The 57,142-nt window shown below is 73.7% G+C and carries 50 protein-coding genes and 1 pseudogene (2 of these 51 only partly in view); 26 read left to right on the top strand and 25 right to left on the bottom strand.

The genetic code is table 11. The features are described from left to right. Positions 1-709, top strand: partial view of a sensor histidine kinase gene (locus ACIPAE_RS17885; RefSeq protein WP_402446093.1) — the 3' portion only. 254 nt of this gene lie to the left of the window's left edge; the window shows 709 of its 963 coding nt (coding positions 255-963); its start codon lies off the left edge, out of view; its stop codon occupies positions 707-709. A gap of 110 nt (positions 710-819) precedes the next feature. Then, positions 820-1,491 (top strand): response regulator transcription factor, encoded by a 672-nt coding sequence (locus ACIPAE_RS17890; protein ID WP_402446491.1) that lies wholly within the window; start codon positions 820-822, stop codon positions 1,489-1,491. Positions 1,492-1,550: 59 nt separating this feature from the next. On the opposite strand, the gene ACIPAE_RS17895 is transcribed toward ACIPAE_RS17890, so the two are convergent. Further along, the gene (locus tag ACIPAE_RS17895; RefSeq protein ID WP_366411809.1) at positions 1,551-1,892 is read right to left on the bottom strand and encodes a multidrug efflux SMR transporter; all 342 of its coding nucleotides are present in this window, start codon (positions 1,890-1,892) and stop codon (positions 1,551-1,553) included. Then, positions 1,893-2,207, bottom strand: a complete 315-nt coding sequence (locus tag ACIPAE_RS17900; RefSeq protein WP_402446097.1) for a DMT family transporter — start codon at positions 2,205-2,207, stop codon at positions 1,893-1,895. Between the two features lie 95 nt (positions 2,208-2,302). Here ACIPAE_RS17900 and ACIPAE_RS17905 point away from each other — a divergent pair, with 95 nt between their 5' ends. Beyond that, positions 2,303-2,869: a TetR/AcrR family transcriptional regulator gene (locus ACIPAE_RS17905; RefSeq protein WP_402446100.1), complete on the top strand. Its 567-nt coding sequence runs from the start codon at positions 2,303-2,305 to the stop codon at positions 2,867-2,869. A 91-nt stretch (positions 2,870-2,960) separates the two neighbouring features. Here ACIPAE_RS17905 and ACIPAE_RS17910 read toward each other — a convergent pair whose 3' ends face one another. The 4 genes from ACIPAE_RS17910 to ACIPAE_RS17925 form a co-directional block, all read right to left on the bottom strand. Then, a complete protein-coding gene (locus ACIPAE_RS17910; protein WP_402446102.1) occupies positions 2,961-3,590 on the bottom strand; it encodes a TetR/AcrR family transcriptional regulator in 630 nt (209 codons plus the stop codon). A gap of 152 nt (positions 3,591-3,742) precedes the next feature. Next, positions 3,743-5,206, bottom strand: a complete 1,464-nt coding sequence (locus tag ACIPAE_RS17915) for an MFS transporter (RefSeq protein WP_366411813.1) — start codon at positions 5,204-5,206, stop codon at positions 3,743-3,745. A gap of 227 nt (positions 5,207-5,433) precedes the next feature. Continuing rightward, on the bottom strand, positions 5,434-6,228 hold the full coding sequence (locus ACIPAE_RS17920) for a DUF6215 domain-containing protein (protein WP_402446105.1): 795 nt from the start codon (positions 6,226-6,228) through the stop codon (positions 5,434-5,436). 53 nt (positions 6,229-6,281) lie between these two features. Further along, positions 6,282-7,250: a helix-turn-helix domain-containing protein gene (locus ACIPAE_RS17925; protein WP_402446108.1), complete on the bottom strand. Its 969-nt coding sequence runs from the start codon at positions 7,248-7,250 to the stop codon at positions 6,282-6,284. Positions 7,251-7,605: 355 nt separating this feature from the next. On the opposite strand from ACIPAE_RS17925, the gene ACIPAE_RS17930 reads away from it, so the two are divergent. The 6 genes from ACIPAE_RS17930 to ACIPAE_RS17955 all read left to right on the top strand — a co-directional run bounded on the left by ACIPAE_RS17930 (position 7,606) and on the right by ACIPAE_RS17955 (position 12,689). Continuing rightward, on the top strand, positions 7,606-8,487 hold the full coding sequence (locus ACIPAE_RS17930; RefSeq protein WP_402446110.1) for a GNAT family N-acetyltransferase: 882 nt from the start codon (positions 7,606-7,608) through the stop codon (positions 8,485-8,487). Between the two features lie 193 nt (positions 8,488-8,680). Beyond that, positions 8,681-9,181, top strand: a complete 501-nt coding sequence (locus tag ACIPAE_RS17935) for a YfbM family protein (RefSeq protein ID WP_402446493.1) — start codon at positions 8,681-8,683, stop codon at positions 9,179-9,181. Positions 9,182-9,477: 296 nt separating this feature from the next. Further along, on the top strand, positions 9,478-9,723 hold the full coding sequence (locus tag ACIPAE_RS17940; RefSeq protein ID WP_402446113.1) for a hypothetical protein: 246 nt from the start codon (positions 9,478-9,480) through the stop codon (positions 9,721-9,723). Positions 9,724-9,834: 111 nt separating this feature from the next. Beyond that, the gene (locus ACIPAE_RS17945; RefSeq protein ID WP_402446115.1) at positions 9,835-10,545 is read left to right on the top strand and encodes a DUF4232 domain-containing protein; all 711 of its coding nucleotides are present in this window, start codon (positions 9,835-9,837) and stop codon (positions 10,543-10,545) included. 119 nt (positions 10,546-10,664) lie between these two features. Further along, positions 10,665-11,504, top strand: coding sequence for a GH25 family lysozyme (locus ACIPAE_RS17950; RefSeq protein ID WP_402446118.1), 840 nt, complete (start codon positions 10,665-10,667; stop codon positions 11,502-11,504). A gap of 150 nt (positions 11,505-11,654) precedes the next feature. Beyond that, positions 11,655-12,689 (top strand): PHP domain-containing protein, encoded by a 1,035-nt coding sequence (locus tag ACIPAE_RS17955; RefSeq protein ID WP_402446120.1) that lies wholly within the window; start codon positions 11,655-11,657, stop codon positions 12,687-12,689. A 338-nt stretch (positions 12,690-13,027) separates the two neighbouring features. On the opposite strand, the gene ACIPAE_RS17960 is transcribed toward ACIPAE_RS17955, so the two are convergent. The 6 genes from ACIPAE_RS17960 to sthA all read right to left on the bottom strand — a co-directional run bounded on the left by ACIPAE_RS17960 (position 13,028) and on the right by sthA (position 20,604). After that, positions 13,028-13,771, bottom strand: coding sequence for a 3-keto-5-aminohexanoate cleavage protein (locus ACIPAE_RS17960; protein ID WP_402446123.1), 744 nt, complete (start codon positions 13,769-13,771; stop codon positions 13,028-13,030). A gap of 65 nt (positions 13,772-13,836) precedes the next feature. Continuing rightward, a complete protein-coding gene (locus tag ACIPAE_RS17965) occupies positions 13,837-15,963 on the bottom strand; it encodes a cellulose binding domain-containing protein (RefSeq protein ID WP_402446126.1) in 2,127 nt (708 codons plus the stop codon). Positions 15,964-16,155: 192 nt separating this feature from the next. After that, positions 16,156-17,013, bottom strand: a complete 858-nt coding sequence (locus ACIPAE_RS17970) for a hypothetical protein (protein WP_402446129.1) — start codon at positions 17,011-17,013, stop codon at positions 16,156-16,158. A gap of 206 nt (positions 17,014-17,219) precedes the next feature. Continuing rightward, positions 17,220-18,311: a hypothetical protein gene (locus tag ACIPAE_RS17975; RefSeq protein WP_402446132.1), complete on the bottom strand. Its 1,092-nt coding sequence runs from the start codon at positions 18,309-18,311 to the stop codon at positions 17,220-17,222. A gap of 147 nt (positions 18,312-18,458) precedes the next feature. Next, positions 18,459-19,103 (bottom strand): SAM-dependent methyltransferase, encoded by a 645-nt coding sequence (locus ACIPAE_RS17980; RefSeq protein ID WP_402446134.1) that lies wholly within the window; start codon positions 19,101-19,103, stop codon positions 18,459-18,461. Positions 19,104-19,200: 97 nt separating this feature from the next. After that, a complete protein-coding gene (gene sthA, locus ACIPAE_RS17985; protein ID WP_328473296.1) occupies positions 19,201-20,604 on the bottom strand; it encodes a Si-specific NAD(P)(+) transhydrogenase in 1,404 nt (467 codons plus the stop codon). 231 nt (positions 20,605-20,835) lie between these two features. Here sthA and ACIPAE_RS17990 point away from each other — a divergent pair, with 231 nt between their 5' ends. Together ACIPAE_RS17990 and ACIPAE_RS17995 are read left to right on the top strand one after the other, a co-directional pair. Then, positions 20,836-22,041: a YihY/virulence factor BrkB family protein gene (locus ACIPAE_RS17990; protein ID WP_402446136.1), complete on the top strand. Its 1,206-nt coding sequence runs from the start codon at positions 20,836-20,838 to the stop codon at positions 22,039-22,041. 130 nt (positions 22,042-22,171) lie between these two features. Further along, positions 22,172-23,155 carry a magnesium and cobalt transport protein CorA gene (locus ACIPAE_RS17995; RefSeq protein WP_366411826.1) on the top strand — a complete coding sequence of 328 codons (984 nt, stop codon included), beginning with the start codon at positions 22,172-22,174 and terminating at the stop codon, positions 23,153-23,155. Between the two features lie 92 nt (positions 23,156-23,247). Here the strand turns inward: ACIPAE_RS17995 and ACIPAE_RS18000 are convergent, their stop codons facing one another. The 3 genes from ACIPAE_RS18000 to ACIPAE_RS18010 all read right to left on the bottom strand — a co-directional run bounded on the left by ACIPAE_RS18000 (position 23,248) and on the right by ACIPAE_RS18010 (position 27,144). After that, positions 23,248-25,620 (bottom strand): glycosyl hydrolase family 65 protein, encoded by a 2,373-nt coding sequence (locus tag ACIPAE_RS18000; RefSeq protein WP_366411827.1) that lies wholly within the window; start codon positions 25,618-25,620, stop codon positions 23,248-23,250. Then, positions 25,617-26,360, bottom strand: a complete 744-nt coding sequence (locus tag ACIPAE_RS18005) for a beta-phosphoglucomutase family hydrolase (protein WP_329373601.1) — start codon at positions 26,358-26,360, stop codon at positions 25,617-25,619. Before ACIPAE_RS18005 ends, ACIPAE_RS18000 begins: the two co-directional genes overlap by 4 nt. A gap of 118 nt (positions 26,361-26,478) precedes the next feature. Continuing rightward, positions 26,479-27,144 (bottom strand): NAD(P)H-binding protein, encoded by a 666-nt coding sequence (locus tag ACIPAE_RS18010; protein WP_329361469.1) that lies wholly within the window; start codon positions 27,142-27,144, stop codon positions 26,479-26,481. A gap of 349 nt (positions 27,145-27,493) precedes the next feature. Here ACIPAE_RS18010 and ACIPAE_RS18015 point away from each other — a divergent pair, with 349 nt between their 5' ends. Next, positions 27,494-28,783, top strand: a complete 1,290-nt coding sequence (locus ACIPAE_RS18015; protein WP_402446140.1) for a hydrolase — start codon at positions 27,494-27,496, stop codon at positions 28,781-28,783. A gap of 114 nt (positions 28,784-28,897) precedes the next feature. Then, positions 28,898-29,299, top strand: a complete 402-nt coding sequence (locus tag ACIPAE_RS18020; RefSeq protein WP_402446142.1) for a hypothetical protein — start codon at positions 28,898-28,900, stop codon at positions 29,297-29,299. Positions 29,300-29,347: 48 nt separating this feature from the next. Here ACIPAE_RS18020 and ACIPAE_RS18025 read toward each other — a convergent pair whose 3' ends face one another. Then, positions 29,348-30,415 (bottom strand): alpha/beta hydrolase family protein, encoded by a 1,068-nt coding sequence (locus ACIPAE_RS18025; RefSeq protein ID WP_402446145.1) that lies wholly within the window; start codon positions 30,413-30,415, stop codon positions 29,348-29,350. Positions 30,416-30,712: 297 nt separating this feature from the next. Between ACIPAE_RS18025 and ACIPAE_RS18030 the strand changes: the two genes are divergently transcribed. Continuing rightward, positions 30,713-31,309 carry a TetR/AcrR family transcriptional regulator gene (locus ACIPAE_RS18030; RefSeq protein ID WP_328474862.1) on the top strand — a complete coding sequence of 199 codons (597 nt, stop codon included), beginning with the start codon at positions 30,713-30,715 and terminating at the stop codon, positions 31,307-31,309. Between the two features lie 221 nt (positions 31,310-31,530). Here ACIPAE_RS18030 and ACIPAE_RS18035 read toward each other — a convergent pair whose 3' ends face one another. Beyond that, complete coding sequence (locus ACIPAE_RS18035; RefSeq protein WP_328473314.1) at positions 31,531-32,001, bottom strand: MarR family transcriptional regulator; 471 nt, start codon at positions 31,999-32,001, stop codon at positions 31,531-31,533. A 123-nt stretch (positions 32,002-32,124) separates the two neighbouring features. On the opposite strand from ACIPAE_RS18035, the pseudogene ACIPAE_RS18040 reads away from it, so the two are divergent. After that, positions 32,125-33,348, top strand: a pseudogene (locus ACIPAE_RS18040) (MFS transporter); the annotation flags it as partial. 38 nt (positions 33,349-33,386) lie between these two features. Here the strand turns inward: ACIPAE_RS18040 and ACIPAE_RS18045 are convergent. The 3 genes from ACIPAE_RS18045 to ACIPAE_RS18055 form a co-directional block, all read right to left on the bottom strand. Further along, entirely contained in the window at positions 33,387-33,866 is a 480-nt protein-coding gene (locus ACIPAE_RS18045; RefSeq protein WP_402446148.1) for a GNAT family N-acetyltransferase, read from the bottom strand. Between the two features lie 203 nt (positions 33,867-34,069). Next, a complete protein-coding gene (locus tag ACIPAE_RS18050; RefSeq protein ID WP_402446151.1) occupies positions 34,070-34,474 on the bottom strand; it encodes a DUF2795 domain-containing protein in 405 nt (134 codons plus the stop codon). A 267-nt stretch (positions 34,475-34,741) separates the two neighbouring features. Next, positions 34,742-35,500: a G1 family glutamic endopeptidase gene (locus ACIPAE_RS18055; protein ID WP_329361456.1), complete on the bottom strand. Its 759-nt coding sequence runs from the start codon at positions 35,498-35,500 to the stop codon at positions 34,742-34,744. A 398-nt stretch (positions 35,501-35,898) separates the two neighbouring features. On the opposite strand from ACIPAE_RS18055, the gene ACIPAE_RS18060 reads away from it, so the two are divergent. The 7 genes from ACIPAE_RS18060 to ACIPAE_RS18090 all read left to right on the top strand — a co-directional run bounded on the left by ACIPAE_RS18060 (position 35,899) and on the right by ACIPAE_RS18090 (position 44,920). Beyond that, a complete protein-coding gene (locus tag ACIPAE_RS18060) occupies positions 35,899-36,729 on the top strand; it encodes a hypothetical protein (RefSeq protein ID WP_402446154.1) in 831 nt (276 codons plus the stop codon). Positions 36,730-36,869: 140 nt separating this feature from the next. Next, a complete protein-coding gene (locus ACIPAE_RS18065) occupies positions 36,870-37,172 on the top strand; it encodes an antibiotic biosynthesis monooxygenase (RefSeq protein ID WP_329361452.1) in 303 nt (100 codons plus the stop codon). A 46-nt stretch (positions 37,173-37,218) separates the two neighbouring features. Continuing rightward, positions 37,219-37,971 (top strand): AraC family transcriptional regulator, encoded by a 753-nt coding sequence (locus ACIPAE_RS18070; RefSeq protein WP_402446157.1) that lies wholly within the window; start codon positions 37,219-37,221, stop codon positions 37,969-37,971. 392 nt (positions 37,972-38,363) lie between these two features. After that, on the top strand, positions 38,364-41,933 hold the full coding sequence (locus ACIPAE_RS18075; protein WP_402446160.1) for a DNA polymerase III subunit alpha: 3,570 nt from the start codon (positions 38,364-38,366) through the stop codon (positions 41,931-41,933). A 26-nt stretch (positions 41,934-41,959) separates the two neighbouring features. After that, complete coding sequence (locus tag ACIPAE_RS18080; RefSeq protein ID WP_366413142.1) at positions 41,960-42,997, top strand: DNA polymerase thumb domain-containing protein; 1,038 nt, start codon at positions 41,960-41,962, stop codon at positions 42,995-42,997. A 70-nt stretch (positions 42,998-43,067) separates the two neighbouring features. Continuing rightward, the gene (locus tag ACIPAE_RS18085) at positions 43,068-44,000 is read left to right on the top strand and encodes an NAD(P)-dependent oxidoreductase (RefSeq protein ID WP_329361446.1); all 933 of its coding nucleotides are present in this window, start codon (positions 43,068-43,070) and stop codon (positions 43,998-44,000) included. After that, positions 43,997-44,920: an RNA polymerase sigma-70 factor gene (locus ACIPAE_RS18090; RefSeq protein WP_329361444.1), complete on the top strand. Its 924-nt coding sequence runs from the start codon at positions 43,997-43,999 to the stop codon at positions 44,918-44,920. The genes ACIPAE_RS18085 and ACIPAE_RS18090 overlap by 4 nt, the downstream gene beginning before the upstream one ends. Before the next feature lie 11 nt (positions 44,921-44,931). Here the strand turns inward: ACIPAE_RS18090 and ACIPAE_RS18095 are convergent, their stop codons facing one another. Beyond that, complete coding sequence (locus ACIPAE_RS18095) at positions 44,932-45,516, bottom strand: cysteine dioxygenase (protein ID WP_402446166.1); 585 nt, start codon at positions 45,514-45,516, stop codon at positions 44,932-44,934. Next, a complete protein-coding gene (locus ACIPAE_RS18100; protein WP_402446170.1) occupies positions 45,513-46,460 on the bottom strand; it encodes an amidohydrolase family protein in 948 nt (315 codons plus the stop codon). Before ACIPAE_RS18100 ends, ACIPAE_RS18095 begins: the two co-directional genes overlap by 4 nt. A 92-nt stretch (positions 46,461-46,552) precedes the next feature. Here ACIPAE_RS18100 and ACIPAE_RS18105 point away from each other — a divergent pair, with 92 nt between their 5' ends. Then, positions 46,553-47,578, top strand: coding sequence for a LacI family DNA-binding transcriptional regulator (locus ACIPAE_RS18105; protein WP_366413145.1), 1,026 nt, complete (start codon positions 46,553-46,555; stop codon positions 47,576-47,578). A 178-nt stretch (positions 47,579-47,756) separates the two neighbouring features. Here ACIPAE_RS18105 and ACIPAE_RS18110 read toward each other — a convergent pair whose 3' ends face one another. Continuing rightward, a complete protein-coding gene (locus ACIPAE_RS18110) occupies positions 47,757-51,227 on the bottom strand; it encodes a phosphodiester glycosidase family protein (protein ID WP_402446172.1) in 3,471 nt (1,156 codons plus the stop codon). A gap of 540 nt (positions 51,228-51,767) precedes the next feature. Between ACIPAE_RS18110 and ACIPAE_RS18115 the strand changes: the two genes are divergently transcribed. Then, positions 51,768-52,253, top strand: a complete 486-nt coding sequence (locus ACIPAE_RS18115) for a hypothetical protein (protein ID WP_402446175.1) — start codon at positions 51,768-51,770, stop codon at positions 52,251-52,253. 281 nt (positions 52,254-52,534) lie between these two features. Continuing rightward, the gene (locus tag ACIPAE_RS18120) at positions 52,535-53,665 is read left to right on the top strand and encodes a glycoside hydrolase family 3 N-terminal domain-containing protein (protein WP_329361431.1); all 1,131 of its coding nucleotides are present in this window, start codon (positions 52,535-52,537) and stop codon (positions 53,663-53,665) included. Between the two features lie 444 nt (positions 53,666-54,109). On the opposite strand, the gene ACIPAE_RS18125 is transcribed toward ACIPAE_RS18120, so the two are convergent. Beyond that, positions 54,110-54,694 carry a class I SAM-dependent methyltransferase gene (locus ACIPAE_RS18125; RefSeq protein ID WP_402446178.1) on the bottom strand — a complete coding sequence of 195 codons (585 nt, stop codon included), beginning with the start codon at positions 54,692-54,694 and terminating at the stop codon, positions 54,110-54,112. Positions 54,695-54,924: 230 nt separating this feature from the next. Between ACIPAE_RS18125 and ACIPAE_RS18130 the strand changes: the two genes are divergently transcribed. Beyond that, positions 54,925-55,647, top strand: coding sequence for an N-acyl homoserine lactonase family protein (locus ACIPAE_RS18130; protein WP_402446181.1), 723 nt, complete (start codon positions 54,925-54,927; stop codon positions 55,645-55,647). 34 nt (positions 55,648-55,681) lie between these two features. On the opposite strand, the gene ACIPAE_RS18135 is transcribed toward ACIPAE_RS18130, so the two are convergent. Next, a protein-coding gene (locus ACIPAE_RS18135; protein WP_402446184.1) for an MFS transporter crosses the window boundary here: on the bottom strand, positions 55,682-57,142 show its 3' portion. The gene runs 324 nt beyond the window's last position; 1,461 of the gene's 1,785 nt are visible here — the last part of the coding sequence; the start codon falls outside the window, past its right edge; it ends in the stop codon at positions 55,682-55,684.

The following is a 57,142-nucleotide window of genomic DNA, read 5'->3' on the forward strand; positions in this document are numbered from 1 at the left end:
CGCCCGCGAGGTGCTCGCCACGATGCCGGACGAGGCGGCGGCCGCGATGGCGGCGGTGGAGACGGCCGGGCGTGGCGCGATGACCGAACTGCGGCACCTGCTCGGCCTGCTGGCACCTGACCAGGACGGCGCCGACGGGCCGTACGGCGGCGGGGAGCCGTACGGCGGCGGTACGCGCGGCGGCGCGGGCGGCGGGCCGGAGCGCGGGGAGCGGTCGGAGCCGGAGGGCGACGGGCTCGCGCCGGCCCCGGGTCTGGACCGGCTCGGCTCGCTGGTCGACCGGATCGCCTTCGCCGGACTGCCGGTCGAGGTGCGGATCTCGGGTACGCCGCGGCCGCTGCCGGCGGGGATCGACGTCACCGCGTACCGCATCATCCAGGAGGCGTTGACGAACGCGCTGCGGCACGGCGGCGGGGCGAAGACGGAGGTGACAGTGCGATACGCCGACCACTGGCTGCGGGTGGAGGTGCTCAACGGCGGGCCGAGCGTGCTCACCGGGGTGCCGGGGGTGCCGGAGGACGCAGGGCTGGGGACGGGCGCGGTCGGTCAGGCCGGTGCGCTCGCGAAGCGGCGGCGGCCGGGCGGCACCGGACGGGGGCTGCTCGGCCTGCGCGAGCGCGTCGCGGTCTACGGCGGGGACTTCGACGCCCGGCGCAGGCTCGGCGGCGGTTTCCGGGTCCGGGCCCGCATCCCCTTGGACCGGCCGTGACCGGGACGGGGCTGCCCGGCGTACCGGACCCTGACGGGGCGGCCACGGACCGGGCGGACGCTGACGGCGCGGGCGCGGCCGGGGTCCCCGCGGGGGGCCCGGCGCCCCGGGTGGTGATCGCCGACGACCAGGAACTCGTGCGTACCGGCTTCCGGCTGATCCTGACCGCGCGCGGCATCGACGTGGTCGGCGAGGCCGGGGACGGCGCCGAGGCGGTGGACGCGGTGCGGCGGCTGCGGCCCGACGTGGCCCTGCTGGACGTCCGGATGCCCGTCATGGACGGCCTCGAAGCCGCCCGCCTGGTGCTCGCGCACGTCCCCGAGTGCCGGGTGATCATGCTGACCACCTTCGACCTCGACCGCTACGTCTACGCGGCCCTCGCCGCAGGCGCCGGCGGCTTCCTCCTCAAGGACGTCACCCCCGCGCACCTGGCCGCCGCCGTGCACCTGGTCCGTACCGGGGACGCCCTGCTCGCGCCCTCCATCACCCGCCGCCTGGTGGAGCGCTTCGCCACGGGCGCCGCGCAACCCGCCGAGCCCGCGCCCGCTTCGGCCGCCGCCCGTGATCTCGCCGCCCTCACACCGCGCGAGCGTGAGGTCCTCGCCCTCGTCGGCCGCGGTCTGTCCAACGCGGAACTCGCCCGCCACCTCACACTCAGCGAGGCCACCGTGAAGACCCACGTCACCCGCATCTTCACCAAGCTCGCCCTGCGCGACCGCGCCCAAGCCGTCGTCGTCGCCTACGAGACCGGGCTCGTCGCGCCGGGCGACCCGGCGCCGTGACGCGTTGACCCGTGACGCGTTGACCCGCGCTCGGCGAAGGGGCGCGGCGGGCGGGGGACTCACGCGGAGCCGGCGTCACCGGAGTGCGGCTTGGCCAGTTTGAGCCCCACGATGCAGCCGATGATGCCGGTGAGGAAGAGCAGCTTCAGGCCGCTGACGGTCTCGTGGCCGGTGGCCATGGACCAGAGGACGGTGCCGGCGGCGCCGGACCCGCTCCAGACCGCGTAGGTGACGCTGATCGGGATGTGCTTCACCACGTAGGACAGGGCGGTCAGGCTGATGGCCAGGGTGGCGAAGAAGACCAGGGTCGGCAGGGCCTCGGTGAAGCCGTCGCTGGCGCCCAGCGCCGTGGCCCAGACGGCCTCCAGCAGCGAGCTGCAGAACAGGACGAGCCAGGGCACTCAGCTCACCGCCCTCAGTCCGACGACGCAGCCGATCAGGCCGGCCAGCAGTGCCGCCCGCAGGGAGGTGAGCCGGTCCTGGCCGCGGGCGGCGGCCACCAGGGCGGTCAGCACGGCACCGATGCCGACCCAGACGGAATAGGCGGTGCCGACGGGCAGCGTCTTCATGGCGAAGGCCAGCCCGCCCATGCTGAGGGCCATCGCGGCCACGACCACGATGGTCGGCCAAAGGCGCCGGAACCCTTGCGTCGCGCCGAGTGCGCTGGCCCAGACGGCCTCCATCACCCCCGACGCGATCAGGACGATCCACGTCACGTCGCTCCTCGCAATCGTTCGCGCAGTCGTTCTCGTACGACTGTACTGAAACCAGGTATAGCACATTTCCCGTACGGCTGTGCGACCATGGCGCCATGCCCCGCGTGCTCGACGCCGAAGAACGCAACCGCCTGGTCTCCGAGGCGGCCTGGCGCGTCCTGGTGCGCGACGGCATCCAGGCGCTGTCGGTGCGCAGGATCGCCGCGGAGGCCGGGCTGCCGCCCAGCTCGCTGCGCTACACCTTCCCGACCCAGGCGAGCGTGCGGATCGGCGCGTACGAGATGGTCGCGGAGCGCCTGATGGCCCGCGTCGCGGCGATCTCCCCCGACGACGACCGGTGGGCCAGGCTGGTGCTGCTGGAACTCCTGCCGCTGGACGCGCAGCGCCGGCTGGAGATGGAGGTCTGCCTCGCGTTCGGCACCGCGGCGATGACGGACCCGGAGTTGCGCCACACCTTCCGGAGCGTGCACCGGGACGAACGCGCGCTGTGCGAGCGGGTGGTGCGGTCCGTGCGGGTGGCCGCCGCCGACGTCCCCGTCGAGGCCGAGCGGCTGCACGCGCTGGTCGACGGTCTGGCGCTGCACCTCGTCCGGCAGGACCCGGAGGAGGACACCGGTTGGGCGGTGCGGGTCCTCGACGCTCACCTGGCGCGGCTCGACTGACCGTCCGGCGTCCGGCGTCCGGGGGGCCGTTCACGCGGCCGCTCGCGTGACCGTTCTCCGGGGCGGGGCCGCGGGTCGGGTCGCGGGAGGGTCAGGACGTACTGCGGCTGATGCGCACCAGATCGGCGGTGCTGACGGCGGGCCTGTCGCTCGGCGGGCCGGCGGACCTCAGCCCGGCCAGGTGAATGTCCAGGTGGCGCTTCCAGGCGTGCGGAGTCACCGACCCGGTCGTCTCGATGATGCCCCGGAGCGCCCAGGCGGTCGCCAGGACGTCGCCGAGGCTGATGTCGGGGCCGATGTGCCCGTGTTCCTGCGCCTGCCGGCGGAGTTCGTCGATCAGCCGGCGCAACCGGTCGGCGCCGCGCTCGATGCCGGCGCGGCCGACGAGTTCGCGGGCGTAGCCGCGGTGGTCGCTGTAGGACTGCCCGAGCACGCGCAGGAAGTGCTCCAGCCCGGTGCCGTCGCCGCGTGCCAGCGCCTTCGTGGCGGCCTCGTCGAGTTCGCCGAGGATGAGGTGCACCAACTCGTCGACGAGCGCTTCCTTGTTGGGGAAGCGGCGGTACACCGTGCCGACGCCGACTCCGGCACGCGACGCGATGAGTTCCATGGTCGCGTCCGTACCGAACTCGGAGAGGACCTCGCGGGCGGCCTCGACGATCAACTGGTGGTTGCGCGCGGCGTCCCGGCGCATCGGCCGGCCGGTGTCGTCCCGTACCGCCATGCTCACCACTTCCTTCACGGGTCCACGCGCCCGGGCCGAAGCCTACGGCGCCGGGCTGTGGGCCGGGCCCGGACGGGGACGACCGACGGCCGCCCCGATCCGGACCCGCCGGACCCGCCGGCGTCGCCGGGCCCGCGCTCCATGAGGTCCGGTCACTCCGACTTGTCGCCGACGACCGTCCCGCCCGCCACCATGGCCAACTCGCCGTGCTCCGGCTCGTCGTTCGCGCCCGCGCGGCGCCGCGCGGAGGGGATGAGGGTCGCCGCGAGCGTCGCGATGACCAGGGCGCCGGCCAGCATGGCGAACCCGTGGGTGTAGCCGGCCTCCTTGGGCAGGCCGCCGGCACCGGTGTCGGCGGTGACGATGCTGGCCATCAAGGCGGCGCCGATCGAGCCGCCGATGGTGCGGATGTTGGCGTTCATGCCACTGGCGACGCCGGTCTGCTCCGGCGGCACCGCGTTGACGATCAGGCTGGACATGGCCGCGAAGGCCAGGCCGAAGCCGATGCCCATGACGCCGGTGGCGACGAAGATCTCCCACCTGTCCTGGTGGGCGAAGGCGAGGATGGCCATCGAGGCGACGCCGACCAGGCAGCCGATCACGACGACGGCCTTGCCGCCGATCAGCCGGGCGAGCCGGCCGGACCACATGCCGACGAAGAACATCGTGACGGTCGAGGGGAGCAGCATCAGACCCGACGCGGTGATGCTCGCGCCGAATCCGTAGCCGGCGCTCGACGGGGTCTGGACGAACTCCGGCAGGAACGCGAAGACCGCGTACATCCCGACGCCGATCAGCAGGGCGACCAGGTTGTTGGTCCACACCGCGGTACGCCGCATCATGCCCATGTCGATCAGCGGCGAGGCCGAGCGCTGCTCCACCATGACCCAGGCGACCGCGAGCACGGCGGCGGCGACGATCAGCCCGATCACCTTGGCCGAGCCCCAGCCCCAGTCCGGTGCCTCGCTGAGCGCGACCAGCAGGGCCACCAGCCACGCCGACAGCAGGATGCCGGGCAGCCAGCTGATCCTGCCTTCCGTGCGCACCGGCGACTCCGGCACGAAGAAGTGGGCCGCCACCGCCGCGGCGACGGTGAGGATCATCGGCAGCCAGAACAGCCAGTGGTAGTCAAGGGCGTTGACGATCGGGCCGGCCAGCACGATGCCCAGGCCCGCGCCGACCGCGCTGAGCGAGGCGATCGCCCCGACCGCGCCGTTCAGCTTCTCCTTGGGGAACTCGTCGCGGATGATCCCGAACGCCAGCGGGAGCACGCCGCCGCCGATGCCCTGGATGACCCGGGCGATGATCATCACCGTCACGTTGGTGGCGAGCGCGGCCAGCAGCGATCCCACGGACAGGGCGACCAGGGTCGCCACGAACACGCGCTCCTTGCCGATCATGTCGCCGATGCGGCCCATGATCGGCGTGAATATCGACGCCGAGAGCAGATACGCCGTCAGCACCCAGGTGACGGTGTTCTGGCTCGTGTGCAGGTCCACCGCGATCACGCCCAGCACCGGTGTCACCAGCGACTGGAGCAGCGCGTACGCGGCGACGGCCGCCGCCAGCACCGCGAATGTGACCTGATGATGTGTACGCCGCTCCGTCGTGGCCATAGAGCTCCCTCGGTTCCCGTTCCGTAAGCGGAATACTCATTCCGATCCTAGGAGGGTAGCGGATGAGGAATGGAGATTCCGCTTCGGGGTGGGGGTGTGGAGGCGCAACGGGATGAGAGGTGCGTCACAACGGAGCGGACTCGGGCGCAGCAGACGAAGAGCGCCTGGAGGTTGCCCTCCAGACGCTGCGTCGGCACGACCGGGCGCGGAGCACGCGCCCGCGGCTTTCAGTCCTCGGTGGTCCACCCCGGGATGGTGGGCAGCACCTTCTGCGCGACGCTCAGCAGCGCCGCGTCGTCCGCCGCCCCGCCGTCCGTGCGCCACAGGGTGAACTCGAACGAGCCGCCGCTGTCCCTCGCGTCCAGGGCCACGGCGAGGGAACGCGCCGGGACGCCCGGGCGGCTGTCGGAGTCGCTCCCGTCGAGCCGGAAGCTGATGCTGAGGGTGCGGTCCGCGTACAGGACCGCGGTGCGGCCCAGCACCGTCTGCCGCCGCGCGTCGTCGCCGGCCCCGAGCAGGGACGCGTACTCGGTCACCGGCATACGGTCGTAACTGGCCGCCAGGTTCACGGTGTAGGTGCCGAACTCCACGCGGGCCGAGGGCGTGGCGGTCTTGTGGCCGCCGGGAGACGTGAAGGCGCCGTCGCTGCCGCTCGCGGACTTCGCCGTCTCGCCCGGAGTGCCCAGGAGGTCGGCGAGGTCGGGACGGTTCAGCGCCTCGCACAGTTGCAGCCCGGATGCCTGCCGCGGCCCCTTCGCCGCCTTCTTCGCGCCACCGTTCGCGCTGCCCTTCGCGCCGTCCTTGGCGCGGTCCGTGGCGCCCTCCTCCGCGGCCCCCGTCGACGCCGTTGCGGACCGCCCACCCGAGCAGGTGGCCGGCGGCGACGCGCTCTCGCCGTGCGACGACGACGTCCTCTGAACGGTCCACAGACCGACCGCGAGCACCCCCACCAGTACCACGGCCGTCACGGCCTGCCCCCACGCACTCGCGCCCTTCGCGGGCGCGCCCTTCTCGTCCGTCATATCCCCCACCTGCGATGATCTCCCCATACGTGCTCGGGGACCCTACTTCGCGATCATCGGGCGCACAAGGCGCGGTACTCGCTGGGCGACATTCCCGTGGCGGCGCGGAAGGCGCGGGTGAAGTCGGAGGGCCGCGGGTATCCCCAGCGTGCCCCGATCGCGCCGATGGGGACCGCGCGTTGGGCGGGGTCGGCCAGATCCCGGCGGCAGCGGGCGAGGCGCTGCCGACGGATGACGTCGCCGACGGTGCTGCCGTGCAACTGGAAGATGCGGTGCAGATAGCGCGTGGAGATGAAGTGCGCCGCGGCGAGGGCGCCCGGCGTGAGCCCCGGATCGTGCAGGTGGGCGGTGATGAAGTCGCTGATCCGCTCGAACAGTTCGCGCTGCCGCGACTCGGCCGGAAGCAGCGCCGGCCGGTCCGCGTGGTGGGCCAGCAGGGCCGCTGTGAGATCGAGCGCGGTGCTGCCGAGCCGCGCGCCGTCCGGATACGTGAGATCGGCGTGCGCGTCGGCGAGCCCGGTCAGCATCTGGCAGAGCAGCCGCCCGACGCCCGTTCGCCCCGGAAGCGCGTGTCCGCACAGCGGCGCGACGGCCCGCTCCGGCAGCGGCAGAAGGCGCCGGGGGAACTGCAGCAGCAGCACCCTGGCCCCCGTCGGGTCCGGGCCCGCGGTGGCGCTGAACGGACGTGAACTGTCGTACAGCAGCAGGTCGTCGGGGCCGAGCGCGGCGTACGCCCGGGCCTGTTCGATGCTCTGCTGTCCGGCGAGGGTCAGCGCGAGCTGGTACTGCTCGGGGTCGCACTGCCGGATGAGCCGAGGTGTGCGCCGGGAGTTCAGCGGCGAGTACGACATCACCGACAGTTGCACCGGTCCGAGGGCCATGGTCCGGATGCGGGCGCTGATCCGGTCGGGCGAGAGGAAGTCGATACGGGTGGCCATGAGGGCCTGTTGCGTGGTCTCCACCCAGGCCGCCGCCCGGTCGGAGGGTGGGAGGTGGGTGGTGTCCAGCACGGTGGTGAGCATGACGTTCCCTGGGTGGTGCCGTCTGATCGCGCCGATGTGACGGAGGGTCGCCCGTCCACCGGCCACGTATCCGATCATCGCCGGTGGGTGGCGGCCCCGAAAAGTGCGGAGTGCGCCAAGTCGCGTGCGCCGCAGGCTCACGCGCTTCCCGGTCCGGCGGACCGTTAACCACTTGCCGGGGGCCGGGGGAGCGGTTAGGTTCGCCCGGCCGTTCATGTCGTTCCGGGGTCTTCCGGGGCCCTTCCGGACCGGCACCGTCGTGACCAGGAGGTGTGGAGCCCATGCGCAGGAGTGACCAGCAGGTGAGTCCGCGTACCGACCGTTCCCACCTCCTCACACTCACGACGGAGACACCTTGTCGTTTCACATCACCGCACTGACCGACCCCGCGCAGGGGTCGCACAGCCGACGTCTCGCCTGGCTGGCGTCCGACGCCGACTCCATCCCGGTCGGCACGGCCTTCCTGCGGCTGTTCACCGATCCCGGGCAGCAGCACCTGGCCGAACTGACCCTCGGCGTCCACCCCGTGGAGCGGCGCGCGGGCGTCGGTTCGCGGCTCCTGGAGACCGCCGTGGCCGCCGCCCGGGACGACGCCAGACGCTGCGTGATCGCGCAGGCCGAGGCCGGGTCACCCGGCGAGCGCTTCCTGCCGGCCCGCGGCTTCCGCAAGGTCCTGACCCTGCGCTTCGCCCGGCTGCCGCTGGCCGACGTGGACGACGCCGCCCTCGCCGCGGTCGTCGCGCACCCGCACCCCGGCTACCGGCTGGTGTCATGGCACGGCACCGTCCCCGACCACCTCGCCCCGACCTTCGCCGCCTCACGCCGGGCCATGGACGACATGCCCATGGACGACACCGACTACGGCACCATGACCTGGGACGTGGACCGGGTGCGGGCCGTGGCGAAGGCCGTCGCGGACCGCGGCGACCACCTGCACACGGTCGTCGCCCTCGACACCCGCGACGACTCGATCGCCGGCTTCACCGAACTCGTCGTCCCCGGCGGCGGATCGGGTGACGGGCAGCACTACGGCACCGCGGTGCTGCCCGAGCACCGCGGGCACGGCCTCGGCCGCTGGATGAAGGCCGAGTCGATCCGCCAGGCCCGCGCGGAACACCCCGGCCTCGGCGGCCTCCTGACCGACACCGCCGACAGCAACACCCCCATGAGACGCGTCAACGACAGCCTCGGCTACACGCCCACCCACACGACCCTCCAGTACCAGCTCGACCTGTAGGAAGCCCCCTGCAACAACCGGCCGGCCCGGACGAGCCCCCTCGTCCGGGCCGGCCGCCCGCCGCCGCGACGGCCCTCAACTCCGCCGACGGGGGCCGTACACCCGGCCGGAGAGCCGAGCCACCGGCGGACGACTACGACGGTGCCTGCGAGATCGCCGTGTCAGTGGTGCCTCGTACGCTGCGCTGGTGAGCATGAATGGTGAGTACCTGCGTGTGACACCGGCCGAGCTGGCCAGGGCGGTCACGGACCCGGACTGGGCGTTCGAGTACGCCATGGAGATCATGGAGATCATGGAGACCGACGGCAGCAGTGCCGTCGCTCCCTCGGACGCGCGGCAGCTGACCACCCACAAGGCGTTCGCCGCCATCGCATTCCTCCTCCAACGCGCGAGCTTTCCCGTCGACATCGTTCATGGAGAACAGGCACTCACCAGCGAGGACTGGGGCTACGGGCCGGCCAGGTACCTGGACGCGGACCGGGTCAAGCTCGCGGCCGGCGCCCTGGCCGACCTGTCCTTCGAGGACTTGAGCCGGGACGTTGACCCCGAGCAGATGACGGCCGCGCAGATCTACCCGCTCCTCTGGGATGAGCCCGGTGCCCTGGAATGGGTGCGCGGGTGGTTCGACCCGCTGGCCCCGTTCTTCGGCGCCGCTGCCCAAGCAGGCGAGGCCATGCTGGTCTGGCTCGACTGAGTTCCCGCAGCTCCGCCTCGGCAGAGGTCCCTGCCGGCCGCAGGTCGGCCTGATGGACCTGCTCTTCCTTGCTCCGCGTGAGGTGTGCAAACTGTCCCGACGTGAGCGGGAAATAGCGCGCCACATTGACGCGCACAGCAGGGTCGGCAAGGCAACGCTCCCTCCACTCGGGCGGGACGCCGGGCCGCCGGTGCTGGGTGGCGGCCGGACGGACCTGCGGATCGGCTGCCGTCGCCATACGTCAGCAGAGCCTCGACAACAGCGTCCTCCAGCCGCCCGCGACGCAGCGATATCCCGTGTCGACCGGCCTCGTGTGCGGCCAGTCGTACCAGCACGTCCTGAGGGGCCGTTGGGTTCCGCCCCAACCCGGACAACTGGGGGTGATCGAGGCTTGCCATGCGCTCAACCTGGTCGGGCTGCCGCGCGCCGGCCTTCGGGAAAAGCCGCAGCCGGTCGCGGTCGATGGGGAAAAGCTGCGGAGCGGGTGGACGGTCGGGTCGGCGGGTACGCCCGTGCGGCTGGCCGTCTGGTTCGACAACTGACGTCGCACGGACGGGGGGCGGGGTTCGAACGGGGCGTACAGGATGTGCGGATACGGCAACAATTCGGGGCGGCGGTGATTCGAAGGGGCGCGGGGCGAGAACCGGGTAGGTATGCGTACCACGTCATCGCAGAGCCGAAGGAAGGCCGCCGGACGGCACCCCCTGGCGCGTACGGCCCCGTTCGCCGCGGCGGCCGTCGCGATGCTGGCGCTCGGCGCGGCCGGGTGCGGCAACAGCGGCAAGGTGTCGGACACGTCCGCGCGGTCGACGTCGCCGGCGGCGAGCCCGGCGGGCGGTTCCGGTGCCGCGGCCCCGAGCGGCAGCGCGGCGCCCGGGTCGACCGCGACGGCGGGGACGGTCGTACCGCGGTCCGCCGTACCGGGGTCGTCCGCGCCGCAGTCCACGGCCGCGCGGCCCGAGGCGGCCGGCAGCCGATGCACCGTCACCGACCTGACGATGCGGCTCGGCCGCAGCGACCCGGGTGCGGGCCAGATGTACTATCCCCTGCGATTCACAAACACCTCTTCGCGCACCTGCGTCCTCGACGGCTTCCCGGGGGTGTCGCTGATCCGCGGCGACGGCAGCACGATAGGGAAGCCCGCTGGCCGGGAGGGGCCGCGGGGCGCCGCGGTCGGCCTCAAGCCGGGCGCGAGTGTCGAGGCGGACCTGCACACGCTCAACCAGGGGGTCAACGGTGACAGTTGCTGGCGCAGACCGACCCTGCTCAAGGCGTACCCGCCCGGGTCGAAGGACGCCATGACCCTGGCCACGGGTGATCCCGTGGTCTGCGGCGGCACGTTCGACGTGGGGAGCGTCCACTGAGCCGGAGCACCGGGTAAACCGCCCGCACCCACCCGTAACCCGCACCCACCCGTACCCGTGACCCTACGAGAACCCACGGACGAACCACCGCACAGCACCACGTGAGTGAAAGGCCGCCCATGACCGTCAAGGGCATCGACGTCGCGTCCTACCAGTCCAGCACCTACAGCACCTCCGGCCTCGGCTTCGTCATGGTCAAGGCCACCGAGGGCACCAGCTACGTCAACCCCAAGCACGCCGCGCAGGTCGCCCACGCCCGGGCCGCGGGCGTGGCCGTCGGCCACTACCACTTCGCCCGGCCCGGCAGCATGGCCACGCAGGTCACCTACTTCCTCCAGCACGCCGGGGTGAAGGCCGGTGACATCCTCGCCATGGACTGGGAGGACACGGGCGTGTCGGGAGCGGACAAGGACGCCTTCATCAAGGCGCTGCAGAAGGCGTCGGCCGCCCACCGGGTGCTGCTCTACTGCAACCTCGACTTCTGGCTGCACCGCGACACCACCTCCTTCTGCGGCGACGGCCTGTGGATCGCCGACCCCGGCGCGGCCGCCGGCCACCCGCGGGTGGAGCACGCCTGGACCATCCACCAGTACAGCTCGACCGACGGCATGGACCGCAACGTCGCCCACTTCGCCGACGCCGCCGCGCTCACCACCTGGGCCGCGAAGAGCACGTCGGGCGGCGCCCCGAGCTACGAGGCGTTCCCGGGCGCGGCCTGGTTCACCGCCGGCCGCAAGTCCCCGATCGTGGCCGCGATGCACGCCCGCCTGGTCGCGGTCGGCTGCGACCACTACAAGAGCACCGCGAACAAGGACGTCATCGGCTCCGGCGACGTCGCCTCCTACGAGGCATGGCAGCGCAAGTACAGCACCGACCACCACAAGGGCTGGACCGGAGCCGCCCTCAAGTGGCCTCCCGGCAAGGAGAGTTGGGACGCCCTGCACGTACCGAAGGCGTGACCCGCACCCCGGCGCTGCCCGCCCGGCCGATACGGGCCCGCGCCACGGCAGAGGTACGGGCGCCCGGCAGAGGTACGGGCGCCGCGGCCGAGCGGGTGACGCCCACCCGCTCGGCCGTTAGCCGCGGCGCCGGACGGGAACAGCGCCACCATGGAGCCCATCGAGGCACTCGACCGGATCGCCTTCCTGCTGGAACGCGCCCTCGCACCCGCCTACCGGGTCCGGGCGTTCCGCAACGCCGCCGACGTCGTCGCCGCACTCCCGCCCGCCGAGGTCCACCAGCGCGCCCGCACCGGCCGGCTCACCGACCTCAAGGGCATCGGCAAGACCACCGCCACGGTCATCGCCGAGGCATGCGCCGGCCGCACCCCCGCCTACCTCGCCGACCTCGAACGCGACCAGCCCGCGCCCCCCGCCGACGGCGCCGGCCGGTCACTGCGCGCCGCGCTGCGCGGCGACTGCCACGTGCACTCCGACTGGTCCGACGGCGGCAGCCCGATCGAGGCGATGGCCCGCACCGCCCGCGACCTCGGCCACTCCTGGATGGTGCTCACCGACCACAGCCCCCGCCTCAAGGTCGCCCGCGGCCTCACCGCCGACCGGCTGCTCCGGCAACTCGACGTCGTCGCCGAGATCAACGAACGCCTCGCGCCCTTCCGGCTGCTGACCGGCATCGAGTGCGACATCCTCTCCGACGGCGGCCTCGACCAGCGCGACGACCTCCTCGACCGCCTCGACCTGGTCGTCGCCTCCGCCCACTCCGAACTCCGCATGCCCGCACCCCTCTTCACCCGCCGCCTGATCGCCGCGGTGACCAACCCCCTCGTCGACGTCCTCGGCCACTGCACCAACCGGCTGATCGGCGAGGCCAAACAACGCCCCGAGTCCACCTTCGACGCCGAAGCCGTCTTCGCCGCCTGCGCCCAGTCCGGCACCGCCGTCGAGATCAACAGCAGCCCCCACCGCCTCGACCCGCCCCCCCACCTCCTCACCCTCGCCCGCGACCTCGGCACCCTCTTCTCCATCGACAGCGACGCCCACGCCCCCGGCCAGCTCGACTGGCAGATCAACGGCTGCGCCCGCGCCGAATCCGCCGCCATCCCCCCACCCCGCATCCTCACCACCTGGACCGCCCCCCAACTCCTCACCTGGACCACCACCCGCACACCCCCCACGGCCCCCTGACCCCAGGCCCCCCTCCGCACAAACCACCCCCAGGCCACCCACCGCCCAGACCACCCCCCAAGCCGCCCACCGCCCAGACCACCCCGGCCCGGGGCCCCACCCTGCCGAACCCCCGCCCCCCCACCCCCACCCCCGGCCCCCTCACCCCGGTGCGCCACCCTGGAGCCGCGGGAGAGACGGAAGCCGGGGCGCAGGGGGCGGGGTTCGAGACGTTCGTATATTTGTGGCGCGAGGAAGAAGGATCAGGCAACGAAACCCCCCGCAGGCGCCGTAAATATGCAGTCTCGAACCCCGCCACCGGAGCCCCGGCGAACCTCACCGCCCACCGTCGCCGAACCTCACCGCGCCGCCCCCGCCACCTCCTCAAGCGCAGCCCGCACCAGCGCCCCATTACCCTCCGCCACCCTCCCATCCGGCAACACCAACGTGTCCTCCACCCCGATCCGCACATCCAGCCCCCTCCCCGCCGCCACCCTCAACACCGGCCACGCCCCACCCTCCTCCCCATGCAGCAACAGCACCCCCCTCCCCACCCGATCCAGCCCACCCAACCCCGCCAACTCCCGCAGCAACTCCTCCGCCACCCCCACCGCCCGCTCCGGATCACGCTCGACCACCTCCCCCAGAACCCGCACCACCCGCCCCACCCCCGGCCACCCCCGCAACCTGACCGCCGCATCCGTCCCGGAGTACACCCCCGCCTCCACCCCGATCCCCACCGACAGCAACGCGTCAGCGACGACCTCCGCCCCCTCCTCGTGCCAGTTCACCGACGCGTGATCCGGCAGCACCGACCAGGACCGCACCAGCGCGGCCCGCCGCTCGGGGTCCGGCTCGGTCCACTCCCCGGTGGTGACGCCGATCGGAACGCCGGGCGCCGACGCCCGCACCGCCGCGACCGCGGCGTCCACACTCACCGCCGCCATCGTGTCCGCCCCCTTCTCGTCCTTGGGATGGATATGGATCGAGCGGGCGCCGAGGGAGACGGCCTCCGCGGCTGCGTCGCCGAGCTGCTGGGGCGTCACCGGCAGCCACTCGCACTCGGATCGGTCTCTGGCGCCGTTCAGGCATACCTGGAGCATGGCGTGATCATCCCAGACGCTCGGCCGCGCCGGCCGGATGCCGCACGGCACCACATGACGGCGGCTCAGGTGGTCGTGCAGACCGTGCCGTTCAAGGTGAAGACGGTAGGCGGCGGATACGCGCCGCTGTTCGCCCCGGTGAACCCGAAGTCCGCCGAGTTGCCGCCGTTCGCGGCGAGCGTGGCGTTCCAGTCCACCGGTGTGGCCACCACCGTACGCCCGGACTGGCTCAGCTCGGCGTTCCAGAACCCGGTGACCGACTCGTCCGCGCCACTCGGGAAGGTGAACGCCAGCGTCCACCCGGTGATCGGTACGGGTCCGGTGTTCGTGACGTTGACGTCCGCGTTGAAGCCGTTGCCCCAGCCGCCGGTGAGCCGGTACGACACCCGGCAGGTCGAGTCCGCCGGGGTCCCGGTGCGCACCGTCACCGGGTCCGAGGGCCGCGAGAGCCGCCCGGCGGCGTCCCGGGCGAGCACGTTCCAGGTGGAGGTGGTGCCGGGCGTCAGGTTGGCCACGGTGGCGGAGGTGCCGGTGGAGGTGGCCAGGAGCTCGCTGGTGGTGCCGTCGGAGCGGTAGACCTCGTACCGGTCGGCGGTCCCGCCCGCCGAGGGGGTCCAGGAGACGGTGGCCGTGGTGGAGCCGGCCGCCGTCACCTTCGGGGCGCCCGGTGCGGACAGCGCCGACGCGCTGCCGGCGGCGGCGCGCAGCGTCAGCGTGGTGACCGAATACGGCGGCAGCGTCGCGGAGTTCGGGTCGCCGGTGGTCGAGGTGTCGATGGAGTCGGCCTCGTCGCGGTAGAGCGCGACGCTCGCGGACGCCGGGTCCGGGGTGAACCCGGCGTAGTGGAGGGCGACGTGCTGGGAGTTCGACGGGTCCTTGTTGATGAGCAGCACGCTCAGCGAGCCGTCCGCGCGGTGCACGGCGTGCGCGGACACCAGCGCGCTCGTGGTGCCCGCGCCCACCAACTGGTCGCCGGGCCGCCCGAGTTCGCTGAGCATCTTGATCGCGTAGTAGGTCGGGAACGGCGTGTTGAGCGCGGGCTCGCACACGTCTCCGACGCAGGTGCCGCTGGACAGGATGCCGTAGTCGTCGAAGTCCGTCGCGCCGTCGGGCGCGGTGCTGATCGCCTGCGGGCCGTTGTGGGTGTCCCACCAGTCCACCGTGAACACCCCGCTCTCCAGGGCGGTCAGATAGGTGTCGGCGCCGAACAGGGCGTCCGGCTGGGTGTCCTCGTCGACGTCGGAGTTCACCTCGGTCAGCGCGATCGGCAGTGCGCCCGCCCCGGCCTGGTCCAACTGGTCCTTCAGCTGGGCCAGTTCACCGGTCAGCTGGGTCGGTTCGCCGAGCATCGTGGCGGCGTCGGAACCGCCCGGGTACCAGTGCACGATCACGAAGTCGGCGTGGCCGGCGATGAGCGGGATCACCGTGTGGTTCCAGTCCGCGCTCTCCCCGGCGGCCATCACGCCGTCCGGCCAGTTGCCCGGCAGCGTCAGCACCGCGCCGACCTTCACCGACGGGTCCACCGCCTTCATCGCCGACGCGTACTGGGCCACGCTGTTCGCGTACGCCGTCGGGGAGGTGTCGGCGTGGTCGTCGGTCTCCCAGCCGGAGCCGTAGTGCCCGTTGCCATAGACCTCGTTGCCGACCTCCCAGTACTTGTCGCCGTATCCCTTGGTGACGTTGGCGTACTTCACCCAGTCCGCCGCCTCCTGCGGGGTGCCCGAGCCGTAGTTCGCGATCAGCATCGGCTGCGCGCCGATCTTCTTCACGGTGCCCATGAACGCGTCGAAGTCCGTGCCCGGCGCCACGTATCCGCCCGGCGCGGAGTTGTCCTGCCAGTGGTACATGTCGCCGTAGGAGCCGCCGGGATAGCGCAGCATCCCGACGTTCGCGGCCTGGAGCAGGTCCTGCACCTGGGGGACGTTCATCTGGTCGTCCCACACCGCGCTGTTGAGCCCATACGCGGTGCCGGGGATGGTGCCGAACCCTTCGTCGGCGTTCACGGTCACGTCGACGGGGGAGGAGGCTGCGGGGTCGGGGGAGCCGGCCGTGCCGGTGGCGGCGGCGGTGGCGGCACCGGCCGTGGCGCCGCCGGCCAGGAGCGCGGCGCCGAGCGCGGTGGCCGACGCCATCGCGGCGAGCCGGCGCCGCCAGGGCGCGGTGGACAGGTGTCTGCGGACGAGGACGGGCACGGGGTTCTCACCTTCGGGAGGCGGGACGTGGGGGGCGTGCGGGTCTGCCGGTAGGGCGTGTGGGAGCGCTCCCATATTTGGCCCGATGCGCCGCCCGTGTCAATGCTCACGACGTCCGCGCGGGTCAACTGCGTTGTGCGCAGGGTGGATTGGCGGAGGGCCGCGCGGGTGGTGGGGCGGCGCGGCTTCGCCTCAGGGGCAGTGGCTGCCGCTGTAGCAGGGCGGTACGCCGTTGCCGGTCGGCGGCCGGTACGGAGGGGTGGTGGGGACGGTCTCGGCGATGTAGGCGGAAGTGATCGAGAAGGCGACGACGTAGTGGTGGCTGACGTACGCGGACCGGGCCACCGCGTCGGTGGAGAGCGGATGCCAGGCCCGGTAGACGGTGCCTTCGCTCGCCAGCCGCGTCGGCGGTCCGTCCAGCGCCTGGTTGTCGCCGGTGCTGGCGAAGGGCGAGTAGGGGCGTCCGGCGACGCCCACCTGGAGGCGCGGCTGGGCGCGTTGGGCGGCGGTGTCGAGCGTGCCGTTCGACCCGCGGTCGTACCGCACGAACAGGGCGATCTGCTTCGGCGCGGAGGCCGACGGGCTCGGCGTCGCGGTCCCCGACGGCGGGTCGCCGCCGACCTGTCCCATCCAGGTGGCCATCGCCGTCAGCGTGCCGGGCGGCCCTCCCGACGAGGTGCCGGCCCAGCCCTGCGTGTCGATCGCGGTGTCCAACTGGCGCAGACGGGTGTGGAGTTCGCCGTCGAACGCGGCGTACAGCACGGTGGACCGGGTGCAGGAGATCGGCGACCAGCGGTCCCCGCCGAACGAACCCTGGTTGACCGACGTGCACGAGTCCGCCACCGACGTGCCGAGCGGGACCGCCCAGGGTACGGCCGAACTCAGCTTCTTCAGCAGCGCGTTGTCGGCCCGCGCCGCGCTCGCGCCCGCCGTCCGGGTGGCGTCGGCCCGGGCGAAGGCGGCGACGTCGGGCGGCGGCCGGTGGAAGCGGTGGTCGAAATCCCACCACATGTAGCCGAGCAGCGCGCACACCAGTCCCAACGCGACCACGAAGGTGGTCGCACATCCGCGGCCCGGAGCACGTGCGCCCGGGACCGCCCCCGCCGGATGACCCATACGTGCATGGTCGTCCGCCCAGAGGGCGGCAGCGCAACGTTTCGGTCTCCATCCCGTCTCGCTCCCCGGGCGGTCCGCGGCACTCGCGGCCGACCTCGCGCTGACCTTCCGCCGAAGTCCGTTGCCCCGCCGCCCTGGTGCTACACCACGGGACCGTACGGGGTGAACCGCGCGTGGTCGTAGATCGCACGGAGTCCGGGCCGGCGGACCGCGGGCAGCCGGGCCAGCGTGTGGAGGAACACCCTCCGGTCCGGCTCGAAGAGGCGGTGCGGATGGAGCGGCGGCGGGTCGTCGCGGAGGACTCCGGCCGGCAGCCCACCGGTGACCGGGACGGCCAGCCGCTCGCGGGGGAAGGCCAGTTGGGCCCACACGTCGGCTTCCAGCGGCACGGCGGTCACCGGTTCCGGCGGCTGCCAGGTCCTGCCCGTGTGCGGGTGGCGCGGCACCAGCGCGAGGGAGTCGCCGCGCTCGGGTGGTGGCAGTTCCGGTCCTGCCACCACCACCCGCCGGGGCGCGGCCGGGCCCGGTGGCCGGGGCGGCGCCGCGGCGAGCAACCGGTCGAGGGTCGGGCCGAACAGGTCCGTGACCAGGCCGCGGGGGAGCACCAGCGGCGCGCCGGCCGACGCCGCGAGCAGGTGGGCGAGTGCCGCGCCGGCCGCCGCCTCCCAGTGCGGGCTCCACGCGCCGAGCTGGTCGACCGGCGGGGTGTCGCGCCCCTCGTCGCGCCGCCTGTCCGTCACCACGCTCCAGTCCGCGGGTAGTTGAGCCGGGCCGCCGGCGGGCAGGCGGTGCACCGCGCGCGGGGAGAGCCACACGGTCTGCCAGCACGCGCAGTCGTCGACGCGGGTGGCCACGAAGCTCCCGCAGCGGGCGCAGGCCAGGTTGAGACCGTCCCGACCGTCGATCCCCAGGCAGTAGCCGTCCAACCGTCCGGGGATGAACACGGTGCCCCGGGTGTCGCCCGGCGCCAGCACGATTTCCCCGGGCGGGCCGTAGGACAGGGCGTGCACCGGTGCGTAGACGCCGCGGGCCTCGGCCGCCTCCGCGCCGATCTCCTCCCACCGCCGCCAGGGCAGTCCGGAGGGCTCCGGGTCCACCGCGTACGTTCCCGGCTCCATCAGCGCCGGGAGCATGTCGTGGCCGTAGGTCTGATGGGCCCGGACGGGAAGGGCGACCTCTGCCACGGGCGCGGTCAGTACGGCGTCGCAGCGCCCGCACGCGAACACGTCCATGTCGTCCCCCCCGGCCGTGGTGCCCGGCGCGGCGCCTTCCGTCCCCCGGCCAGGTGGATTATCCGGAGCGGGCGGCCGGCCGCCAACTCCTTTTGCGTGCCGGGCGGTTCGTCCTCGTCGCGAGCCGTCCCGCACCCGGTTGCCGTGTCACCTGCCGGACAGGACGTCGTAGCCGACGAAGGTGAACATCCGCTCGCCCGTGGGGAGTTCGCGGGGCTCGCCGGTGAAGTGGTGCACGCCGACGCCTTGCCGGACGTCCGGCGCGGAGGTCCAGGTCCGTTCGAAGCCGCGCTGCTCCAGCCAGTCGCAGACGCGGGGGAAGAGGTCGGGCTCCCTGCGGTTGCGGGTCCAGATGACGGAGCCGCCGGGGGCGCAGAGGCCGTCGAGGAAGCCGGTGGTGCGCTCGATGTCGGCGGCGGTGATGTTGCCGAACACGCCGACGAGGAGGACGAGTCGGGCGGGCACGGCGCCGGCGTAGGAGCCGGTGAGGGAGGCGTCGCCGGTGACCACCTCGATGTCGTGCAGGCCGAGTGCGGCGGCGGCCTCCCGTGCGGCGGCGGTGTTGCGCGGGTCGAGTTCGACCAGCCGGGCCGAGACGTCGGCGCGGCGCGGGTGGTCCGCGAGGGCGCCGAGGAGGTCCAGGCCCTGCCCGGCGCACACGCTCACCACCCGGAACGGGCCCGGCGGAGCGGCGTCCAGGGCGGCCCTGATCCGCTCGGTGACGGTGCGCAGCCGCGCGGTCAGGGCGGAGTCGGGGGACGTGTAGGCGTCGTGCCAGGCGTGCCAGTCCATGCCCGCACCCTATGAAGCGGCCTGGCGCGGCCGCACCCGGTTATTCCGGGCGCAGCCGCCTAGCAAACGGCCGGCGGGCGGTGGGGCGGTCGGCGGCTCAGTCGCCCAGCCGGTCGATCTGCCGGATCTTGTTGGTGACGTCGAGCGCCGCGACCTTGTAACTCTCAGCAAGTGTCGGGTAATTGAAGACAGCGTCCACCAGGTAGTCGACGGTGCCGCCGCAGCCCATCACCGCGCTGCCGATGTGGATGAGTTCGGTGGCGCCGGTGCCGAAGCAGTGCACGCCCAGGAGCTTGCGGTCGGTGGGGGAGACCAGCAGCTTCAGCATGCCGTGCGCGTCGCCGATGATCTGGCCCCGGGCCAGCTCGCGGTAGCGGGACACCCCGACCTCGAACGGGACGGCCGCGTCGGTGAGTTGGTCCTCGGTACGGCCGATGAAGCTGATCTCGGGAATGGTGTAGATGCCGATCGGCTGGAGGTCGGGCATGCCGTGCACCGGCTCGTCGAAGGCGTGGTAGGCGGCGGTGCGGCCCTGTTCCATCGAGGTCGCGGCGAGCGCCGGGAAGCCGATCACGTCGCCGACGGCGTAGATGTGCGGCACCGCGGTCCGGTAGTGCTCGTCCACCGAGATCCGGCCGCGCTTGTCCGCGCTCAACCCGGCCCGCTCCAGGCCGAGTCCGTCGGTCAGGCCCTGCCGGCCCGCGGAGTACATCACCGCGTCCGCGGCGATCTTCTTGCCGCTGGCGAGCACCGTGAGCGTGCCGTGCTCGTGCCGCTCCACGGCCGCGACGGTCTCGCCGAAACGGAAGGTCACCGCGAGGTCCCGCAGGTGGTACTTGAGCGCCTCGACCACCTCGGCGTCGCAGAAGTCCAGCATGCCGTCGCGCTGTTCGACCACCGTGACCTTGCTGCCGAGGGCGGCGAACATCGAGGCGTACTCCATGCCGATCACCCCGGCGCCCACGATCACCATCGAGCGCGGCACCCGCTCCATGCTCAGCACGCTGTCGGAGTCCAGCACGGTGCGGTCGTCGAACTCCACGCTCGCCGGGCGGGCCGGGCGGGTGCCGGTGGCGACCACCACGAAGTCCGCGGTCACCGCCCGCTCGCGGCCGGCGGCGTCGGTGACGGCGACGGTGTGCTCGTCGAGGAAGCGGCCGGTGCCGGGCAGCAGCGGCACCTGGTTGCGGCTGAGCTGGCTGCGGATCACGTCGACCTCGCGGCCGACCACGTGCTCGGTCCTGGAGGTCAGGTCGCCGATGGTGATGTCGTCCTTGAGCCGGTAGCTCTGCCCGTACATGTCCCGCTGGTTGAGGCCGGTGAGGTAGAGCACCGCCTCGCGGAGCGTCTTGGACGGGATGGTGCCGGTGTGCAGGGACACCCCGCCCAGCGTCTGCGGGCGGTCCACGATCGCCGCCCGTCTGCCGAGTTTGGCCGCGGCGATCGCCGCCTTCTGCCCGCCGGGACCGGAACCTATGACCAGTATGTCGTAGTCGCGCACCCGCAGAGTCTGTCATCGCCGCCACGGCACCGGAAGGCGTGGGAGACGGCGGTTCGGTGACGTTCCGACGCGCGCGGCCCGCGGGTGCGGCCCACCGGAGACGCGCACGGGCGCCCCTCACCGGCAAGGTCCGCCCGCGGGGCCCGCCACCGCCCGCCGCCGCCCGCCATGAAAGCGCCGCCGCCGGGCACACGACCGGCACACGGAGCGTGGCGTGGCGGAAGGAGCACTGTGGCGAGAAGCAGGGGCACGGCCGGGCGGGCCGGGCCGACCGAGCGGGCGGCCGAGCCGGAGACCGGGCGACCCGGGCGGGGCACGCGCGCCAAGCGGCCCAAGCCGTCCAAGCCGTCCAAGCGGTCCGCGCCGTCCGCGACGGCGGCACCCCGCGCCGGCCTGCGCCGCACCCGCGCCGTGTGGAGGTTCGGCCGCACCCTGGTCCGGGCGCTGGCCGCCTCATGGGACAAGGACGTCACCGAGCGCGCCGCGGCCCTGACCTACTACGCGGTGCTCGCGCTCTTCCCCGCGCTGCTGATGACGGTGTCGCTGCTGGGCATGGCCGGCGGGCCCTCGGAGAGCAGCCTGGCCGCGGGCGTCACCACGCTGCTGCCCGCCGAGTCGCGGCCCGTGGTGGCGTCGGCGCTCCAGGACATGGCGCACGACCACCGCGCGACCCTGTCGCTGGCGATAGGAGGCGGCCTGGGCGCCATGTGGTCGGCGTCCAGCTACGCGGCGGTCTTCCGGCGCGCCCTGCACACCATGTACGGCTCCGACGAGCGGCGGCCGGCCTGGCGCACCGGCCCCCGGGTCGTGCTGACCTCCCTGACGCTGCTGGTGCTGCTGGTGGCGAGCGCGGTCTGCCTGGTGGTCACCGGCGCGATCGCGCACCGTACCGGCTCGGTGCTGCACATGAGCGGGCCCGCGCAGGCGGCGTGGCGCGGCATGCGCTGGCCGCTGCTGCTGGCGGTGGCCGCCGCGCTGGTCCTGGTGCTCTTCCGCACCGGCCCGCGCGGCACCCGGTCGCTGCGCGCGATGGCGCCCGGCGGCGCACTCGCGGTGGGGCTGTGGCTGTCCGGCTCGGCCGGATTCGCCGCCTACACCGCGCACATGGGGACGTACAACCGCCTCTACGGGCCGCTGGCCGGCACGGTGATCTTCCTGGTCTGGCTGTGGTTCTCCAACCTGGCGCTGATGATCGGCGCCCACTTCAACGTCGAGCACGCGCGGGCCAGGGCGGCCCGGGCCGCCGCCGCGAAGACGTCCGCAGGCGGCGGCACGGACGGCACGGATGGCACGGGCACCGCGGACGGCACGGACGGCGAGGCCGCGGCGGACACCGGCCCAGGCTCGCGCGACGGGAGCGGCGCGGTCGCCCTTCCCGGGACGGTGGCCCGCCCGCACCCGCCCGGCGGCACCGCCGTCGCGGCCACCGACCGGTGAGCGTCCACGGCGACGGGCCCCGGCCGACCGCCCCCACGGCAGCGTGGCGCCCCGCCCCCACGGCAGCGCGGCACTCGCCGACCGGCCCGTGGGTGATAGATCCGCGGGTCGCCGAGGAAGGAATGTGCACGTGATCGTCGACTGCGCCATCTACCAGGACGGCCGCCGCACCCATACCCCGGACGACCTGTCCGACGCGCTGGACCAGGCCCGCGCGCAGGGCGACTCCTTCGTGTGGGTCGGCGTGCACGACCCGACCGAGGCCGAGTTCGCCGGCATCGCCGCGGAGTTCGGGCTGCACCCGCTGGCGGTCGAGGACGTGCTCAAGGCCCATCAGCGGCCCAAGCTGGAGATCTACCCCGACGCGCTGTTCGCCGTGGTGCGGCCGCTGCGCTACCACGACGACAGCGGCACGGTCAGCGCCGGCGAGCTGATGGTCTTCATCGGCGACGCGTTCGTGGTGACCATCCGGCACGGCGAGGCCGCCACGGCCGCCGAGGTGCGCGCCGGGCTGGAGGACAGGCCGTCGGTGCTCAAGCACGGCCCGGTCGCGGTGCTCTACGCGATCTGCGACAGCGTCGTGGACGACTACCTCGAGGTCGCCGTGGAGCTCCAGGTGGACCTGGAGGAGCTGGAGGAGAAGGTGTTCGCGCCGATCGGCGGCGACTCGGCACACATCGCCGCGACGATCTACGAGTTCAAGCGGCAGGTGATGGAGTTCCGGCGGGCCAGCGGCCCGCTCGCCGAGCCGATGGCGCGGATGGCCGCCGGCGGGATGCCGTACACCCCCCGGCGCACCCAGCCGTTCTTCCGCGACGTCGCCGACCACCTCACCCGGGTCGCCGACGCCGGGGAGTCCCTGGACCGGCTGCTGTCCGACATCCTCGCCGCGCACCTCACCCAGGTCGGCGTGCGGCAGAACGACGACATGCGCAAGATCTCCGCCTGGGCGGCCATGGCCGCGGTGCCCACGATGATCGCCGGGATCTACGGGATGAACTTCCACCACATGCCGGAACTGCGCCAGGTCTGGGGTTATCCGGCGGTGCTCGCGCTGATGGTCACGGTCGTCCTGGTGCTCTACCGGCTCTTCAAGCGGCGCGGCTGGCTGTGACAGCGGGGGGGACCGGGTATGCCCGGCCCCCACCCTTGCCCGCCGAGGCCGCCACGTCAGCGGTCAGCGGCCCCGGCACCTGCTGGCGGCCCCTATTTCTGCGGCCCCGGCGCCTGCTTGCGGCGCCTCGGCGCGCGCCCCGGCGGCTGCCTCGGCGGCTCGCGGTGGGTGATCCCCGGCAGGTCCTGCACCACTGGCCGCTCGGTGGTGAGCGTGAACGGCTTCTCGTAGTGCAGGATCTCGATCGGCGCGCCGTCGGCGAGGCAGTACGTCGCCGAGGTCCGCTTCACCTCCACCCGCAGCCGCCGGCCGCGGAAGTCCAGCCGGAAGGCGATCCTGCTGAGCGCGTCCGGCAGCCGCGGCGCGAACCGGATCGAGTCCCCGTTGAAGAGCCGCATCCCGCCGAACCCGGCCACCAGCGCCGTCCAGGTGCCCGCCAGCGCCGCGATGTGCAGGCCGTCGCGGGCGTTGTTCTCCAGGTCCTCCAGGTCCATCATCGCCGACTCGCCCAGGTAGTCGTAGGCGAGCTGGAGGTGCCCGACCTCCGCCGCGATCACCGACTGGCAGTACGCCGACAGCGACGAGTCCCGTACCGTCAGCGGCTCGTAGTAGGCGAAGCCGCGCGCCTTCTCCTCGGCGGTGAAGGCGTCTCCGCGCAGGTACATCGCCAGCACCAGGTCGGCCTGCTTGACCACCTGCTTGCGGTACAGGTCGAAGTACGGGTAATGCAGCAGCAGCGGGTAGCGATCGGGGTCGGCGCTCTCGAAGTCCCAGCGCTGGTGCCGGGTGAAGCCGGCGGACTGCTCGTGCACCCGCAGGTCCTCGTCGAAGGGTACCGTCATCGCCGAGGCCGCGTCCCGCCAAGCGGCGGTCTCCTCGTCGGTGATCTCCAGCGCGGCGGCGTGCCGCGGATGGCGCTCGGCGGCGTCGGCGGCGGCCACCAGGTTCGCCTGCGCCATCAGGTTGGTGTACACGTTGTCGTCGCAGACCGCGCTGTACTCGTCGGGCCCGGTCACGCCGTCGATGTGGAAGGCGCCCGAGTGGTCGTGGTGGCCGAGCGACCGCCACAGCCGGGCGGTCTCCGTGAGGATTTCCAGCCCGGTCTCGGCCTCGAACTCGTCGTCGCCGGTGGTGGCGACGTAGCGCACCACCGCGTCGGCGATGTCCGCGTTCACATGGAAGGCGGCGGTGCCGGCCGGCCAGTAGCTGGACGCCTCGTCGCCGTTGATGGTGCGCCAGGGGAACGTGGCGCCGGCCAGGCCGAGTTGGGCGGCCCGCTCGCGCGCGGCGGGCAGCGTGTTGTGCCGCCACCGCAGCACCTCGGAGGCGGCCTGCGGCGCGGTGAACGTCAGCAGCGGCAGCACGAACGTCTCCGCGTCCCAGAACGTGTGCCCGTCGTAGCCGGAGCCGGTCAGGCCCTTGGCGGGGATCGCCCGCTGCTCGGCGCGGGCGGCGGTCTGCAACACGTGGAACAGCGCGAAGCGGACCGCCTGCTGGATCTCGGTGTCGCCGTCGACCTCGACGTCGGCCCGCTCCCAGAAGTCGTCCAGGTACTCGCGCTGCTGGTCCAGCAGGCCCTGCCAGCCGGTGTCGCGCGCGCCCACCAGCGCCGCGTCGGCCTGGTCGCGCAGCGCGGGCAGCGAACGCGTCGCCGACCAGCCGTAGGCGACGAACTTCTCCAGCCGCAGCCGCTCGCCCTTCTCCAGCACGGCGGTGACGGTCAGCCGGCTGATGTCGTCCCCGGACTCCGAGGAGATCTGGGTGGTGGCCCGCGGCCCGTCCACCCGGTGGTCGGCGGCCGCCGCGACCCGCAGCTCGCTGCGGGTGGTGGAGTGGATCAGCCCCAGCCGGGTGCCGCCGGCGAAGTGCTCCTCGGAGACCAGCGGCGACTCCAGCGCCGCCGCCACCCGCGGGTCGCCGGTGGCCCGCGGGATCTCCTCGTTGGCCGCCAGCTCCGACTGCACCACCACCCGCACCTGCTCGTCCAGCGGCTCCACTTCGTAGGAGATCGCCGCCACCGCGCGCTGCCGGAAGGAGATCATCCGCACCGAGCGCACCCGCACCGCGCGCCCGGCCGGCGACACCCACACGCACTCGCGGCGCAGCACCCCGGCCCGCATGTCCAGCTCGCGCACGTGCGCGCGGGTGGTGCCGTACCGCAGGTCGAACGGCTCGTCGTCCACCAGCAGCCGGATCAGCTTGCCGTTGGTGACGTTGATGACGGTCTGGCCGGACTCCGGGTAGCCGAAGCCGGCCTCCGCGTACGGCAGCGGGTGCAGCTCGTGCAGGCCGTTGAGGTACGACCCCGGCAGGCCGTTCGGCTCGCCCTCGTCGAGGTTGCCGCGCCAGCCGATGTGGCCGTTGGACAGGGCGAAGACCGACTCGCTCTGCGGCAGCAGTTCCAGGTTCAGTTCGCACTCGCGCAGCGACCACGGCGCGACCTCGTAGGCGGGATCGGTGATCACGCACTCCTCCCGATCAGGTCGGCCAGATCCTTCACCACGGTGTCGGCGCCGTGCTTGCGCAGCTCGTCGGCCTGTCCGACCCGGTCCACGCCGACCACGTACCCGAAGCGGCCCTCCCGCCCGGCGTCCATCCCGACCAGCGCGTCCTCGAAGACCGCCGCCTGACCGGGGTCGAAGCCGAGCTGCTTGGCCGCGGCCAGGTAGGTGTCGGGCTTCGGCTTGCCGCGCAGCCCCTGGTCCTTGGCGGTCACGCCGTCCACCCGCACGTCCATCAGGTGCTCGATGCCCGCGGAGACCAGCACGTCGCGGGTGTTCGCGCTGGAGGACACCACCGCGGTGCGCAGCCCCGCCGCGCGTACCGCCGTCACGTAGCGCACCGAACCCTCGTACGCGGTCACGCCGTCGGTGCGGATCTTCTCCAGCACCAGGTCGTTCTTGCGGTTGCCGAGGCCGTGCACGGTGAGCGCCGACGGCGGGTCGTCGTCGTCGCCCTCGGGCAGCTCGATGTCGCGCGAGGCGAGGAAGGTCCGCACCCCGTCCGCGCGGGGCCGGCCGTCGACGTAGGTGTCGTAGTCCGTGGTGCTGTCGAACGGCCGGAAACCGTCGCCGTCCCGGTCGTGCAGGAAGGCGTCGAACATCTCCTTCCAGGCCGCGGCATGCACCAGCGCCGTCGGCGTCAGCACACCGTCGAGGTCGAAGAGGCAGGCACGTACTCTGCTCGGAAGGCCGATCTGCGTCATGCGCACCATGTGCCCCCATCCGGCGGTCGGCATGCCCGCTCCGGGCGAAGTCCCCCCGGCTCGCCGAACGGCCCGCGGCCCTGGGCCCGGGCGCGCCGAAACCGCTCGGAGCGGCAGGTCAGCCGCCGAGCCGGTTGATCTCCGGGCTGTGCAGCACGTGCGGCCCCTGCCCGTCGAGCCGCGCCACCGCCAGCATCGCCCGGCCGAGCGCCTGCGTGGTCGTCACGTGCTTCGGCGCCACCCGGCGCAGCACCGGGTACAGCCACGACGTCGCCTTGTACATCACCCGGTACCAGCCGGTGCGGGACCGCTCGCCGTGCAGCGGCTGAATCCAGCCGGGCCGGAACATGTACGCCCGCATGTCCATCGCCAGCAGCGCGTTCTCGGTGCGCCCCTTGACCAGCGCCCAGCCCGAGCGGCCCTGCTCGGTGCTGTCGGTGCCCTCGCCGGAGACGTAGGTGAAGGTCAGCTCCGGGCGGCCGGCCGCGACCGTACGGGCGGCGGCGAGCGTGCAGTCGTAGGTGATCCGGGTGTAGTCCTGCTGGCTGTGCCCGGCCGCCGACACGCCCAGGCAGTAGAAGCAGGCGTCCGCGCCCGACAGTTCCCCGGCGACCGCCGAGAAGTCGGTGAAGTCGTCGTGGAAGACCTGCCGCAGCTTCGGGTCGGCGCGCTTCAGCGGGCTGCGGGCCACCGCGACCACCTCCGTCACGTCCGGGTCGAGCAGGCACTCCCGCAGGACGCCCTGCCCGACCATCCCCGAGGCACCGAAGAGGATCACCTTCATCGCCGGCCGTCGCCGCCTTCCGTCCGTCCCGCACCGCCGTCGGCGACCGCGCGGATCGCGGGGCGCCACCGGACAGTGTGCCGCACTCCGCGACGCGCCGATCTTGCCGCTCCGTCAGGCGCCCTCCGTGGTCCGCCTTCGGGTTAACCCCCGGGCGAGGTACCGGCCTGCCGGATGGGGCGGCGGCGATCACCGCGCGAAGCTGGGGGAGGAGCCGCGCCGCGGGCAGGACCCGCGCCGACCCGTAGGACCCGCACCGATCTGTACGTGCCCGCACCCATCTGTACGACCCGCACCGATCTGTACGACCCGCACGCGCACAACAGCCGTACGACATCAGGGAGTCACCGTGCCCACTCGCCGCGCCACCGTTCTGTCGGCCGCCGCCGTCCTGCTCGCCGTCCCCGCGCGGGCGGTGGCGGCGCCGGGGCCCCGAACCGAGCCGGGCACCGCGGGTGCGGGCGGATCGGCCGACGAGAGCGCGACCGACGGCCGGCTGCGGCTGAAGCTGCCCGCGCCGAGCGGTCCCCACCCGGTCGGCACCCTGGCGCTGCGGCTGGTCGACACCTCACGCCCGGACCCGTGGACCGGCGGCCCGCACCGCGAGCTGATGGTGAGCGTCCGTTACCCGGCGCGCGCGATCCGCGGGTTCGCCGCCGCCCCGCAGATGCTGCCCGGGGAGGCGGCCGGCTGGACCGAGCTGAACAGCCTCGCCGACATCCCCGCGGACCGGGTGGACTGGGCCGCCACCCGCACCCACGCGCACCAGGGCGCGCCGGCCGGGGCAGGGCCGTACCCGGTCGTGCTCTACTCGCCGGGCGCCGGCGACCCCCGCTCGCTGGGCAGCGTGCTGTGCGACGACCTCGCCTCGCGCGGCCACGTCGTCGTCATGGTCGACCACACCTACGACGCCTCCGCCGTCGAGTTCCCCGGCGGCCGGGTCGAACGCACGCTGCTGCCAGCGGAGTTCGCCAAGGCCGTACCCGACCCCGAGCACCCCGACCCGGTGAAGATCGCGGCGCTGCTGGAGAAGGTCGTCATGGTGCGCGTCTCGGACGTCCGCTTCGTCCTCGACGCGCTGCCCGGCGCGCTGCCGGCGCCGCTGCGCGCGGTGGCGGACTTCGCCCGGGTCGGGGCCTTCGGCCAGTCTGCGGGCGGCTTCACCGCGCTCCAGGCCATGCACGACGACCGGCGTATCCACGCGGCCGCCGACTTCGACGGCGTCACCTCCTACGTCCAGGACGACGACCAGGACGGCTTCCCCTCCACCCTCACCACCGACGGGCTGGACCGGCCCTTCCTGCTGGTCGGCAAGGACGGCAACACCCCGGGCACGGTGCCCTGCTGGGGCGAGCTGGTCCGGCACAGCCACGGCTGGCACCGCGCGCTGACACTGCACGGCGCCGCGCACGGCACGTACACCGACGCGGTCGTCCTGGTGCCGCAGATCACCCGCCGGCTCGACCTGCCGCGCGCCACCCTCACCGAGAACGTCGGCACGATCGCCACCCGGCGCGCCGTCACCGCCGACCGGACGCTGCTCGCCGCGTTCTTCGGCCGCTTCCTGAGCGACCGTGCTGACCACGGCCTGCTCGACGGCCCCTCGCCGCGCCTGCCCGAGGTCCGCTTCGCCTCCTGACCGCGGGCCGAACGGACCGAACGGGCCTGAACGGGCCGGCCCGCCGCGCGGGTTGGTGTGCGCGGCGGGCCGGAACCCTGGCGTCCGCCGGCCGGTTCCCGCCAGGATGGCGTCATGTTCTTCACGGTTCTCGCCACGGCGGGCCTCGTCGTCGGAATCGGCGCCGCCGTCAAGGCGGTCAAAGACGAGGCCGCCTTCCTCCGGGTCCGCCGCCGGGGCGTGGAAATCCAGGCCGACGTCGTGGACAACGACGCGAGCCCCGTCGGCAACCGGAACACGTACTTCCTCACCCCGGTCGTCCGCTACCGCCTCAACGGCCGCTCCTACACGGCCGCGTTGTGCAACCCCAACGGCGCACCCGGCGGTGTCGGCGCGGGCATGACCATCCTGGTCCACCCCGACCATCCGTACGCGCCCTACGACCGCTACGGCGGGATGGGCACCCAGTCCCGCAACCTGCTGCTGCTCTTCGCCCTCACGGTCGCGGACTTCGCGATGATGCTCGCCCTCCGCTGAAGCCCGGGCGGGGCGGGTCCTTGGAGTGGAGGCGAGAGGCCGGGGCCTTCAGGGACGGGACGGCGACTTGGACTCGATGCGGCCCAACGGGCTCGCGCCGTCGGCCAGTTCCTCGCGGACCGCGGTCCAGCCGGAGTCGTCGAGGCCGAGGGTGTGGCGGAGGTAGGCGGTGGTGGCGCGCTGGATCAGGGCGAGCCGGCCCGGGTGCTCGTCCGTGGTCTCCCTGGCCTCGTAGCCGGGGATGCCGCCGAGCGAGTGCTCCGCGCCGAACAGGGTGAGCAGGCTCTTGTCGCCCGGGCTCAGGACGTACGGGTCGGCGAGCCAGTCCGGTCCGCGGACGGTCATCGGGGAGTCGTCCCGGTCCCCGGCGACGACGAGAGCCGGGGCCGCCATGTGCGTGAAGTCCGCGTTCATGAAGGGGTAGTTCTCGGCGGCGAACGCCGACAGGTCGGCGCCGCCCCGTCCGGCCGTGGCGAGCAGCACGCCCGCCCGCACCCGCGGGTCCGACAGGTCCTCGCCGGTGCCGCTGTCCGGATCGAGGACGCGCAGCCCCAGCAGGTTCCCCGCGGTCTGGCCGCCGAAGGAGTGCCCGGCCGCGGCGACACGGCTCCGGTCGACCCGCCCGCCGAGCCCGGGAACGGCGGCTTCCAGCAGGTCGAGCCGGTCGAGGACGCGCTTCACGTCGGCCACCCGGTGCCGCCATATCCGCGGGGTACGGGGATCGTCGGCGGGAAGGCCCACGGTCCGCGAGTCGGGGTGGGTGGGTTGCACCACCACGAAGCCGTGCGCGGCCCAGTAGTCGGTCAGCGGGCCGTAGCCGTCCGCCGACGAGCCGAAACCGTGTGAGAAGACGATGACCGGCAGGTCCCGCCCGGACACCGGCGCGGTCACCCGCACCCGCAGGTCCTCGCCGCGGTCCGGCGCGTCCAGCGCGATCGGCTTCACCGAGACGATCCGCGGGGTGCGCGCGCCGCCGACTGCCCCGGTGGGCGCCGGGTGGGTGAGGTCGCTGCGTGTCGGGTCAGCGTGCGGCGGGTCAGCGTGCGTCGGGTCGGATTTCGTCCGGTCGGTCTTCGTCCGGTCGGTCTTCGTCCGGTCGGGATCGGAGTGCGTCATGGCGGGGTTCCTCTCGGAATGCGGTGGACGCCGGCGGGGTCCGCGGGAGGCGGGGTGCCTCGGGTCGGCAGGTCGGCGGGGTCGGGTCGTACGGGCGAGCGGCGGCCGCGCGGTGTCGGGGCGCGCGGGTGCCCCGCCCGGTCCGGCACGTACGCCGTACGTGCGGTCGGTGGCGCGCCCGGGTTGGTCGCCGGCGCCCGGATCTGCCATCATGAATAAACGGGACGCCGTCCCGATTGACGATACGGGACGCTGTCTCGGTTAGCAAACCCCGTAAGCGGAGAGAGGGTGAGCGCGATGGGCGAGGGCGACCAGGGCGAGGGCGCGGGGCGCGCGGCGGCCCGGCCCAAGCGGGCGGACGCGCGGCGCAACGAGGAGAACCTGCTCGACGCGGCCGCCGCGGTCTTCGTCACCTCGGGCGTCGAGGCGCCGCTGCGCGACATCGCGGCGAAGGCCGGCGTCGGCACGGCCACGATCTACCGCCACTTCCCGACCCGGGCGGACCTCATCGTCGCCGTGTACCGGCACCAGGTCGAGGCCCTCGCGGACGCGGGCCCGGCCCTGCTGGAGTCCGCCGCGACCCCGCACGCCGCGCTGGGCCGATGGATCGACCTCTTCGTCGACTTCCTGGTCACCAAGCTCGGACTCGCCGCCGTGCTCCAGTCTGACGACCCCTGCTTCGACCCGCTGCACGCCTACTTCCTCGACCGGCTCCTGCCGGTGTGCACCGAGATGCTCGACGCCGCGGCCGCCGCCGGCGAGATCCGCCCCGACGTGGACTCCTACGAGTTGCTGCGCGGCGTCGCGAGCCTGTGCGTGGGCGCCGGCGGTCCCCGCTACGACACCCGCCGGCTGGTCGAGTTCCTCATCGCGGGGCTGCGCCGGCCGAGCTGAACGCCGGGAGGGCGCGGCGCGGTTGGCGCGCTGCGGGGGTGTTCGCGGTTCCGGGGATGCGCCGTCCGGCGGTTCGGCTTCCGGGGCTGTGCCGTACGCGGGCTGGCCGTGTGCAAGCTGAGCCGTACGCGCTGCGCCCTACGCGGGTCGAGCCGTGCGCGGGTCGGCTGTACGCGAGCTGAGCCGTATGTGCTGAGCTTGCGCGGCGGGCGGCGCGACGGTCAGGGTCGGACCGCCGTCGGGCGGCGGATCTCCTCCACGGCGGTGACCAGCGGCGCGAGCTGCGGGTCGGCCGCGGCATGGTCGAGCGCTTCGCGCAGGGCCGCGTTGTTGGTGGGGCGGGCCGCCGCGAGCAGGTCGCGGCCGGCCGGGGTGACGTCGGTGTAGATGCCGCGCCGGTCGGTCGGGCACAGGTAGCGGGAGAGCAGCCCGCGCTCCTCCAGCCGCGTCACCAGGCGGGTGGTCGCGGACTGGCTGAGCACCACCGCGTCGGCGACCTGCTTCATCTGGAGGTGGCCGCCGTCGCCGTCGTGCTGCCGGCTGAGCACGTCGAGCAGCGAGAACTCGCGCACGCTCAGGCCGTGGCCGGACTGCAGGGCGCGCTCGATGTGCGCCTCGATACGGCCGTGCAGCAAGGACAGCGCGCACCAGCTGTCGGCCAGGGCGGTCAGTGCCGGGTCGGTGGCGGTCATGTCCACCATCATAGCGCGCTTGCAGATAACCAGCGCGTGCAAGTATTGTGGGCGCCTGATAACCGCGCATGCCTGCTAGTCGGCGGGGCGTGCCGCCCTGCCTCCCCTTCGAAAGGCCCTTCCATGCCCCTCGCGCTCCTGGCCCTCGCCATCGGGGCCTTCGGCATCGGCACCACCGAGTTCGTCGTCGTCGGCCTGCTCCCGCAGATCGCCGGCGACTACGGCGTCTCCGTGCCCACCGCGGGCCTGCTCGTCACCGGGTACGCGCTCGGTGTCGTCGCGGGCGCCCCGCTGATGACCGCGCTCGGCACGAAGGTCTCCCGCAAACGGATGCTGATCCTGCTGATGGGGCTGTTCGTGGTCGGCAACCTGGTCTCCGCGGTCGCGCCGGTGCTCGCGGTGATGCTCGTCGGCCGGGTGATCGCCTCCCTCGCGCACGGCGCGTTCTTCGGCATCGGCTCGGTGGTGGCCTCGGAACTGGTCGCCCCGCACAAGCGGGCCGGCGCGATCGCCATGATGTTCACCGGGCTGACGGTCGCCAACGTCGTCGGGGTGCCGCTCGGCACCTTCGTCGGGCAGAGCGCGGGCTGGCGGATCACGTTCGTGCTGGTCGCCGGGCTCGGCGTGCTCGGGCTGCTCGGCGTGGTGAGACTCGTCCCCGACCTGCCCAGGCCCGAGGGGGTGCGGCTGCGGCACGAGGTCGCGGTGCTGCGCAAGCCGCAGGTGCTGCTCGCCATGGCGATGACGGTGCTCGGCTTCGGCGGGGTGTTCGCCGCCATCACCTACCTCGCGCCGATGATGACCGACGTCACCGGGTACGCCGACGGCTCGGTGACCTGGCTGCTGGTGCTGTTCGGGCTCGGCATGGTCGCGGGCAACCTGGTCGGCGGCCGGTTCGCCGACCGGCACCTGATGCCGATGCTGTTCACGGCGCTCGGCGCGCTCGGCGTCGTACTGGCCGCGTTCACCGTCACCGCGCACGACAAGACCGCCGCCGCGGTGACCGTCTTCCTGATCGGCGCGCTCGGCTTCGCCACGGTGCCGCCGTTGCAGAAACGGGTGCTGGACCAGGCGTCCGGCGCGCCCACCCTCGCCTCGGCGCTCAACATCGGCGCCTTCAACCTCGGCAACGCGCTCGCCGCGTGGCTGGGCGGCCTGGTCATCTCGGCCGGCCACTCCTACACCGCCGCGAACTGGGTCGGCGCGGCGCTCACCGCCGGGGCGCTGGTCCTGGCGCTGATCTCCGCCGCACTGGAGCGCGGGCAGCGCACCACGGCCGGACGGAGCCGTAGGGTGACCGGCCGCAGGGTGGCGGGGTCCGAGGCCGCGCCGGAGTCCGTGGCGGCGAAGGAATCCGTGGCGGTACGGCCGGGGGCGGACGCCGGTCAGGCCCCGGCACGGCCGGAGACGTCGAGCGACAGCGCCGTGGAGTGGGCCGCGAACCCCAACTCCCGGTAGAGGTGCTCGGCTTCGGGCGTGGCGTGCAGGTCCACCCGCGTCACGCCGTTCGCCGTGAACCAGTCGAGCAGCGCCTCGGTCACCGCCCGGGCGTAGCCGCGCCCGCGGTACTCCGGATCGGTGCACACGTTGAAGATGAAGCCGAACCGGCCGGCGGGCGACGACGGCGAGGGCAGCCGCTGCTCGACGGTGCCCACCGCGCACGCGGCCAGCCCGGCACCCTGGTCGGCGTCCACCACGAACACCCCGGTCGCCGGGTCCGGGACGGCCAGTTGCCCGGCCAGCAGCCGTCGCGCCTCGGCCTCCCACGGCCCGGGCGCGTCGGTCCCGGTCATCGCCGCGAACATCACCCGCCGCAGCCGCACCACCTCGGCCACGTCTCCGCGGCCCCCGTTCCGTACCGCCATAGGGACGGCCTCGCATGTCGTACGCGCCCCCGCGGCGGGGGCCGGCTCACCAGTCACACCGCGAATCTAGCGCCGTGGCCGGGAGCCCCGGTCCGTGGAGGGGGGCGCCGATGGTGCGGGCGCGAGCCCTCGTCCCCGGCAGGGGAACCCCGTTTCCGGAGGGGCGCCCTGATTCCGGGGGAGTGGCGGGGCGGGCGGGCCGCTCAGTCGCGGCGGTCCTCGGTCCCGTAGCCCAGGGCCTGCACGACGGCCTGGACGTTCGGGTAGACCTCGTCCGGGGGAAGGCCGGCCACCCGGTCGACGAGCGTGTCCGGTGCCTGGTGGCGGTGGAGCGCGCCGAGCAGGGCGCCGCGGCGGGCCGGGTAGACGCTGCGGTCGAGATGCCTGGCCAGGTCGCTGCGCACGTAGACGCCCTGCGGCGTCATCCCGGCCGGTGCGGCGCCAGCGCGGGCGGGCGCGGTGAGAGTCGGGTCCTGGTCGGAGGGCTGGGGCTCGGCGAGTTCCTCGCCGGCCTGCACTGCCCGGTTCGCCTTCAGCGCGACCTGCGTCTCCCTCTTCAGTTCGTCGTCACGGGCGAAGCCGGCCTTGTTGGTTCCCTGGTCCGTCATGCGGTGATGGCCTCCCTTGTCGATCGCCGGGCCGCGCGGCACGTCCACCACGCCCCCGGCCGGGGCTTGGCTTCATCGGGTACCCGACCGTTACGTCCCGAAACCACCCCCTGCCGCATCAGCCCCAGGGGCCACCCGCCCCCGCCGTCGCCCGCCCCTGCCGCCACTCGGCCCGGCGCCACTCGGCCCCGCCCGGGGCAGGTCCGGGCGGGGCCGAGGGGGTCAGCCGGCCGCCGTCCTCACGGATGCGGCCCTACGACGTCGCGGTCAGCTGTGCTTCCAGGTCACCGTGAAGTTCTCGCTCGACGACAGCGCCGAGGTGGTCGCCTTCGTGGTGCTGCCCGAGGCCATGTTGATCTGGTCGGGCGAGAAGCTGCCTATCGGCTGGCCGTTGGCGGTGGCGTTGGTGAACGACGCCGTGCCGAAGTTCGCCAGCGGGAGCACGCCGGTGGAGCTGGACGGCGCCTCGGCGATGATCTCGGCGGACGCGTTGGACAGGCCGCTCTGCGACTTGGTGGTGGTCTTCGTCCACCCCTGGGTGGTGTCGGAGAGCGTGAGCGTGTACTTGGTCCCGCTGACGCTGACCGTCGAGGTGAAGTGGTCGCCCGCCTTCACGGTGTTGCTGTAGTTCACCGGGTACGCCGGGTACATCTCGTACCAGGCGTAGTACTGGGGGCTGCCGCCCGAGCAGTCGCCCTCGCTGCCGGTCTGCTCCACCGAGTTGCTGCCGTCGCCGTCCAGGCCGATCCAGAACGACGAGTAGGCCGTCGAGCCGGAGCAGCTGACCGCCGGCTGCACCCAGCTGGACGAGACACTGGTGAAGGTCCGTCCGGTGGCCGCGTAGCCGGCCCAGTTGGAGCTGGTGCTGTGCTCGATGCGGCCGTCGGGGCCGATGACACGGTGGCTGCCGACCGGCGCCTGGAATACCGTGGGGGCGGCGCTCGCCACGGCCGGGGCGGTGGCCAGGGCGGACAGGACCGCCGCGCTGACGGCTGTTGCGGCGGTGAAGCGCTTGGTTGCCGACATGCTGCTCCTTCTCGCGGATCTCGCGGTGCAGGCGTGTAACCGGCGGCGGTCAGTGGGGTTAGCGTGCCGCCAGTGATTGACAGTGTGCAGACAATCACTGATGCGGAGGCACCCGTTCGTGCCAACGATCGGCAAAGACCGCGCCAAGTGCGCCTCGGGAAAAGGGGTGTTCGTCTTCATGTCGGGGCAATTCGCCTCGTCCGGCGGGGAGGTGGCGACCCGGAAACGGACGGCCTGCCTCCGCTCCGGCCGCCCCCTACGGGGACCCCACCGCCGCAGTGCGCGAGCGTCCCGTGGAGGGGGTCTCGATCGGCTTGATCGGTAGGGTGGTTGCTGTGATGGCGAGGGTGGAACGGCCGGCCCTGGACGGGTGGCGGCCAGAGGAGGGGGCCTTCACGTTGTCCACCGAAGAGGACCCGGTCCTGGAGCAGGTGACGCCTCTGCTCGAACGCTTCAGGTCCGATGTCGAAGCAGTGGTGCCCCTGGTCGCCCTCTGGGCGCACGGATCGCTGGCCCTGGGGGACTACCAGGTGGGACGCAGCGATCTCGATCTGGTGGCGCTGGTCGGCGCGGCGCCCACCGACGCGCAGCAGGAGGAACTGCGGTCCGTCCATGGACGTTTGATCGCCGAGGTCCCCCTTGCCCGGACCCTGCACTGCACCTACGTGCCCAGGGGAGCGGAGTCCGATCCGGCGCGGGCGCATCCGACCTGGGCTCAGGGCGAGTGGTTCGAGCGTCCGGTCACCCCTGTGAGCCGACGCGAACTGGCCCTGGGGGCAGCGGTCTTGAGTGGACCGCCGCCGGGCGGCCTGCTGCCCGAGGTGAGCGACCAGGAGCTGGCCGGCTTCGTCCGTGCCGAGTTGGCGGACTACTGGCTGCGTGTGACGGGCGACGCCAAGGCCGCGCTGTGGCTCCAGGACATCTGGGTGGATCTGGGGATGCTGACCTTCGCGAGGGCATCGGTGACCCTGCGCGACGGCCGGTTGATCACCAAGCGCGAAGCCCTCGAAGAACTGCGCTCCCTGGGAGCGCCGGCGGAGGTCGTCGACGACATCCGTCGACGCCGGTACCGGACGGACCTCCTGGTGGACCCGTCCGGGTCCGCCGGCTGGCCGGCCCGACGCGCGGAACTGGCCCGGGAGTTCGTCCGCACCGGGATCACCCGCCTCCTGGCGTACCAGGGAGGCTTGCCACCGGAAGCGTCCGCGGACACGGGTCCTGCGCGTTGATCCCGCCGGCCGGGCGAAGAGCGGGCGTGTCCGCTGGGAGCGTGAACGCGTCCGGCTGACGGAGGCGGGCCGGGCGCGTGCTGCCGGAGGATCGGGGCCATCCGACCCGCGGCCGTCGCCGCCTTGCCAAGGAGGTCCCCGTGTTCATCGCGATCCTCGACTTCAGGACCGCCGCCACCGACCGGCCCGCTGTCCTCGCCCGATTCGACGGGGAGGCTCATCGGGTACGCGCCATGCCGGGCAACATCGCCTTCCGGGTCTACGCCGCGCGTGAGGACGACGTCGCAGTCGCCGTGGTCCACGAGTGGGACGACGAGGCGTCGTTCGCCGACTACCTGAGGTCGGACTCCTTCGCTCGCCTGAGCGAGGCGATTCGGCCGATGATGACCGGAGCGCCGGTGAGCCGGCGCTTTCGTGCCGACTTGCTGGAGACGGTGGCGTGACCGGCGGCGCGACGGACTCCTGGGATCGGGCTGTGCGGGGCTGTCGATGACCCGGAGGGCGTACGCCTTCGTCCGCACGTTCGCGCCGGAGTTCGCTCGCGACCTGTGTGCGGACCGCCATTACCTGCTCTGCGCCTCCGCCGGAACCCTCCGGCTGGAGGCGCAGGGCCGGGCATGGCTGCTGCCGCCGGCGCGGGCCGCCCTGATCGAGGCGGGCCGGCGTATCCGGGTGAGCATCCCGCGGTCGGTCACGACCGCGTCGGTCCTGTTCGACACCCGATTCACTCCGGCCCCGCCGGCGCCCTTGACCGTGTTCGACCTCAACCCGCTGGCCCGCGCCCTGCTGACCGAGTGCCGCACGTGGGGCGAGTGCGACGAGCCCCTCACGGTGTACGCGGAGACGCTGTTCGCCGCGCTCGCCGCGGTGACCTGGCGGCTCGCCGAGCAGCCGAGCCAGGTCGCCGTTCCGGCGGGCCGATCACCGGAGCTTCGCCGGGCCCTCGAACTGACCGGGCGGCGGCTCGGCGGTGAGCTCCGTTTCGAGGACGTGGCAGACGAGGTCGGCCTCGCGCCGCGGTCGCTGGCGCGGCGCTTCGAGGAGGAGACCGGCATGACCTGGCGGGCTGTCCTGCGCCGGATGCGGGTCCTGAGCGCGATCGAGGAACTCGCCGCGGGTGACACTCCGGTGACCGAGATCGCATTCATGGTCGGATACACCTCGCTGTCGGCGTTCAACGCCGCATTCAGGGAGCTGACCGGCCGCACGCCGACGGAGTACCGGGCCAGCTTTCGGCCCTGACCGGACGAGGGTCTGTCGATCGAGCGGGAGTGGGAGCGGGAGCCGGGGCACGCCGGGCTCCCGCTCTTCGCGTCCGGCGAGCCGATGCGGCCGGGCGCCGCTCGTACGGCGGCATCGACCTCGGCGGTGTCGACCTCGGTGGTATCGACCTCGATGGGGGAGGCCCGGGTGGCCGCGCCGGGGGACGGGCGTCGCGGGGTGGCTGCCGATGCGGCCGGGCGCGGCCCCTGCTCGGTCAACTCGCTTGTGTGCGGGCCGAGTCGTGGGTTGCCGGCGGGCCGGGTCGCTGACCTGGGGAAATCGCGTTACCCTAATCGAACGAACGTGCGAACAAGGGTTTCGGCCGGGTCGGCCGGAGCGCGCTGAGAGGGGTGGAGTGATGGAGGTGCGCGGTGGTGGGCTTCGCCCATCTGCACGTCGCGTCCGGTTACTCGCCCCGGTACGGCGCCTCGCACCCCGAGCAGCTGGTGGCGCGGGCGGCGGAGCGCGGGATGGACACCCTCGCGGTGACCGACCGGGACACCGTGACCGGCGTGGTGCGGTTCGCCCAGGCGTGCGCGGCGAGCGGGGTGCGCCCGGTGTTCGGCGTGGACGTGGCCGTGGAACCGCTGGTGCCGCCTGCCCCCGGGCGGCGCGGTCCGGCGCCGGCGCGCGGCGGCGCGCACGTGGTCGAGCCGGGGCTGCGGGTCGTGCTGCTGGCGCAGGACCGGGCCGGCTGGGCGCGGCTGTGCCGGCTGGTGTCGGCCGCGCACGCCGCCGTGCCGCGCGGCGGGAACCCGGTGGTGCCGTGGGAGGCGCTGCGTACGTACGGCGGGCCGGGGCTGGTCGTACTGCTGGGGCCGGTCTCGGAGCCGGTGCGGGCGCTGTCGGCGGGGCGGGAGGACGTGGCGGTGCGGTTGCTGGGGCCGTGGCGGGAGGTGTTCGGGCCGGGGGTGCGGATGGAGGCGGTCTGGCACGGGCGGGGCGGTACGGGCCCGGGGTCGTTGCGGCTGGCCGCCCGTACGGTGGCGCTCGCCGACCGCACCGGGACCACCGCCGTCCTGACCAATGCGGTCCGGTACGCCGACCCGGGACAGCACCGGCTGGCCGATGTCCTGGACGCGGCGCGGCTGCTGCGGCCGATCGACCGGCGGCGGCTGGATTCGGGGGAGCGGTGGCTGAAGGACCCGGCCGCGATGTCCCACGCCGCGCGCGAGATCGCCCGGTGCGCGGGCGGCGACGGGCGGCGTGCCGAGCTGCTGCTGGCGGACACGGCCGCGACCGCGGACTCCTGCCGGATCGACCCGGTGGCGGACCTGGGCCTGGGCGTGGCGCACTTCCCCGAGGCGCGGGTGGTGGGCGCCGGCGACGGGCCGGGGGGCGCGGCGGCCGCGCTGCGGGAGCGGTGCGAGGCCGGCCTGGCCGACCGCGGCCTGGACCGCGACCACACGGCCCGGGCGCGGCTGGAGCAGGAACTGGAGGTCATCGGCCGGCTCGGCTACGACGCGTACTTCCTCGCGGTCGGCCAGGCCGTCGCCGACATCCGGGCCCTGGGCATCCGGGTGGCGGCCCGCGGCTCGGGCGCCGGTTCGCTGGTCTGCCACGCGCTGCGGATCGCCACCGCCAACCCGCTCCAGCACCGGCTGCTGTTCGAGCGGTTCCTGTCGGTACGGCGGGCCGGGCTGCCGGACATCGACATCGACGTGGAGAGCGCGCGACGGCTGGAGGCGTACGACGCGATCATCGACCGGTTCGGGACCGAGCGGGTCGCGGTCACCGCGATGCCCGAGACGTACCGGGCCCGGCACGCGCTTCGGGACACCGGTCTCGCCCTGGGCATCGCACCCGGCGAGGTGGACCGGATCGCGAAGTCGTTCCCGCACCTGAGGGCGGGTGACGTCACCGGCGCGCTCGCCGAGCTGCCCGAGTTGCGGGCGCTGGCGGCGCAGGCGGCGACGGGACGGTTCGGGCCGCTGTTCGAGCTGGCCGAGGGGCTGGACGCGCTGGTGCGGGGCATGGCGATGCACCCGTGCGGGGTCATCATCAGCGACGGCACCCTGCTGGACCGGCTGCCGGTGCAGCCCACCCCGGCCGACCGGTACCCGATGGTGCAGGCCGCCAAGGAGGAGGTGGAGGCGCTCGGGCTGATCAAGCTGGACGTGCTGGGGGTGCGGATGCAGTCCGCGATGGCGCACGCCGTGCAGGAGGTGGCGCGCGTCACGGGCGAGCACATCGACCTCGACGACGGCGCGCAGGTCCCGCTGGACGACTTCTTCGCCTTCAAGCTCATCCAGAACAGCGACACCCTCGGCATGTTCCAGCTCGAATCACCGGGCCAGCAGGACCTGTTGTCGCGTCTGCAGCCGCGCGACCCGCAGGACGTCATCGCCGACATCTCGCTGTTCCGCCCCGGGCCGGTGGCCGGCGGGATGCCCGAGCGGTACATCGCCGCCCGCCACGGCGGCGATCCCGCCTACCCGCACCCGGACCTCGAACCGGTCCTGGCCGACACCTACGGCGTGACGATCTGGCACGAGCAGATCATCATGACGCTCGCGGTCATGACCGGCTGCGACTACGCGCTCGCCGAGATCGCCCGCCGCGCGCTGGCCGACCGGGCGCGGCTGCCGAAGCTCCGGACCTGGTTCCACCAGCGGGCCGCCGCCCGTGGCTACACCCAGCCCGTACGCGACACGGTCTGGCAGACCGTGGAGGCGTTCGGCGCGTACGGGTTCTGCCGCGCGCACGCCGTCGCCTTCGCCGTACCGGCCCTGCAGTCGGCGTGGCTGAAGGCCCACCACCCGGCCGCGCTGTACGCGGGGCTGCTGGAGCACGACCCGGGCATGTGGCCCAAACGCGTCATCGTGTCCGACGCCCGCCGGCATGACGTGCCGGTGCTGCCCGTCGACGTCAACCGCTCCCGGCTCCGGCACACCGTCGAGCCGGTCGAGCCGGTCGAACCCGTCGAACCCGTCGAGCCGGTCGAACCCGTCGAGCAAGGTGTACGGACCGCGCCCGTCGCTCCGGCCGGGCCGGGCCGCTTCGGCGTGCGGCTCGCGCTGAGCGCGGTACGCGGCATCACCGAAGCGGAGACCGAGCGGATCACGGCGGGCCAGCCGTACACCTCCCTGTCCGACTTCTGGCAGCGCGCCCGCCCGTCCCGGCCGCTGGCCGAACACCTCGCCGAGATCGGCGCGTTGGACGCTCTGCACGACGGGCGGCTGACCCGCAGGGACCTGCTGCTGCAGATCACCGAACTGCACCGCCAGACCCGCAACCGCACCACCAGCGACGGCCAGGTCCCGCTCACCGCCGATCCGGTGGGCGGCGCCGAACCCAGCGGGCTGCGCGAGATGACCGGTCGGGAAGCCCTCGGCGCGGAGCTTCACGTCCTGGGCATCGACGTGTCCCAGCACCTCATGGAGTACCACCACCGGCTGCTGCGCGAGATCGGCGCCGTCGATGCCGCGCACCTCGCCCACGTACGGCCCGGCCGTCAGGTCCTGGTCGCGGGCGTCAAAGCCTCCACGCAGACCCCGCCCATCGCCTCGGGCAAGCGCATCATCTTCGCCACCCTCGAAGACGGCACCGGCCTGGTCGACCTCGCGTTCTTCGAGGACTCCCACGAAGCCTGCGCCCACACCGTCTTCCACTCCGCGCTGCTCCTGGTCCGCGGCACCGTCCAGGTCCGCGGCGGGCGCCGCACCATCGTCGGCACCATGGCCTGGGACCTGGACCACCTCGCCGCCACCCGTCGCGACCACGGCCCCAAGGCCGCCCTGGACCTCCTCGGCGCCGGTCCCCACCCCACACCGACCCCGCCCACCGGGCCCGCACCGGCCGGCGAACCCGCCGACGGCCGGACGCTGACCAACGGCACCGCGGGCGCGCGCCTGCACCCCTACGCCGACCTCCAACCCGCCGGCACCCGCTCCGCCGACCTGCGCCGCCTCGGCCACCGCAGCCCCGGCAGCGCCGGATGACCCCCGACAGCGCCCGACGGCGCCCGATGACGACACCGCCCCGCCCCACGTACATCGTCCACCTGCACCTGCACGCCACCCTCACCGACGACCAGTACGCCGAGATCCTCGACGCCCTGGCCGGCATCACCCCGCGCCTCCAGCCCTTCCCGCCCGACGCCGCCCAGCTCGACATCACCGGAGCCCTGCGCTACTTCGGCAAGACCGCCGACGACATGGTCCACATGATCGCCATGCGGCTGGCGGGCCTCTTCGGCGTCCGGACCAGCGCCGGGCTCGCCCCCAACCGCATGCTCGCCGCCATGGCCGCGGCCGCCGGCCCACCCGGACACACCACCCGCGTCCCCCACGACCCCCAGGGCATCACCACCTGGCTGCACCCCCACCCGGTCACCGCCCTGCCCGGCATCGGCCGCGCCACCGCCGACACCCTGCACCGCTACGGCCTCACCACCATCGGTGACGTCGCCGACCTGCCCCCCGCCACCCTCCAACGCCTCCTCGGCGCCGCCCCCGCCCGTCTGCTCGCCGAACGCGCCCACGGCCACGACCCTCGCCCCGTCACCCCCCGACCCGCCGCCCTGCACCTGACCGCCCACCACCTCGCCGAACACGACACCCTCGACCCCGACCAGCACCGCCGCGCCGTCCTCCGCCTCACCGAAGAACTCGGCACCAGCCTGCGCGACGCCGCCCACACCACCGACCACCTCACCCTCACCCTCCGCTACGCCGACCGCTCCACCACCACCCGGACCCGCACCCTGCCCGAACCCACCGCCCACACCCCCGACCTCGCCACCGCCGCCCTGATCCTCCTGCACTCCCTCGGCCTGCAACGCGCCCGCGTCCGCGGCTACACCCTGCGCGCCGACCGGCTCCGCCCCGCCACCGACGCCCACCACCAGCTCTCCCTCGACGCCGCCGACCACCGCGCCCGAGCCGCCGAACAGGCCGCGGACCGCGCCCGCCACCGCTTCGGCCCGCACGCGGTCCGCCCCGCCGTCCTCGCCGACCCCGGACCCCGCCACCCCACGGGCGCCCCACCCCGGCCACGTCCCTGATGTCACAGGCGCGGGGGCTGTCTCGTCATGAGGGGTGAGAGTCGGCCGACGGAAGGAACGGGTGATCGTCATGCGGGTGTTCGTGGCGGGTGGGACCGGGGTGCTGGGGCGGCGGCTGGTGCCGCGACTGGTGGACCGCGGTCATGAGGTGACGGCCACGACCACGAGCGCGGCCAAGGTGGAGGCGCTGGAGCGGCTGGGCGCGACGGGTGTCGTCATGGACGGCCTGGACGCGGCCTCGGTCGGCCGGGCGGTGGCGGCCGCCCGGCCGGACGTGATCGTGCACCAGATGACCGGGATCTCCCTGGCGCACGCCGGCAAGGCCGACCTGAAGCACTTCGACCGGTGGGCGCTGCCCACCATCCGGCTGCGCACCGCGGGGACCGACCACCTGCTGGAGGCCGCCGAGGCGAACGGCGTCTCCCACGTGGTCGCCCAGGGCTACGCCAACTGGAACGGCCTTCGCGAGGGCGGCTGGGTCAAGACCGAGGCCGACCCGTTGGACCTGTACGAGGGGACCGCGGCGCACACGTCGATGGCGGCGCTGCGCCATGTCGAGACCGCGGTCGGCGCGGCCGGCGGCGCGGTCCTGCGGTACGGCGCGTTCTACGGGCCGGGCGCCACCGACGACCAGATCGAGCTGGTGCGCAAGCGGCAGTTCCCGCTGGTCGGTTCGGGCGGCGGCTACGCCTCGTGGGTGCACCTGGACGACGCGGCGAGCGCCACCGTGCTGGCCGTGGAGCAGAAGGCGGCGGGCGTGTTCAACATCGTCGACGACGAACCGGCCCCGGCCGCCGAGTGGTTGCCGCACCTGGCGGCGTGCGCGGGGGCGAAGAAGCCGCTGCGGATTCCCGTCTGGCTGGCCCGGTTGCTGGCCGGTGAGGTGGTGGTGGCGATGATGACCGAGGGGCGCGGCTTCTCCAACGCCAAGGCCAAGCGGGAGCTGGGCTGGCAGCCGGAGCATCCGTCGTGGCGGCAGGGCTTCGCGGAGTCGACGGCGTGACGCGGGCGGAGGACTTCGAGGAACTGCGGCCGCTGCTCTTCTCGATCGCCTACCGGATCACCGGCAGCGTGAGCGAGGCCGAGGACGCGGTGCAGGAGACCTGGCTGCGCTACGAACTCTCCCCGACCCGGCCCGCGTCGGTCCGGTCGTTCCTGTCGGCCGTGGTCACCCGGGTGGCGATCGACGTGCTGCGCTCGGCCCGCGTCCGGCGGGAGGAGTACGTCGGGCCGTGGTTCCCCGAGCCGCTGCTCGCCGACCCGTACCAGGACCCGGAGCGCTCGGCGGAGCTGGCCGACTCGGTGTCGATGGCGGCCCTGTTGCTGCTGGAGCGGCTCAGCCCGCTGGAGCGCGCGGTGTTCGTGCTGCGGGAGGTGTTCGCCTTCGACTTCCCGGAGATCGCCTCGGCCGTGGGCCGGTCGGAGGCGGCGTGCCGCCAGCTCGCGGTGCGGGCGCGCGGTCACATGGACGACGGTCGGCCCCGGTTCGAGGCCGACCGCAAGGAGCGCGAGGAACTCGCCGCCCGCTTCTTCGACGCGCTGCGCGAAGGCGACCTCGACGGTCTTCGGGAACTGCTGGCCGCCGACGTCCGGATGGTCGGCGACGGCGGCGGCAAGGCACCGCAGTGGGCGCCGGAGTTCTTCGGCGCGGAGAAGGTGGGCCGGCTGCTCGCCTCGCTCCTGCCGCCGTTCGCCCGGATCGGCGGTGCGATGCGGCGGCAGGAGGTGAACGGGCAGCCGGGCGCGGTCCTGCGCGACCGCGACGGCAAGGTGGTCAACATCCTCGTGCTGGAGATCGTCGAGCGGCGGGTCCGGACGATCCGTGCCGTGATCAACCCCGACAAGCTCGGGCACATGGGCCCGGTGGCCGACGCGTGGGAGGTGCTGCGCGAGACCCTGCGGGCGGGCCGGGACCCGGACTGACCGGCCTGCCGTCAGACGATGTCGTCGAGCGGGCGCAGCTCGTCCGCGTACGACACCGACGTGCGCCGCAGGATTCCGGTGCGGCTGACGGCGTACTGGCCCATCCGCCACAGCGGCGGCGAGTACGCGTGGATCGACACGCTTCCGGCGTCCCGGCCGGTGAGGCGGTGGATGTGGTCCGGGCCGAAGCAGTAGACCTGGCCGGCCGGGACGGGGGTGGCCAGGCTCGGCATGCCCACCGCGAGGTTGTGCTCGACCAGGGTGCCCTGGGTCACGGCGACCGCGCCGGAGGATATGTCGTGGTCGTGCCAGCCGGTGTCGTTGCTCGGCGTCCAGCACAGCACCCAGACGTCCACGTGGGCGTCGCGGTGCAGCGAGACGTAGTGGCGGCGGTCGTCGGCGAAGAGCACGTGGCGGCGCCAGAGCGAGGGGTCCGCGGCGACGGAGCAGGCGAGTTCGAGCAGCTCGCGCTTGTCGAGGTCGCGTCCGGGCAGCGCGTCGAGGCTGAGGGAGGACGGCACGCCGAGCCAGGGCTCGGCGCGCTGCACCGGAGCGGTGTGGTCCTCGGGCGGCAGGGACGACGGCGGAGCGGTCACGGGCTGATCCCTTCGAGTAGGTGGAGCGGATTGCCGACGCGGACGGCGAACCGCGCCGCCGCGCCCAGATGGGGGTCGGTCGGGGTCGCGTACGGGCGGTCGCTGCCCAGCACGAGGGCGTCGATGCCCAGCACGCGCACCACGGCGTCCAGCGCCTGCCGGCCGTAGGAGGAGGTGTCCACGAACACGCCCGGGTCGAGCCGCAACGGGCCGCCGCCGCGCATGGCCGCCCGCTCGTGGTGGACCGGGGCGAGCCCGGCCGCCGCGGCGAAGCAGATCCGCAGCCGCGGCAGCAGGGCGCGCCCGGCGGTCTGCCAGGCCCACCACGCCGCCTGGAGCTGGCCGGTGTAGCCGACCACGGCCGGCCACCAGGCGGGCAACCGCTCGGCCGACGGCGGCTGCGGCCCCGGGTGGACCAGCACGGGTCTGCCCGCCGCCTCGGCCACCGCGAGCACCGGCGCCAGCCGCTCCAGCGCCTGCGGGGTGGCCATCGCGACCGCCGGAACCTGGAGGCCGACCAGACCGCGGGGCGCCGCACCGGAGTTCAGGAGCAGGGCCAGCGACTCCGGTTCCGGCGAGGTCAGTTGGGCCGACGCCCAGCCCTCGAACGGTGCCGGCAGCGCGAGCACGCCCGCGTGCCAGGCGTCCAGCAGCGGCGCCGCCTCGTCGGGCGGCAGCAGTTCGATGCCCAGCGGGCTGGACAGGGATACGGCGATGCGGCGCAGATCCGGGTCGAGGCGTGCGCGCAGCGCCGGGTCGTGGTCCTCGGGCCGCACCTCGTAGGGCGGCTCACCGGCCAGATGCAGGGTCCAGCCGTCGAGCCGCGGCGGCCGGGTGCGGGCGCGCAACCGCTCGATGAGAGCGGCGGGCCACAGGTGCTGGTGGACATCGGTGGGGACAGCGGGGGCGGTGGTGCCGTCGGTGATGTGACCGTAGTCGGACATACCCTCCTCACGTGTACTGATGCGCTTCAGTTAAGCGCTTCAGTGAAGCGCTTAAACCCGGCCGCCGTCAAGGGCGCCCCTACACTGTCCCCGTGCCGCAACGACCAGCGAGGGTCACCCAGCGCGATCTCGCCGAGGAGACCGGGCTCTCCACCGCCACGGTGTCCTACGCGCTGCGCGGGATGCAGGTGCCCCCGGAGACGCAGCAGCGGGTGCGCGAGGCGGCCGAACGGCTCGGCTACCAGGCCGACCCCATCGCCCGCGCCCTCGCCTCCGGCCGCACCGGCTACATCGGCGTGCTCTGCCGCTCCCTCACCGACGTGTGGCAGCAGGCCACGGCCGCCGCGCTCGGCCGGCGGCTGCTCGGCGACGGCCGGCACGCGCTGATCGTGGACGCCTCCAACGACCCGGTCCTGGAGGCCACCCTCGCCTCCCAACTCGCCGACCAGCGGGTGGACGCGCTCATCGTGCTGCCGGTGGACCCCGCCGCCGCGCACTGGGCCGCGGTCGCCGAGCGAACCGTGCTGATCTCCATCGGCGACGGGCTGCCGGGCGGCGCGGCCCACGCCGAGGTCGTCTTCGACAACGAGGCCGGGATCACCGACGCGCTGCACGGCCTGGCCGCCGCCGGCCACCGCAGGATCGCGGTCATGACGCCCGGCGGCATGACCACGCCGGACCGCCCCGCCGAGACGGTCGCCGAGCAGGTGGCCCGCCGGCTCGGCCTGCACGTCACGCTGCACCGCTCGCCGCACGACCTGGACGGCGCCGCCGCGATCGCCCGCGCGGTGCTCACCGGGCAGGACCCGCCGACCGCGTTCCTGTGCATGGCCGACTCGATGGCGTACGGCGTGTACGCGGGCGCCCGCGAGCTGGGCATGGAGGTGCCCGGCGACGTCTCCGTGGTCGGCTACGACGACCACCCGCTGTCCCGCCTGCTGACACCGCCGCTGTCCACCTACCGGTGGCCGGTGGAACTCCTGGTGGACCTGGTGGTGGAGCGCACGGTCAAGGCGATCACCTCGGGCCGGCGCAGCCGGCGCCGGGTGCTGCCGCCGGTCGCCCAGCCGCGCGGCTCGGTCGGCCCGCCCAACTCGCCCCGGGCCGAGCCGAAGTGACGGTGCCGCGGCGACCGCGCCGGTGCGGCGCTCCCGAATTCGTCGCGCCCTCGGACCCGCGCCGGCCCTGACGACGGCTCAGGGCCCGCCCCGCGCCCCCCGGGCGGGGGAGTGCGGGACGGGCCCTCGCGCTGCCCGCCCGGCTCGGCCGGACCGGGCGGCCGCCCGACCCGTCAGCTCACCCGGCCGGCACCGTGACCGTCGCCGTCCCGGTCACCCCGCCCGCCGTGACGCTGATCCGCGCCGTACCCGGAGCCCGTCCGGTCACCTCGCCGGTGGCCGCGTCGACGGTCGCGACGCGCGGGTCGGAGCTGGTCCAGCGGCGGGAGACCGGGTCCCGCACCGGTACCTGAAGTGCCGTCAGGTCGTCGCCCGCGATGGACGTGCCGGTCGCCGTCAACCGCTCCTTCCCGCCGCGCGCCAGCGACGGCGCGGGCGCGGTCACCGCGACCGAGGCGAGCAGCGGCTGCACCGCGAACTGCACGGTGCCGTCGGGCAGGATGTGGAACAGGCCGTAGTTGAAGAACCCGCCCTGGTCGGGGGTGGCGTACGGCGGCGTGCCCAGGTCGGCGACCACGAAGTTCGGGATGCCGCCGGGCGCGTCGGTGCCGTCCGGCTCGCGCAGGTCCTCGGCGAAGCCGCGCGCGTGCCCGAACATCATGAGCACGTGCACCCCGGGATGGGTGCGCTGGTACCGCTGCACCAGCGCCTCGTACATCCGCGCTTCCCACCGGTCGGTGAACTGGCTGTCCGCGCGCGGATGCGGGTCGTACGCGGGGGTGTGGGTGATCACGACCGCGACCTTCCTGGTGTTCGCGCTGAGTTGCCCGGCCAGCCACAGGTACTGCGACTCGCCCTCGTCCGGCACCTGGAAGGCGTCCGACGCGGTGATGCCGATGTGCCCGCTGTCGGTCACGATCATCCGCGCCGCGCCCGCGTCGTACGCGTAGTGCGTCGGCCCGAAGACGCTGGTGAAGTCGCCGTTCTCCGGGGCGGCGCCCTGGGTGATCTCGTGGTTGCCGACCGCGTCCCGGTACGGCACGCCGAGGCCGTCCATCAGGGTGCGCAGGTTCGCCAGGTCACCGGTCGTCCCGTTGTCGGACATGTCGCCGAGCGCCTGCACCTGTCGCGGGCGGGCGGCGGGCGGCAGCGCGCCGAACACGCCGGGCAGCGACTTCAGGGCAACCGTGCCGGTCGCGCCCGGCGTGGCCGCCGTGGTGTGCGCGTCGTCGAACGCGGCGACGGTGGTGCCGCCGGGCCGGAAGGAGGACGCGTCGGTGAACCGGAGCCAGGACGGGTTCTTCGGGATCGCGGTGTACGTCGCGGGCTGGGGCGGGCGCGGCGAGTACAGCGCCTCCAGGTCCGCGAGGTGGATGTCGCCGGTGAGGTCGGGGCCCGGCTTGATGGTCACCAGGCCCAGGTAGTTGATCCGCAGCGGGTACTGCAGGCCCGCCGGCAGTTTCGCGACGACGTACTGCCAGCCGTCGAAGGTGATGCCGGTCGGGTAGAAGCTGGTCGGCTGATTACTGGCCTGCCAGATGCCGACGTTGAGGGTCACGATGCCCGGCGCGAGCCCGTCGCCCGGCCGCGAGGCGAGGTCGGCGTTGCCCTTCACCCACACGCCGAGCCCGATCGGCGCCTGGTCGCCGCCCAGCAGCGGGATCTGCTCGCTGTCCGGGTCGTTGAGGTAGACGCTCAGGTCGTAGGTGCCGGTCTGGTTCGGGTAGGTGTAGTGCACGTCCATCGAGCCGGTGTCCCCGGATCTGGCCGTGGTCGACGGGTCCGGCGCGATGCTGCCGTTGGTGGTGGAGTGCGGGCCAGGACTGGGCACCTTGCGCGGGTAGACGTTCATGTAGTCGCTGGTCACCGACCACTTCGACAGGTCCGTCAGCGGGTCCACCGGGACCGTGGTGGAGCCGACGGCCAGCGACACGGTGGCCTTGGCGCCGCCCGCGGCGGCCGTCACCGTGACCATGCCGGTGCCGGTGGCCGCGGCGGTGAACGTGCCGTCGGCGGCGACCGTTCCCAACTCCGGCTTGTCCACGGACCACTTCACCGCGGACGGCGGCAGGCTGACCGTGGCGCCGCCGCTCGCGGTCGCGGTCACCGAAAGCGCCTGGGTCGCGCCGTTGCCGAGATCGGCCTGCGAGGGGGTGGCGGTGAGCGTGCGCACCCCGCTCACCACCGACAGCGGGACGGTGGCGGACGCGTGGCCGGACCGGACGTGCAGGGTGCCGTGGCCGGGCCGGCCGGCGAAGGTCAGCGTGGTGCCGTGCACCGCGGCGAGCCCCGGCGGGCTCACGCTCAGCGTGACCGGGTCCGCCGCCGGGTTGTCCGCCCGGTCCAGGGCGTAGGCCGGCACGTCGACCGAGGTGCCGGCCAGCGCGGTCAGCGGCTTGCCGTCGTTCGCCACCGCGCGGGTCGCGGCGCCGGGCGCCGCCTGCCGGCTGTAGAGGAACAGGCCGTTGGCGACCGGCCGTTCGTGCCCGTCCGACGGCGTGTTGAGCACCGACGCCTGGGTCTGCCCCGGCAGCCGGCCCACCATCTGGGTCGAGCCGCCGCCGTCGAACAGGATCGCGTCGTACGCGCCGTGCTCCAGCATCCAGCCCGCCAGCTGCGGCCGGGTCAGCCCCTGCGCGACGCCCTCGGCCTGGTGGCCGTCGAAGGCAGCGAAGACCGCGTGCCTGCCGTCCTTGGTCACGCCGACCGCGGTCACCGGGTTGTCGATGTTGTTGTCGCCGCCGCCCTGCAACGGCACCGCGCGCTGCCCGTCCTTGACCAGGATCGCGCCGCCGCTGAGCGCCTGGACGACGTCGCTGTCCGGCCCCAGGTGGTCGGTGGTGGAGACCTGGTCGCCGGCGTGCACGTGTGCGGCCAGCCAGTCGCCGTACCCGGCCGAGCCGACCAGGTCCTCCTGGCCGTCGGCCAGTTGCGGCAGCTCGGTGACGCCGGTGCGCACCGAGTCCACGGTCAGCGCGGCCCCGTCGGCGCCCAGGTGCCCGGTGACCACCGTGGCCGCCGCGATGGAGGTCGGCCCCAGGTCGGCGGTGACCCGCAGCAGCGCGCCCGCGCCGAGGTCGTCCACCGCGTTGACGCCGGTCAGCGTGGTGCTCGCCGCGTTCGTCAGGTCCGTCAGGGTGCCGGTGTACGTCTCGGTGCCGATGCCGATGGTCCCGTCGCGGTGCACCACGAAGTCCGCCGGCCGGCTCGGCTCGGGGCTCTTCAGCAGCCGCCCGTCGCGCACCACCATGCCCTCGGGCCGCCCGCTGGCGTTGATCTCGAAGAAGTCGCCGTTGATCCCCGCGACCGCGCCGGTGCGGTGCGCCATCGAGGAGGGCACCTCGTCGGCCGGGTCGGTGAGGCGGTCGTGCGACTCCACGACGCCGAGCTTCACGTTCCGGTCGGTCAGGGACACGTCGAGGACCTGCGCGCGCTGCGCCCCGCCCACGGTCTGCAGCGTGTCGGAGTAGTTGCTGACGCCGTGGGTCAGGGTGCGCGGCGTGGTCGTCTTCTCGTCGACCACCAGCGGCCACTGGTCGGGGGTGGTCGGCAGCCAGGACGACCGGGCACCGGTCGCCGGGCGGTCGGGTGCGGCGCTCGCCGGTGTGCCGCCGGCCGCCAGCAGCGCGGCGCAGACGGCGGTCGCCACGAGTACGGCCGGCGCCCGGGCCGGGAGCCGCAGGCGGCTTGGGCGGCTTGGGCGGCTCGGGTGACGTGGGTGAGGTGGGCGGGTGACGAACTGGGCCATGGGTCCTCCGGCCGGTCCTGCCGCCGGCGCGCCGGACCGGGGCGGCCCGGCCGTCCCGGCCGTCGCGGCCTGTCGTACGGGAACGGTGCGGTGGTGCGCCATGCGGGGTGTACGGCTCCGAACCACCCTCGGCCGTCGCCGAGTTGACGAGCTGCCGCGCAGCAGGAGCCGGAGCCCGCCGCAGCCGGCGAACCCGGGCACATTATGGCCCGGCGAACGCAAAGATTGTCGGTCCACGGCCAACCATGCGGAAGTCAGGGCGGCCGAACACCGGTAATGGGCGCAAATCTTCCTGTTTGACGAGCCGTCGGCGCCCGGCGCGTCGCCGCAGGGGTGTGCCGCCGGACCGGCGGGGGCGCGGGCTGCGGGCGGGGGCCTTCCAGGGGGTTCGCCCGGAGAATCGGAGTGCGGCCGGGTGGCGCGGGCGGGCAACATGACGGGGTGCCGGACCTGCTGTGTGACGACGTCAGGAACCTCTTCGACCCCGACCTGATGGGGGCTCTGCCGGATGTGAGCGTGGCGGGCGCCTCGGACGGGGACTGGCAGGCGGTGTTCGACCTGGTCCGGTCGAGCGGATGGGCGTGGGAGTACTCCGCGGGTGGCGTGGTCGGGCCGCTGCCGTCCGCCGCCGAGGTGCTGTCGCGGCCCGCCGACGCGGAGACCGTCGATCTGCGGGTCCGGCCGGTCCCCGAGGTGCTGGTGGTCTTCCGCCCGATGTCGGCCGAGTACGTCGACTTCGACGTCGACCTTCGCGAACTGCGGGGCCAGGAAGGCGTGGACGTCCTGTGCGCGTTCATCGCCGCCGTGGGCCGCAGGCTGGGCAAGCCGGTGGTCATGTCGGCCGAGGGCGACCGCGCGAACCCGGTGCTCGGGTTCGATCCCGCGGTCGGCCGCGTGGTGCTGATGGCGGACCCGCGGCTCGGCTGACCGCCTCGGCCGGCCGGGACCCGTACCGATCCAGTGCCATTTGGCTGCCGGGCCCACCGCCGGCGCGGCTGCGCCGGCCGCGGTGGCGCGGTGAAGGTTTCGCCCCGGCCGCGGGCGTCGCCGCAGCTCCGGACCGGCGCCTGTGGCGTAGGCCATTGGCGGTGGACAGCGCCCCTTCCACCGCGTGGTGGGCGGGGCGTACGGTCCGAGGCGTGTCATGGACGCGGCAATAGCGTCCACGCGACAACGTCCACCCCTTCACGCACGGGAAGAGGCCCCCCATGGACGCACCACGCAGCCGGCCCGTCCGCCGCCGTACGGTCCTGACCGCCGCGGGCGCCGTCGCGGCCTCCGTCACCGCCGCGCGCGCCTCGGCCGCCGAGCGGCCCCGTACCGGACCCGCCGCGCTGACCGCCCGCCAGACCGCGGGCCAGCGGGTCATCTACTCCTACCCCGGGCTCACCGTGCCCTCCGCGCTGCTGACGACGATCAGCGCGGGCGAGGCGGCCGGTGTCATCTTCTTCGGCGAGAACATCTCCAGCGAGAGCCAGATCACCTCGGTGATCAAGCAGTTGGTGCAGGCCAACGCGTCCAGCCCGGTGCGGGCGCCGCTGCTGCTGATGACCGACCAGGAGGGCGGCGAGGTGCGCCGGCTGCCCGGCGCGCCCACGCTGTCGGAGAAGCAGGTCGGCGAGGCGTCGCAGCCGCAGACCGCCGCCGCCCAGGCCGGCACCGGCGCCGGCCAGAACCTCGGCGGCGTCGGGATGAACGTCAACCTCGCCCCCGTGCTCGACGTCTACTACACGGCGGGCAACTTCATCGACGAGTACCAGCGCTCCTTCAGCAACGCCCCGAGCACCGTCTCCAGCCTCGGCCAGGCGTTCATCACCGCCCAGCAGGGCACCGGGGTCGCCGCCACCGCCAAGCACTTCCCCGGCCTCGGTGCCGCCACCGCCTCGCAGGACACCGACGCGGGCCCGGTCACGCTCACCCAGAGCCTGTCGAAGCTGCGGAGCGTCGACGAGGCCCCGTACCAGGCGGCGATCGCCGCGGGCGTCCAACTGGTCATGGTCTCCTGGGCCGTCTACCCCGCGCTCGACGCGTCCGCGCCGGCCGGCCTGTCCGCCACCGTCGTGCAGCAGGAACTGCGCGGCCGGCTCGGCTACACCGGCGTGACGGTCACCGACGCCCTGGAGGCCGGCGCGATCAGCTCCTCCTACAGCACCGCGCAGCGCGCCGTCCTCGCGGCCGGCGCCGGCATGGACCTGCTGCTGTGCTCGGCCCGCGCCACCTCCCAGGGCGACGCCGCCGCGCAGGCCCTCGCCGCCGCCTACACCAGCGGCCAGCTCCCGGCCGCCGACTTCGACGCGGCGGTCCAGCGCGTCACCGCGCTGCGCACGTCCCTGTCCTGAACCCGGTCGCGTGGCGGCCCCTTCGGGGTCCGGCACGAGCGAGGCGGCGGCCCGCCGTCGAACCGCTGCTGTCCCGGCTGCCGGCCGCCTTCTGGCGCGTCCCCTGCGTCGGCGCCCGCTTCCCGGGGCCGGCGGCCGCAGCCGACCGGCCCGGCTCGCGCCGACCACCGGTTGTTCGCCTACGCGGTGCGCGGCCACGTCGGCCCCGCCCGCGCTGCGCTCCGCCGAGCTGTGGGACGGCGTACGGACCACCCGTGCGGGTCCCGGTCGCCCGCCCCCTCGACCTGCTCCTCTTCAACGCCGTGGCCGACGCGTACGGCGCCCGCCTCGGCGTCGGGACCGATGACGGCCGGGTCCTCCACCTCTGCGCCGAGGCCGGGCTGCCCGCCGTGTGGAGCCCGGCCGACTTCGCCGCGCGCGAGCGCTACCGATGCCCGGCCGGCGTCAAGCGGGTCCTCCCGGCCGGCGGGCGCGGAAGCGGACCCGGCTGCCGCGGGCGTCCTGCCGCACCTCCACGTCGGTGAACCCGGCGGCGGCGAGCCGGGCCGGCAGCCGGTCGGGGACCAGCGTGTTCATGGTGTCGCCGATGTGCAACAGCCGGAAGCGCAGGCCGAGTTGGCTGTCGCTGCCGGCGAACACCCCGCCGGGCCGCAGCACCCGGAGGGCCTCGGCGAAGATCCGGTCCTGGAGCGCCGGGGTCGGCACGTGGTGCAGCATCGTGAAGCAGACCACCGCCGAGAACGCCCGGTCCGGCAGCGGCAACTCCGACGCGTCGGCGTGCACGATCCGCGCCCGCTCGCCGTAGTCCCGCTCCAGCAGCCGCGCGGTGGAGTCGTCGATCTCGACCGCCGTCAGGCGGGGCACGCGCTCCACCAGCACCCGCAGGTTGGCCCCGTAGCCGGGCCCCAGCTCCAGCACGTCGGTGCCCAACTCGACGTCCTCCAGGGCCCAGGGCAGGATCTGCTCCTCGGTGGTCCGCGCCCACTTCCGCGAACTGCACAGTCTCCGGTGCGCTGCGTTCATCGGCATACCCCGACGGTAGACCGGCCCCCCGCCGTCCTGCTGCCTGCGAACCGCCAATCCATGCCGCGAACAGGACAATCCGACACCGCCCGCGATCCGCGGCCTCGGACATCCGGTACGCGGTACGCGGCGCACGGCACGCATGACGCGGCATCCGGCAGAGGGCATCCGGCGCGCCGTGTTCGCTGTTCGCGGACGAGTCCGGGTGCGCCGGCGGCGCGCGCCATCATGGTCCGATGAGCGACGACACGGCGGTCCGCCGCCTCGACCTCGGCTACATCGTCCGGCCCGCCGTCGAGACCGGCGGCACGCAGCCGCGGGTCGAACCCGTGCTCGCGTACCTGGTCCGGCACGAGGCGGGGCTGCTGCTGTTCGACACCGGTATCGGTGCCGCCGACCCCGAGACCGAGGCCCACTACCGGCCCCGGCGGCGGGAGTTGGCGGACGCGCTCGCGGACGCGGGGGTCCGCCTCGCGGGCATCGCGCTGGTCGCCAACTGCCACCTGCACTTCGACCACTGCGGCGGCAACCGGCTGCTGGGCGGCACCCCGGTCCTCGTGCAGCGGACGGAGCTGGCCGCCGCCCGCCAGGAGGGCTACACCTTCGGCGAGCTGGTCGACTTCCCCGGCGCCCGCTACGAGGAGTTCACCGGCGAGGCCGAGATCTGGCCCGGGGTGCGGATCGTGCCGACCCCCGGCCACACCGAGGGGCACCAGTCCCTGGTGGTCCAGCGCCGCGACGGCACCGTGATCCTGGCCGGCCAGGCCCACGACTTCGCCACGGACTTCACCGCCGACCACCTGGCCCGGCAGGCCGGACTCGACGGTGTGGAAGCGCCGTTGCCCGGCTATCGCCCCTGGCTGGACCGGCTCGCCGACTTCGACCCGCGCCGGGTGCTGTTCGCGCACGACTGCGCGGTGTGGGAACCGGGACGCACCCCGGGCGACATCACCCGCTGACCGCGGCGGGGTGCCCGCCCGGCGGCTCCTCCGCTCACGGCGACCCCGGCCCGTCCTTCCCGGCACCCGGCTCGTGCGGCCCCCGCGCCGTACCGCCCGAGGAGCCGCCACCCGGTGTCGTACGGCCCGGAGCCGTATCGCCGCCCGAGCCCACGCCGTCCGAGGAGCCGCCGCCCGAGCCCTCGCCGCCCGGCGTCGTACCGCCCGAAGCCGTATCACCGCCCGCGTCGCCGCCCTGCGCGTCGTCGCCCGAGCCCGGGCCGTCCGAGCCCCCGCTGTCCGGGGGCGTGCCGGCGGCGTCGCCCTCGTCGACCTCCTGGACGCCGCGCTGGAGCCCCAGCCACGCCGCGAGCGCCGCCGCGGCCATGATCCCGGCCATCACGTAGAAGACCGTCCTGGTGGAGTACGCGAAGTCGAGGCGGACGAAGTGCGGGATGGTCGAGTTGCCCTGGGTGGAGCGGTGGGCCTGGGAGAGGTGGTGCGCCTCGGAGTTCGCCTGCGCGGCGGGCACCCCCTGGCCCACCAGCGAGGAACGCAGATGGGACTCGAAGCGGGCCACCGAGATCGTGCCGAGCACCGCCAGGCCCAGGCTCGCGGAGTAGTTCCGCACGGTCTGGGTGATGCCGGTGGCCTCGCCGTAGGACAGCCGGGAGGCCCGGTTCACCGCGTCGGTGCTCGCCGGGGTGAGCATGAGGCCCATCCCGGCGCCGGCGATCACGATGTACCACTCCTGGTTGCCGAAATCGAGGTCGGTGACCTTGCCCGCGAGCAGGTAGAAGCCCACCGCGCACAGCGCGCAGCCCAGCACCACCGGGCGCTTGGCGCCGCCGCGGTCCAGCATCCGCCCGCCGAACTGCGAGGCGATCACGAAGCCGATGAAGAAGTAGAGCAGGTACAGCCCGGCGCCGGACGCGGACTTGCCGAGCGAGATCTGCGCGTACTCGCTGGCGAAGAAGAAGTACGGGATGAACACCAGCATCGCGATGCCGAGCACCAGGTTCTCCACCGCGAAGGCCCGGTTGGCGAAGATCCGTACCTGGATCAGCGGGGAGGAGGTGCGCAGCTCCAGCCGGTGGAAGACCACCAGCAGCGCCACTCCGACCACGATGCACACCCAGATGCCCGGGTTGGACCAGTGCCAGATCTGGGACTGCTGGAAACCGAAGACGCTCAGCCCGATACCGGTCACGATCAGCGCCAGCCCGCGGTAGTCCATCGGGGCGGGCCGGTGCTCGGTGACCGGCTTCGACAGCGAGATCAGCACCAGCGCGATCACCGCGACCGGGATGTTCACCCAGAAGATGGACCGCCAGGTCCACTCGGTCAGCCAGCCGCCGAGGATCGGGCCGACCGCCGTCAGCCCGCCCGCGATGCCGAAGAACAGCGCCAGCGCCTTCCCGCGCTCGCGCAGCGCGAACGTCTGCACCACGATGCCCAGCGCCGCCGGGAACATCAGCGCGCCGCCGAAGCCCTGCACCGCCCGGAACGCCACGAT

The organism is Streptomyces sp. NPDC087270, from assembly GCF_044744625.1.
Taxonomy (GTDB): domain Bacteria; phylum Actinomycetota; class Actinomycetes; order Streptomycetales; family Streptomycetaceae; genus Actinacidiphila.

Coding starts and splice junctions, on each gene's coding strand:
- ACIPAE_RS17905 (WP_402446100.1), top strand. CDS start 2,303: ATGCCCCGCGTGCTCGACGCCGAAGAACGCAACCGCCTGGTCTCCGAG.
- ACIPAE_RS17910 (WP_402446102.1), bottom strand. CDS start 3,590: ATGGCGGTACGGGACGACACCGGCCGGCCGATGCGCCGGGACGCCGCG.
- ACIPAE_RS17915 (WP_366411813.1), bottom strand. CDS start 5,206: ATGGCCACGACGGAGCGGCGTACACATCATCAGGTCACATTCGCGGTG.
- ACIPAE_RS17920 (WP_402446105.1), bottom strand. CDS start 6,228: ATGACGGACGAGAAGGGCGCGCCCGCGAAGGGCGCGAGTGCGTGGGGG.
- ACIPAE_RS17925 (WP_402446108.1), bottom strand. CDS start 7,250: ATGCTCACCACCGTGCTGGACACCACCCACCTCCCACCCTCCGACCGG.
- ACIPAE_RS17935 (WP_402446493.1), top strand. CDS start 8,681: ATGAATGGTGAGTACCTGCGTGTGACACCGGCCGAGCTGGCCAGGGCG.
- ACIPAE_RS17945 (WP_402446115.1), top strand. CDS start 9,835: ATGCGTACCACGTCATCGCAGAGCCGAAGGAAGGCCGCCGGACGGCAC.
- ACIPAE_RS17950 (WP_402446118.1), top strand. CDS start 10,665: ATGACCGTCAAGGGCATCGACGTCGCGTCCTACCAGTCCAGCACCTAC.
- ACIPAE_RS17955 (WP_402446120.1), top strand. CDS start 11,655: ATGGAGCCCATCGAGGCACTCGACCGGATCGCCTTCCTGCTGGAACGC.
- ACIPAE_RS17960 (WP_402446123.1), bottom strand. CDS start 13,771: ATGCTCCAGGTATGCCTGAACGGCGCCAGAGACCGATCCGAGTGCGAG.
- ACIPAE_RS17975 (WP_402446132.1), bottom strand. CDS start 18,311: ATGGACGTGTTCGCGTGCGGGCGCTGCGACGCCGTACTGACCGCGCCC.
- ACIPAE_RS17980 (WP_402446134.1), bottom strand. CDS start 19,103: ATGGACTGGCACGCCTGGCACGACGCCTACACGTCCCCCGACTCCGCC.
- ACIPAE_RS18005 (WP_329373601.1), bottom strand. CDS start 26,360: ATGACGCAGATCGGCCTTCCGAGCAGAGTACGTGCCTGCCTCTTCGAC.
- ACIPAE_RS18010 (WP_329361469.1), bottom strand. CDS start 27,144: ATGAAGGTGATCCTCTTCGGTGCCTCGGGGATGGTCGGGCAGGGCGTC.
- ACIPAE_RS18020 (WP_402446142.1), top strand. CDS start 28,898: ATGTTCTTCACGGTTCTCGCCACGGCGGGCCTCGTCGTCGGAATCGGC.
- ACIPAE_RS18025 (WP_402446145.1), bottom strand. CDS start 30,415: ATGACGCACTCCGATCCCGACCGGACGAAGACCGACCGGACGAAGACC.
- ACIPAE_RS18030 (WP_328474862.1), top strand. CDS start 30,713: ATGGGCGAGGGCGACCAGGGCGAGGGCGCGGGGCGCGCGGCGGCCCGG.
- ACIPAE_RS18035 (WP_328473314.1), bottom strand. CDS start 32,001: ATGACCGCCACCGACCCGGCACTGACCGCCCTGGCCGACAGCTGGTGC.
- ACIPAE_RS18045 (WP_402446148.1), bottom strand. CDS start 33,866: ATGGCGGTACGGAACGGGGGCCGCGGAGACGTGGCCGAGGTGGTGCGG.
- ACIPAE_RS18050 (WP_402446151.1), bottom strand. CDS start 34,474: ATGACGGACCAGGGAACCAACAAGGCCGGCTTCGCCCGTGACGACGAA.
- ACIPAE_RS18055 (WP_329361456.1), bottom strand. CDS start 35,500: ATGTCGGCAACCAAGCGCTTCACCGCCGCAACAGCCGTCAGCGCGGCG.
- ACIPAE_RS18070 (WP_402446157.1), top strand. CDS start 37,219: ATGACCCGGAGGGCGTACGCCTTCGTCCGCACGTTCGCGCCGGAGTTC.
- ACIPAE_RS18080 (WP_366413142.1), top strand. CDS start 41,960: ATGACGACACCGCCCCGCCCCACGTACATCGTCCACCTGCACCTGCAC.
- ACIPAE_RS18085 (WP_329361446.1), top strand. CDS start 43,068: ATGCGGGTGTTCGTGGCGGGTGGGACCGGGGTGCTGGGGCGGCGGCTG.
- ACIPAE_RS18100 (WP_402446170.1), bottom strand. CDS start 46,460: ATGTCCGACTACGGTCACATCACCGACGGCACCACCGCCCCCGCTGTC.
- ACIPAE_RS18120 (WP_329361431.1), top strand. CDS start 52,535: ATGGACGCACCACGCAGCCGGCCCGTCCGCCGCCGTACGGTCCTGACC.
- ACIPAE_RS18125 (WP_402446178.1), bottom strand. CDS start 54,694: ATGCCGATGAACGCAGCGCACCGGAGACTGTGCAGTTCGCGGAAGTGG.
- ACIPAE_RS18130 (WP_402446181.1), top strand. CDS start 54,925: ATGAGCGACGACACGGCGGTCCGCCGCCTCGACCTCGGCTACATCGTC.